Raw genomic sequence first — 57,671 nt, forward strand, 5'->3', positions numbered from 1 at the left:
ATAGCTGCTCTGGTTGGGTTATTGGGGCCACACGTTCGCTACGCATGCCTGCCGAGTACTTAGGGAGCGCTTTTCTATCGATTTTCCCATTCACATTCAAAGAGAAAGCATCCAAGATCATCACATTGGCTGGCTGCATATAGTCAGGCAGCGCCTGTGCGATAAGACTTTGCAGTCTTTGCTCTGTGAACGCGGGTTGAACTGACTCACCCTGAGCCCCTTTTTCCAAAGTACAGTAAGCCAATAAACGATGAGTATCGCCAACAGGCTCTGCCACGACTACCGTCGTATTAACACCATCAATCGCATTAATAGCGCTTTCTACATCGCCCAATTCAATACGAAAACCGCGAATTTTGATTTGGTGATCACACCTGCCAACAAAATCCAGTAGCCCATTGTCTCGCCACTTCACCAAATCACCAGTGCGGTACATTATCTTGCCATACGCAAAGGGGTTCGCCACAAAACGTTCTGCTGTCATACTTGGCTGGTTGAGGTAGCCCTTTGCTAACCCCGCACCCGATAAATAAAGCTCACCCACCTCACCAATAGCGACAGGCTCTAAATTTTCATCAAGCACGTAAACACAAGCACCGGCAATGGGTCGACCAATGACAGGCGATGCATCTGCATCAAGCGAAGCGCTGATCGCATCAACCGTAAATTCGGTTGGTCCATAAAAGTTTTCCACCAGCAGTTCGGGAAACTCACTCACACGGGACCAAAGCTTTTGTGGTATGGCTTCACTACCAATCAAAACTAACGTCGGCACGTGATCGTTCGTAATTAATCCACTATCGAGCATTTGATCAAACAGTGAAGGCGGTAAATCAAGAGCATCGATATTATCTTCAGCAACACACTGAACCAGTTCGTAGGCGTCTTTCCGTTGTTCATCGTCATACAAATACATAGTATGGCCAGACAACATCCAGAGTACTTGCTCCCAAGAAGCATCGAAGGAGAATGACGTCGTATGCGCCGCACGAACAGTAATAGCTTGTTCTGGTAACTGACGACGTGTCGCCAGTTTTCTGATGGCCGCAGAAAAAATCGAACCTTGATGAGAGCGCAGTAAATTCAACAGCGCTCCATGTGTGTTCATGACCCCTTTCGGGTGACCAGTCGAACCTGAAGTAAAGATGATATAAGCCACGTCGCTGTGACTGATCGTAGGTTTGGGTTGTGGTGCTGTGTGAATGCGAGCCAATTCAGGAAGAGCAATAAACCTAGGGACGTAGCTTATCGATGAATAAGCCATGTTTTGCTCATCCTCCTCCACAACTAAGCACCAAGGACGTGCTTGTTCAACAATCGATTCAATACGTTCTATGGGATAATCAAGATCGATAGGCAGGTAAATCGCACCCGCTCGCAAAATCGCTAGCATAGTCACGACGCTTTCAGGCCCACGTCGTAACGCGACACCTGCAATATCGCCTTGGCGCAAGCCTGCGGTAATCAGTTGATCCGCTCGAGTTTCAATGAGGTGATTGAAGGCATCAAATGTCCAACGCTGCTGTTTAAACACCAAGGCATCTTCGTTTGGCTTGCTCTCAACAGTCTGCTGCCATACATCCAGCACGGTTTGCTCTGTTCCATGTTCATGTTGTGGCCCCACCGACCACAAAGTAATCTGCTGCTTCTCGCTCGGCGGGATTAACTCTACCAAATCAAGTGGCTGTGTTGGATGGTTGGCAATCTGCTCTACCATCGCAACGAAACGAGCGGCATGAAGTTCTAATGACTCTTGGCTATATTTGGTGCTGTTGGCCGTGATATTAACACTCAGTGTCTGACCATCGAGCACTGGCGAAAATTCAATCTCATCAATCGGACCTGCCGAGAGGATATGTGTCTCAGTCTCTACGCCAGATAAACTCAGTGCAGCTTCAAAGGGTTTAAAGTTAAGTATCGGGCCATAGAGCGGCTGGCCTACTAATCCCAAATCACGCTGGATCTGCTCAGCGTCATACATCTGGTGGCGACGAACTTGGCGGATGGTTTTATTCATCTCTCGCGCCACATCAATAATGCTCATTTGTGGATGAAGTGACAGCGCCACCGGCAGTACATTCACTACCGCACCAGCGGCACAAGTGGCGGCATTACCCATTCGGCGCATAAAGGGGACACCCACACACACTTGCTCTTGCCCAGAATGTAAATGGAGATAAGCAAATACCATCGCCATCGCAAGCTCGGCGGGTAACAACTGTGGATTATAGCGAGTTAACCACTCTCCACCGATTAATGGCACGGTGTGAGTGATCGTACTCGATGATGTATTGGCTGCGCTACCTGTGGTGAGCGAAATAACATTGGGTAAATGAGCCGCTTGCGTTTGCCAAAAGTCATACGCCTGCTGGCGCGCTGCCGAGTCTAAAAATTGCTGATATTCTTGAATTACATCACTAAAAGCGCTGAACTCTTGAGGTTTCGCAGCGCCAATCCGCCAATGCTTATAAAGTTGGCAGATGTATTGACTGATGGCATTCACGCTGAACCCATCCACGTCAATATGATGGTAACGTTGATACCAAAACCATTGCGGTGCATTGCTTGAACCAACATCAATTAAACAGTGTCGGAAACGCCTCTTTCTTACTGAAATGTCCAACCGCTGCGCAAGATCGTGCTTCATCCACTCCCGAGCCGACTCTTCTGGCAAGGCGGCTTGTGAAAAGTCGAGGATTTCAAGCCACTGCCCTTCTTCATCCGCTGGATAAAACTGCTGCCTCACGCTGCCATCGCTCTCTAAATAATGGCAGTGGAGGGAATCAACGCCTTGCAAGCCGATGGCTACCGCGTTTGAAAATAACTCAATATCGATTTGACCTTGAATCACCACGTAGTGGGCAACATTAAATTGCTCTGGATTGGGCATCATCTGCTCGGCAAACCAAATACCTTGCTGTGTGCCGATAAGAGGCCACTGATCCTCTTGCACTGATGAGTTGTGCATCTCTTTATTCCTAACAAAAGTCATTGCCTATGTCCCTTTTTGTTACCCCGCTTAACAAGCATGAATGAACAGCGCCGCTATTGCAGGAGTCAAAACTCGTTTGGTTTAAGCTCGAATATCTAACCACTGAGCTTCGATGTAGTTGCAACACTCTTGTTTTGACCTCGGTCCAAGGATGGCTTGCCAACCAACGGGAATGGCTTTGAATTCTGGCCATAAACTGTATTGATTATGCGAATTGATCAGCACTAAAAATTGATGCTTAGATTCATCAAAAGGGTTGGTGTATTTTTCTGACATATTTCTCTCTACCGCTGAAAATTAAAGATAAGGTTCTAAAACATATGACAAGCCATCGATGATCCCGCCGCGCCAACAGAGTCGATCGTGACCGCCGTCAAACAGACGAAATTGAATTCGATGCTGTTGTGAAGCCAATTGTTGGTATAGATCTCGACTTAAATCGATCATGATGTCTTCGCCACTGCCCACTTCGAGGAAAAGCGCAAGACGTGAATTGGCACCTAAACCTTGATGTACCTCTTGGCTCATTTTGCTTAATCGCGAGTCGCTTTTCGGTGGACAATATTCACTGGGGGGTTTAACGATCGAGAAATCGGGCCACCAAAATGAACCCGATTGACAAACCACAGAACCGAATCGCTGCGGCCAGTGTAATGCTGCGTACATTGCCGCTAAGCCTCCTAAACTCTGGCCTACGATCACCGTTTGGTCTGCATCGCGGGTTACTCTGACGCGCTCGTTAATCAAGGGAAATAACTCCTCCATCACGGCTTGCCAAAACAGCGGATTACAGCTGAGATCATCACTGCGTTGTTGAGCGCTAATTTCATCAATCAACACATAGAGCGCCGCAGGAAGCTTTCCACTGTGGGTCGCCTGTGAAAGAGCCTCATAAACCGGCATCGATTGAGACCAAAAACGGCCATCGAGCATCAATACCAAAGGTAACGGCTCAGTAGTGGGTCTTTGCGCGGTCGAATAAAGCCAAATCTCGCGCGATGTACCGAGCAAAGTGCTGCGCCAAGTAAAGGTCGAATCAGCACTTTTGAAGCACTGACCTTGCGCTGAATCGAAACCGAGCCACTCTGTTTGCGTAAGCGCTTTAGGCATATGACAAGGTGTTTTCGCGCGCCCCCACTCGCATTTTGACAAATCATTTTGAGCCAGTGGATCAGCGCAACTCAGTGGAAAAATGGAACGTAGCCATTGCCGATGTTGGTGGCGCATTGCATCGTATGAACCTTGGTAACTCGGCTGCACTAACGCTTCTGGGACAGGAATAAAAGAGTACCCTCCTCGCCAACTCTGTTTGACGCTATCGATATAAAACCACACATCGGTATTATCGATATGAGTAAACTTCGCCATCGAAAAACTGTGATGATCGGTGACACCATTAATATCAACGTAGATCGCTTTATTTGCGGCCACACTCTGCTTCGGCTCACGCCATAAAAAAAGCAACTTTGCATATTCACCATTTATTTCAATCACATAAGGCATGCCGAACGATTGCACATGTGCCCACCAAGGCTCGTCACCAATAGAGCCGCCCTCTTGAATAAAACGGGCCAATACCTCATTGAGCTCAGCCCTCTCTTGTAAGCTCTCCTGATTAACAGCCATCACTAAAACCACCCCATATCAAGCCTAGTATTTTTGAAACATAGAAGCTAAGTAGCATAAAACCGCATTGATGATATTGCAAATAATAACAATTATCATTAACATTACAACCAGCAGCAGTTGATTTGATAATGGTTGCAGTAACATCATTTTTTCTATTAAGGAACTTTTAGGTCATGAAGCCCATGGATATGAATAACGGTAGTGGTAAAGCAGTCAGAAATATCAATAAGACTCAACTCGCCACACTGATTGGCATCCTCTGCGTGAGTACTAGCGCAAATGTTGTCGCGGAACAGCTCGAAAAAAAAGAGCCGCAGAGAAAGCAGGATACTGTGGTTGTGGTGGGTGAGAAATTGGGAGGAACACTGGCCGAAAACACCAGTTCGCTCACCCTATTCACCGATGAAGTGGATGATGGTGAAAGCCGAGATTACTACGATCTGCTCGACCGCGTACCCAACGTACTCAATGCACCTTCGGGCATTCCACACATTCGTGGGGTCGATGGACGTGGCCCTGGCGAAGGTTTTCTAACCTTCATGACAGGCGCAACACCTCGTGTCAATACCACGGTAGACGGCGTGTCTGAATCTTGGTCTGGAGAAGCGTTTGGTAAAGCTGGACTGTGGGATACAGAACAAGTGGAAGTCTATAAAGGGCCGCAATCCACCAACCAAGGCCGAAATAGTATTGCCGGTGCGGTTGTGATCAAAACTAAGGATCCAACGTTCCACCGTGAGGGTAAAGTTCGCGCTGGTTATGAAAATGAAGACAGTAAATATCATCTCGCAGGGGTCGTGTCGGCACCTCTGGTTGAAGATACTTTAGCGTTTCGTCTTGCCGCCGAAGGTACCAAAGGCAATACCCCTATCGATTACTCTCTGCCTAACGGCGATCAGTACCCTTGGGATCCTTCCGAGCTCGAATCCTATAATGTCCGTGGTAAATTATTGTGGAAACCCCAAGGAAATGACAAGCTAACAGCCAAGCTAACGGTTGGTAGCCGTAATGAAGAGGGGCAATATACCAACTTCGTTACCAAGCCGGGCACACTTGAACTGCATAGCAAAAGTGGCACGCGTCGCCAAGAAACCAAAAGCTGGAATATCAACCTAGACGTCAATTATGTGATTAATGATGAACTGACAACGGATATTTTAGTCGCCCATCGTAACTACACCACCAAGTTCAAAGCTTATCCTGATACTAATTGGTATGGTGATGTGGATGAAGATAACTACACCGCAGAAGCAAAGCTTACATATCAATCACTTGATGAAAAGTACAATGCGATTCTAGGCCTAGCCGGCTTCTTCAAAGATCAATACACCGAAACAGATTCATTAAAACGTAAAGATGAAGTTTTAACCAACTCAATCTACTTTGACTCAAGAATTCGTTTGGATAATCGCTGGCAGCTATTATTAGGTGCACGTTATGAAAGAGATGAACTGAAGCGAGATTTCGATCACGCTACCCTACCACTCGATTTTAAAGCCGATGAAGATGACGGCATCCTATTGCCTAAGATTGGTCTATTACTTGATGTCTCAGATCACTCCACCCTCGGTCTTACGGCCCGTAAAGGCTACAATGCCGGTGGATTAGGCTATAACGAGTACAAAGAAGAAGTTTTTGTTTTTGAACGAGAAAAAGTCTGGAGCTACGAGCTAAGTTCTCGTTCAAGCTTCCTGGATGACAAGCTGGATCTGACCGCTAACCTGTTCTACAACGACTACAAAAATTATCAAACTTCGGTCTCAGGTGACAGCGGAAAACGCTTCGACACCTATATCACCAATATACCGAAAGGGAAAACTTACGGTACGGAAGTTGAAGCCTCTTACTGGTTTGATTCTGGGCTCGACCTGTTTGCGTTTGTCGGTCTTCTTAAAACGGACATCAGCGAAGGACCAACAGGTACCTCTACCAATCTCTCAGGCAATGAGTTCAGTTACGCTCCTAAACTGTCTGCAGGTGCGGGCTTTACTCAACACTTAGATTCCGGTCTATTTTTTGGTGCTCGTGTTAACCACGTTTCCGATTACTATACCGATTTAGCCAACACAGAGAGTAAAACGGCTGGCGATTACACCGTGTTGAATCTGAATGCAGGTTATACTCTCAACGATTTGACTATTCGCGCTTACGTGAAAAACGTCACTGATGAAGAGTACGTGATTCGCCAGAAAAGTGATCTCTACGAAGTCGGCGGTCCACGCACCTTTGGCATAGTCGCTGATTACCAGTTCTAGTTAGTCACTCTGACTCACTCTCCTAGACATCAACACTTTGTTTTTGACTGGGGGAGTGATTTTTCACTCAATCTGAGATAAACGTCACCACGCAGGCGACGCATCGAACAAGTTCACTCACTCGATAGGTAAAATAGGCATGCTCATCATTCCAAACTGGCCATCTTTCATCCAATACCACCAGCTTGAAGTGAAGTATCTACCTGAATACAAAAATAAACTTGAAGAGCAAGGGATCTCCCTACCCTCTTCTTTAAACCAAGCCGTGCTAAAACGCCATTGTGAATTTTTAGCTGGCAGGATGTGTGCAAAACACTGCCTAACCAAACTGGATCAATCACAGTCGCTAACGTTAGAGATTGGCAAGGGGAACCAAGCGGTTTGGCCGCAAAATATCGTAGGCTCAATATCCCATTGCCATGGCTACGCTATCGCAGCCGCCACTCACCAGACTCAAGCGTGTGCCGCTCTTGGTATCGATATTGAACAACTCATACGAGATGAATGGCTCAGTGATATTCGCCAGCAAGTAATGACACCCGCAGAGCACATTTTTGCTCATCACTTTGCCCAATTAGCGAGCTTTATTACGTTGATTTTTTCCGCGAAGGAATCGATTTATAAAGCCATTTATCCATGGGTTGAACAGGTTCTTGATTTTCACGTGGTAGAACTGATCCATGTTGACAAACACGCCAAACGACTCATTTTTCAGATTCACACTGATCTTCATCCTTTTTTAAACCCGTCATGCACAATCAGCGTTGGTTACCACTGGCCTGACAGTGAGTATGTACTGACTTGGTGTTATTTAAGTCAAGCCCATTTTTCGACGCATAAAAAATAGCCGGCTGACACTGCTTTATAACGCCCCATATCAACCTAATACTGGCGTAGCAGCGTACAAAATTCCGTCAAAGGTATAAAACCTTATCTTTCCTTGGTTGTTATTCGCTTGGCAAAGCACGATAATCACCAGATCGGAACTTAAGACTTATATAACTATGACCGAATATTTTTTGTTATTAATCGGCACTGTGCTGGTCAATAACTTTGTACTGGTAAAGTTTCTAGGGCTATGTCCTTTCATGGGCGTATCAAAAAAACTAGAAACCGCAATAGGGATGGGGTTAGCGACGACTTTCGTGCTAACTCTAGCGTCAGTGTGTGCGTATTTAGTAGAAAGCTATGTTCTTAAACCATTAGGTATTGAGTACTTACGCACCATGAGCTTTATTTTAGTGATCGCCGTGGTGGTGCAGTTCACCGAAATGGTGGTACACAAAACCAGCCCAACGTTATATCGCCTGCTCGGGATTTTTCTTCCTCTTATCACCACCAACTGTGCGGTACTTGGGGTTGCGCTTCTCAACATCAACGAAAATCATAACTTCATTCAATCCATTATTTATGGTTTTGGTGCCGCGGTTGGGTTCTCATTGGTATTGATTCTGTTTGCTTCCATGCGCGAACGCATCGGCGTAGCCGACGTACCAACGCCCTTCAAAGGGGCATCCATTGCTATGATAACCGCAGGTCTTATGTCACTCGCCTTCATGGGTTTTACAGGATTGGTGAAGTTGTAATATGAGCACAATACTCATCGCTATTCTTGCACTTGTCGCATTGGCCGCTGTGTTTGGCGCTATCTTAGGTTTTGCCTCTATCCGCTTCAAAGTAGAAGCCGATCCTATCGTCGATCAGATTGATGCGATTTTACCGCAGACACAATGCGGTCAATGTGGCTATCCGGGCTGTCGCCCTTATGCACAAGCCATTGCCAATGGCGATAAAATCAATAAATGCCCGCCCGGCGGCCAAGCAACCATTGAAAAATTGGCTGACTTAATGGGCGTTGAAGCCGAAGAGTCTGCGCATGATCTTGATAATAAGGTCAAAACCGTTGCCTTCATTCATGAAGATATGTGCATCGGTTGTACAAAATGCATTCAAGCTTGTCCCGTAGATGCCATTGTTGGTGGAACTAAGGCTCTGCATACCGTGATCAAGTCAGAATGTACTGGCTGTGATCTATGTGTTGCCCCTTGTCCAACGGACTGTATTGAAATGATCCCGGTAGAAACTACGACCGATACTTGGAAGTGGCAAATGAACGCGATTCCTGTTGTTGATGTTACCGACTCTGCCTCACGTGCGCAGAAAAGCGTGAATTAAGGATTGGTATGTTGTCATTAATAGAACAAATCAAAGCTGGCACTCTCTGGAACTTCCCAGGAGGCATTCACCCGCCAGAAAATAAACAGCAATCAAATAAAACGGCACTGACTCATGCCGGTATACCGCAAGAAATTGTATTGCCATTCAAACAGCATATTGGCCGAGCCGGTGATTTATTGGTCAGCGTTGGCGATAAAGTACTCAAAGGCCAACCACTAACACAATACACCTCAACCTTCATGTTGCCTGTACACGCTTCAACCTCTGGCATCATTACCGCCATTGAACCGCGCACCACGGCGCACCCTTCTGGGTTAAGTGAAATGTGTATTGTCATCACGCCTGATCAACAAGATGAGTGGGCAGTGCGCGCACCACTGGCTGATTATCGACAACACTCCCCAGAGCAATTGATTGAAATCATTCGTCAAGCTGGCATCTCTGGGTTGGGCGGCGCCGGTTTTCCTACTGCAAAAAAAATGCAATCAGGCCTCGCTCGCACTGATATTTTGATCATCAACGCCGCCGAATGTGAACCTTACATCACGGCCGATGATGTACTCATGCAGCACCATACAGCAGAGATCATCGATGGGATCAGTATTGTAGAGCACATTCTTAAGCCCAAATTAACCATCATCGGTATTGAAGATAACAAACCAGAAGCAATTCAAGCGTTAGAAGCCGCCGCAATACATAAAGACATCGTGATCCGCGTGATCCCAACCAAATACCCTTCAGGTGGTGAAAAGCAGTTAATTAAATTGCTGACCAACCAAGAAGTGCCTGCGGGTAAAATTCCAGCCGATATTGGCTTGATGGTACAAAATGTTGGCTCTATCTACGCGATTAAACGCGCCGTCATGGATGGCGAACCCCTGATTAACCGCGTAGTCACCTTAACGGGCAATACGTTTAAACAGCCCCGGAATGTCTGGGTTTTATTAGGCACACCCGTACAATATTTACTCGAACAATTTGGCTATAAGGCAGATAAAAAATTACCGCGTCTTATCATGGGCGGCCCGATGATGGGGTTCACCCTGCCTCATTCACAAGTTCCGATCACCAAAACCACCAACTGCATTCTGGCACCCACTCGTAAAGAGATTGCCTCTTCACAACATGAAATGGCCTGCATTCGCTGTGGTCAGTGCGCGGAAGCCTGCCCGGCCTCCTTATTACCTCAGCAACTGTTCTGGCACGCGAAAGCGGAAGAATATGATAAGTGTGAAGAACTGAACCTCAAAGATTGCATTGAGTGCGGGGCTTGTGCTTATGTTTGCCCCAGTGAAATTCCATTGGTGCAATACTATCGTCAAGCCAAGGCTGAGATAAAAACTCGCCAGCAAGAATCAGAAGCCGCTGAACGTGCCAGAGTACGTTTCGAAGAGAAAAAAGCACGTTTAGAACGCGATAAAGCCGATCGCGAGAATCGTTTCAAAAAAGCAGCCGATGAACGTCGTCAAGAGATGAAACACACAGGCGGCGACGATGCGATTGCAGCGGCCATTGCACGCGTTCAAGCGCAAAAAGCACAAACAGAAAACAACCCAAGCACCGTCAAACCCGCCGTTGCTGCGGCTATTGCTCGCGCTAAAGCCAAGCAAGCCGAAGCACTGCAAGCAGGTCAAGTCGAGCCAGATAACGCTGAAATGGTTAAATTGCGCGAAGAGCGCAAACGTCAAGCTCGCGAGAAAAAAGCGCAGCAAACCAGTGCTGATGCGCCACCAGCAGAAACTGGTGATGATAAAAAAGCGGCAGTCGCGGCTGCCATTGCCCGAGCGAAAGCACGCAAGGCAGAGCAGCAAACGGCGCCAAGTGAACCCCAGCCAACGCTTGAACCTGCACCTACTCAACCTGAGGATGCAAAAAAAGCGGCAGTCGCTGCTACCATTGCCCGCGCGAAAGCACGCAAGGCAGAGCAGCAAACGGCGCCGAGTGAGCCTCAGCCAACACTTGAACCTGCACCTGCTCAACCTGAGGATGCAAAAAAAGCGGCAGTCGCTGCTGCCATTGCCCGCGCGAAAGCACGCAAGGCAGAGCAGCAAACGGCTCCGAGTGAGCCTCAGCCAACGCTTGAACCTGTACCTGCTCAACCTGAGGATGCAAAAAAAGCAGCAGTCGCTGCTGCCATTGCTCGCGCAAAAGCACGCAAAGCCGAGCAGCAAACGGCGCCGAGTGAACCTCAGCCAACGCTTGAACCTGTACCTGCTCAACCTGAGGATGCAAAAAAAGCGGCAGTCGCTGCCGCCATTGCTCGCGCCAAAGCACGCAAGGCCGAGCAGCAAACGGCACAAGCGAAAAACAATCATAATTCTGAGGAGAATAATTAGTGGCCTTTTTTATTGCCAGCTCCCCCCATGCACACAGCAAACGCAGCACATCAGAACTGATGAAGTGGGTCGCCTTGTGCGCCTTACCGGGGCTTATCGCGCAAAGCTACTTCTTTGGTTGGGGTACTCTCATTCAACTGATGCTCGCTATCATCATCGCTTTAGCTTTTGAATCTGCCGTTATGCTACTGCGTAAGCGCTCACCACTGTTGGCAATCAAAGATTACAGCGCCGTGGTCACCGCTTGGCTTCTGGCCATTGCCATTCCTCCGATGTCCCCTTGGTGGGTTATCTTTATTGGCCTTATTTTTGCCATCATTATTGCAAAACACTTATACGGCGGACTAGGACAAAACCCATTCAACCCCGCCATGATTGCTTATGTGGTTTTGCTTATCTCTTTCCCTGTACAGATGACCAGTTGGATTGCTCCAACGGAATTAGCCCCGGATCCAATCTCGTTTAGTGATGCATTTTCACTTATTTTCAGTGGCTTCAACGTAGAAGGTTTATCACTACAACAAATCCGAACGGGTATCGATGGTGTCACTATGGCCACCCCGCTGGACGCCGTAAAAACCGGATTACATAACGGTGAGACTCTGCATGAAGCGATGAGCCAGCCTCAATTTAGTGGGTTAGCTGGGCTTGGCTGGGAATGGGTTAACCTTGCCTATTTAGCTGGCGGCTTATTAATGATCAAACTACGTGTGATCAACTGGCATATCCCGATTGCGGTGCTGTGTGGTTTAGTAATGGCAAGTGCTTTCACTGCGCTTATTGAACCGGGAGCAACCGCCTCACCCTTGTTTCATTTGCTCTCGGGCGCGACTATGCTCGGCGCTTTTTTCATCGCAACCGATCCAGTCACCGCTTCCACAACCGTCAAAGGTCGCTTAATTTACGGCGCATTTATTGGCATGATGATTTTCATTATCCGCAGTTGGGGGGGCTTCCCTGACGGGGTAGCCTTCGCTGTATTACTTGCCAACATGTGTGTCCCACTGATTGATTACTACACTAAACCTCGAACCTACGGGCATTAAGGAGCGCTATGTTAACCGCCATTCGCAACAACGGTTTGATTCTCGCTATCTTTGCCTGTGCTTCAACAGGTGTGGTAGCGTTGACCCAATACCTAACAAAAGATCAAATAACCAAGCAAGAGCAGATTCAACTGCAATCGATTTTAAACCAAGTGATCCCACACAGTTTGCACGACAACGAACTGTACAAATCCTGTACACTGGTGACTGATCCTGCACTTGGTACAGACCAACCTATGCACGCTTATATTGCCACACAAAACGGTGAACCGAGTGGACTGGCTATTGAAGCCATCGCACCTGATGGCTATAACGGCGCGATCAAGGTAATTATTGGCATCAAGCACGATGGTACCATCACAGGGACTCGCGTTCTGTCTCATCAAGAAACACCGGGGTTAGGTGACAAAATAGATTTACGCGTCACTGATTGGATATTGAGCTTTACTGGCAAGCAAGTCACTGAGCAAAATATCGAGACTTGGAAAGTGCGCAAAGATGGGGGACAATTTGATCAGTTTACTGGAGCGACGATTACGCCGCGAGCCGTCGTCAAAGCGGTGAAAAATACCGCTCAGTTTGTGAATCAACATCGAGAAGCACTATTAGCACAACCTTTTGACTGTAAAGGAGCCAGCAATGAGTGATCATAAGACACTGATTAAAAATGGGATGTGGAGCAACAACCCTGCGCTCGTTCAACAACTTGGACTGTGCCCTTTACTAGCGGTTTCTTCCACTGTCACGAATGCGCTAGGTTTAGGCGTTGCGACATTGCTGGTTCTCGTCTGTTCAAATGTCACCATCTCATTAGTACGAGATTATGTCCCCAAAGAAGTTCGTATTCCTGTGTTTGTGATGATCATCGCCGCACTAGTAACTTGCGTACAACTGTTAATGAATGCCTACGCTTACGGCCTGTACCTATCGCTAGGGATCTTCATTCCTCTGATTGTGACCAACTGCATCATCATCGGTCGCGCCGAAGCATTTGCCTCAAAAAATGCAGTGTTGCCTTCAGCACAAGATGGATTTTGGATGGGCATGGGAATGACCACTATTCTGGTCATTTTGGGCGCACTGCGTGAAGTAATTGGCAATGGCACACTGTTTGATGCTGCTGATTTATTACTGGGTCATTGGGCAACCATTTTACGCATTGAAATCTTCCATTTTGACAACAGCTTCTTGCTTGCGCTCTTGCCGCCTGGAGCGTTTATTGGTGTTGGCTTTTTGATTGCAGCTAAAAATATCATCGATAAAAATCTGGCTGCTCGCCAACCTAAAGAACAAAAGCCCGTCATAGAACGAGCACGCGTCACTAACGCTTAGCGAAATCATAAGGAAGTTTTCCAAACGATGAATAATGTCAAACGAGTCGAGATCCTCGAGCGTTTACGGGCCAATAACCCGAAGCCAGAAACCGAGCTTAAATGGAGCACACCGTTTGAGTTACTGATCTCAGTACTGCTTTCCGCTCAAGCGACTGACGTCAGCGTTAATAAGGCCACTGACAAACTTTACCCTATTGCTAATACGCCACAAGCCATCTTTGAGCTTGGCGTTGATGGGCTAAAGCAATACATCAAAACCATTGGTTTATTCAATTCCAAAGCAGAAAACGTCATAAAAACTTGCCGTATCTTATTGGATCAATACGCAGGAGAAGTGCCAGAGAGTCGTGAAGCATTAGAATCGCTGCCCGGCGTTGGCAGAAAAACGGCCAATGTGGTATTGAACACCGCTTTCGGGTGGCCAACCATCGCCGTTGACACGCATATTTTCCGTGTTTCAAATAGAACCAAGTTTGCGGTGGGTAAAAACGTTGATGAAGTGGAACAAAAACTGCTCAAAGTCGTCCCTAAAGAATTCAAAGTTGATGTTCATCACTGGTTGATCTTACATGGTCGCTACACCTGTGTCGCAAGAAAGCCGCGTTGTGGCAGTTGTATCATTGAAGATCTTTGCGAATTCTCTCCACCCAAAAAAATGTAAAGATAGTTAAGTAGGAAAACCACATTCATTCATTAAGACTCTTAATTGAGTCTTTTTCTTACCTTTACAAAACTTAGTGCTTGACATATGGTGGATATACACATAGGCACTCAATGGTTATGTAATGGTTGATTTTGGTGATGATGTCAGCGTAAGAATTTATAGGGATACTACCGGATACTCCTTCCCTCTTGTTGTCCGTGGCGGTGTCTTTCCTGCTTGCCTGTATCTCAATGCTTATCTGAATGGGAACCACAATTCACCATTATCCAAAGGTAAAGGAAAAAGCACGACACAAACCCCTGCTTTTCACACACGAAAGAAATACGCCTACGAGTTAAAACTCCTGTACTGCCACTTTACCCAGAACGGTATTGACCTTGTGGAACGAGTAGCGAATGGAGTGTTTCTTTCACGCGAGGAAATCGATGGCTTCGTTCGAGCATGTAAGTTTTATGCCGGTGATGGAGCAACCCAAGAAAGTGCCAATGTCGTCAGTATTTCAGACAAACGCATTAGGGATGCCATCCATGCGACTGCCAACAGCCAGTCACAGGTATCTGCACATACTTTTCTCCAACGCCTGATCCGCCTTAGAGCTTACGTAGAGTATCTCTACGTAAGCCATCACTATGACCAAGCACCGACCAATCAGAAAGTACAAACAGACGACCAGTTTAATAAATTCAAACTGTATATTAATGCGTTTATATCAGGCACCCGAAACAACAACACGATAACAAAGGATGCCTTTGAGTCGGTCATTCCTGACGTTCAGTTCTTTCATTTACTTGAGATGCTCAAGGAAAGTTCGTAAGCGCGTCATAAACCCCGCATTCTAATCACCTAGCCCGAATAATAAGATCAAACCTCCAACCCAAAGGAGATTTGAAATGGCCAAACGACGCACTAACCAAGAATGGCGAACCCTGTTCGAACACTATGAATCCAGCCAACTATCACAACGATTATTCTGTGAACGTAACGGACTGAGCCTCTCCACTTTTTACGCTAAGCGCCAACAGTTAAAGCACATCGAAAAACCGAACACGGTTGGCTTTGTTAAAGCAGAAGTCGTTGAAAAGACCACAAAGTATCAAGCCACTCACGTTGTCGTTGCCAATATGACGCTGCTCGTCAATGATGTTGAACTGAGCATCCCACAAGGCACGCCAGCGACCTATCTCGCAGAGCTTATCGGTGCGCTGTCATGAAACGTATGCTCAGTGCTCCCGAAATCTATCTCTATCGCGAAAGCGTCGATTTTAGAAAGTCCATCAACGGCCTCGCTGCGATTATCGAAAATGACACCGACTTGCCCTTGGGCAGCGGCGCACTGTTCCTGTTCACCAACAAACAGCGCGACAAAATCAAAGTGCTGTACTGGGATAAAACAGGCTTTGCTCTTTGGTACAAGCGCCTTGAAAAAGCCAAGTACAAGTGGCCATCAAAAGAGCAAAATGAGGTGTTTACCCTAACTCAATTCGAGCTTGACAGACTGCTTTCTGGCTTCACGATTATCGGCCATAAACCCGTTAGAATAAACGATTTTACAATGACTTAAGCGATAATATAGCCATATCCACCAAGCATTAACGGCATGATTTTAGTATAATCAATGCCATGAAAAAGACGCCAAATATCAACTCAGAAAGCCAAGATGTTGCCGAGCTACAAGCGATGGTGAAAGCGCTGTTGGCGTCAGAAACCCAATTGAAACAAGAGCGTCAATCGCTGCTTGAACAGCTCAAACTTGCCTTCGACCGTCAGTTCGCTAAACGCTCGGAGGCGTTAAAGCCTTACGATGAATCTCAAGGTGATCTCTTCAACGAAGCGGAGTGTGAGGCCGCTAAGGAAGAAGAGGTTGAAGTTGTCACAACGACCATCACAAAGAAGAAACGTGGTAAACGCAAACCACTGCCAAAGACCTTGCCTCGTGAAGTTATCGAACTCGATTTAAACGACGATGAAAAGCAGTGCACTTGCTGTCAACATAACCTGCATAAAATCGGTGAAGACCGTAGCGAGAAACTTGAGTTCACGCCAGCGGTACTAAAAGTGTTGGAATATGTTCGTCCTAAATATGCTTGCCGCCAATGCGAGCAAACAGAAGACAAAAACCACGTCGTTCAAAAGCCAGCGCCGCAAAGCATTATCCCGAAGAGCTTCGCCACAGAAAGCTTGTTGGCCAATATCATCCTCGGCAAATATCAATACGCGATGCCACTTTACCGCCAAGAATCCCTGTTTACCCAGTCGGGTATCGAACTCTCACGAACCACCATGGCAAGGTGGATTATCCAAGTCAGTGAGAAGTTCGCTCCACTTTACGCGGCCTTAAAAACGCACCTACTTGAGCAAGTGGTGATTCAGGCGGATGAAACGCCGCTCAATGTCCTCAAAGAAGATAAACAGTGTTATATGTGGCTTTACTGCTCGGGCGCAGACTCGCCTGAAGCCGCCCTCCCTAATGTGAGAAATATCGTCTTGTACGACTATCAAAACAGTCGAGCTAGGGCGTGCCCTGTTGCCTTCTTGGGGGATTACAGTGGTTATCTACAAACCGATGGCTATGGTGTTTATGATGGGCTTCATCTCGTCACCAATGTCGGTTGCTTGGCGCATGCTCGGCGCAAGTTCATGGAGGCGAAAAAGCTGCAAGGCAAAGGCAAGTCAGGCAAAGCGGATAGTGCATTGGCTAAAATCCAGAAACTCTATGGAATAGAATCACGCTTAAAAGGTGCCTGTGCCGAAAAACGGAAAGCAGAGCGCCAAGAGCATGCTAAGCCGATACTGGATGAGCTTTATGAATGGATGACAACTCAGAAAGTGCTTGAGTCTAGCCCGCTGGGTAAAGCGATAAAATACACGCTCGGTCAGTGGCCGAAGCTGAGCCGCTATATCGATGACGGTCACTTATCGATAGACAATAATCGTGCTGAACGCGCAATAAAACCGCTGGTTATAGGCAGAAAGAACTGGCTCTTCTCGACCAATCCCAATGGAGCTGAAGCGAGCGCGATGCTTTACAGTATCGTCGAGACAGCGAAAGCCAACGGCCTTATCCTTTACGACTACATGGTTAAGTGCATGAAAGAGCTAGCGAAATCTGAGCCTGATATCGATGCACTCCTGCCTTGGAACTTCCAACACTAACAATATCGCCCCGTGGGATCATGGGGCGGATACGAAAGTTCTACGGATAACCCATTCAAATCCAGTAAATTAAGAAACCAGATCATCATGCAAATCCTAATTGATGCAGGGGTACGTGTCGGTGCGGTTTTGAAGCTAAAAATCAGTGATTTGGTTGATGATTGGTCAAACCCAAGGTTCCGCCTTACTCGAACGCCAGATGATCCCAGTGATCCAAGGTTAGATCCTGCATCCAACAAAACCAAAGCACTGTCTGTCTCCATTTCGCCGGATTTGATGAAACTCATCAAGCTATACATCTCAACCGTCAGAGCAGCTTCGCCGAATACTCACGAGCATGACTTTGTTTTTATATCAGAGAAGGGAATAACATCAGGTCAGCCTCTAACTTACAAGGCCATCCACAAGATAGTAAAAACTTTTGGTGATGCAATTAATTTTAATCTGCACCCACACAAATTAAGGCATAAGTGGAACGAAGTCTTTGAGGACAGGGCTAAGGAAAAAGGCTTCTCGCCTGAAAAAATTGAAGATTTGCGTAAGTACGCGATGGGCTGGGTTGAAGACTCCAAGATGGCATCCGTCTATAACGAGTTCCAATTGGCAGTAACCGTCGCTGAAATTTCAGCAAAAAACCAACGTAAATCCGTGCCAAACCTCAGAGGTATTCATGAATAACTATCAGCTAGCCGCTTTAAAAAAAGACTACAAAGGACAGCGAAAGTTTTCAGCGAAAGCAGAAGGATACTCCTTTGATATTTTCTCTGATACGTGGGAACTTGAATATAAACAAACTCTATATCTGCATTGGATGAACGAACTTAACACAAGCATTACCACCTTTCTCGATTTGAGGTTAGCAATAGCTCACTCTGCTTCACATTATCCCCTTAAAAGCTTAAGTGGTCATGTAAGCACACTAAAAAAAATCGTTAAATATTTTGATATTCATGAATTTAACGCATGGTGGTTAACTTTAGATAGCTACAAAAGAAAAGTTCGAGGTGCCTTATACGTATTCTGTCATCGTAGTGATGAATACCACTCAGTTACACTTTCCCCTCTATACTCATCTATTAAAGAAGAAAACCTTAGTCGACATAGTAACATTCATGGGGTTCTTGACATTAAAACAGGGGCCTATAGCGAAACTGAGCATGATAATATTTTAGAGGCACTTCGCATTGAAACTCTTCAGGTGCTGAGTGACCCCATGTTAAGTAAGTACACTTTTCCCCAGCTACGTACTCTGATCGCATGTCAACTCATGATCGCACTTGTAAGGCGACCAGTTCAACTTGTAAAAATTAAATGGTGTGATGTTTTACCTGTAGGTCAAGAGTTTCAATCCCACAAAGAGACAGATCGAAACTGGCAGCCTATTACACAACATCTATTTTCAGATATCGAACAGCTACATTTACGAACCTTTAAAGGTAAAGATGGGAGGTTTCGGTTTAATGTAGAATCCCGTTCACACCGTCTAGAACCAGATTTTTCTCAAATATTATTACACTATTATAAGGTTTATGAAAACTCCCTTTCAGACCACTTAAATAAAAGCAATGTCACCTTAAACGGTGATGAAATGGCAGAATTAATGAGGCGAGTATTTCTATTACCAGATACTAGCCTTTTTCAGTCTGAGTTTAAGTCAAAATCTGAGGTTTTCATGGCAATCAGTGATACGTCTAATTCATACCACATGACTTCAGACAGCCTAAAATCAGGAATCGACTATTTTTTCAAAGCTAAACTTAATGTCAAAAGTGATCGATTGCCTAATAAGCCCCTAGTTCTTTTAAACAATCGGTGGAGACACACCCAATTAACACAAGCTGTTTGGCAAGGGTTCAGCCCCGCGCAAGTGGCTTCTATTACGGGTGTAAGCATTGATGCAATTAGACCTTACATAGATCTAAAAACCCCAGAGCGTGTGAAAATCGACCAAGCTTACGCTGGCAACCAGATCATAAAGAGGTTCGATACAACATCAGTTAAAAACCTACAAAAGGACAAGGTTTTTTATATCAAAAGCCAGTTCGATGAAGAAATGGGATACAAACTAAACCCCGCAAATTGTTCTAGCTGCAAATCTAAAGGGGGGGCACCAATGGGTTGCTACCCTTGTGACAACTTTAGACCAGTCGAATCAGCGAATCAGCGAATCAGCGAATCATCGAATCATCGAATCATCGAATCATCGAATCATCGAATCATCGAATCATCAACAATACCTAAATAAAGCACTACGTAAGCTCGAATTAAACAGTCAATCTGGGCACCCTTCTACAGTAAAAAAGCTCAAGAAAGTAATCATTTATATCAAAGCAACTATTGCACTTTGCGATGAAAGAAAAACACTGAAGATTGGGGGTTCGAAATGACAGTTTTAAACAGATATATTGCTAACCAACATGCTTATGTTGAAAAGAAGATGCAACAACCTTTGACTGGATTTACAAATAAAAAAGGAGAACAAGCAAAGTGGGATGACATTGCTGTCACATTTAGGAACAAAAAAGGAATAACGGCTAATTTCTATTTCAACAATAATAATAAGCCCTATCCAAAAATAGGGAGTAAATTCACAAATGATGACAGATTAAATTCAGATACACACCATCTACTTTTGACTTATTTATTAGATCTACTCAAAGAAAATATCAGCATAAATGTCAAGAGAGAAAAATTGTCTATCGCACGAAATTTTCTTAACGCGTTGGAGAACAACGTTGCTTCTTCTAGTTTAAGTGACATACAGCATGCTATAGACAATATGGGATACAGTTCATATATCGCAACTTTCTTTAACTGGCTGTATAAGCATAAAATGCTTTCTACTGCCTGCTGTCCAAGTTTTCCTATACATTTAGGTTGATCCGCACCACCAGTTTTGGACACCTAATTAAGTGAGTACAATCACTAATGAGGTGAACCATGACAAACAAGAAAAAACGTATTCTCCATTCTGCTGAATTTAAAGCAGAAGCACTGAAGCTAGCAGAAAAGCTGGGAGTAGCTACGGCAGCGCAGCATCTCTCGTTACACGAATCCCAGATCTACGGTTGGCGTAAAGCAGCCAAGAAAGATACTAGCACCAGTCAGCGGGAAAAAGATCTAGCCGCTGAAGTCGCAAAGCTCAAAAGGCAATTGGCCGAGCAAGCTGAAGAGCTAGATATCGTAAAAAAGGCCGCCACCTACTTCGCGAAAAATCTAAAGTAGATAGCTACGAATTTATGCTCGAACACCTGCTGTGCTTCAGTGCTGTCCGCATGGCTAAGGTGTTCGGGGTTTCACGAAGTGGGTTTTATTACTGGATTAAGCATCGCCACAAGGCCACTCAGCGCGAGGTAACTCGCCAAGAGCTTGATACGAAGGTCAAAAAGGCTTTTGACAACAGCAAAGGCCGTGATGGTTCAAGGCGTATCCAGAAAGAGCTGGCAGAGAACGGTGATAGCCGTAATGTTAAAACCATTGCCGCTAGTATGAAGCGTCAGGATTTAACGCCGAAAGCGGCACGTAAGTTTAGGTGCACTACGGATAGCAAACATAAAATGCCAGTTGCTCCGAACCTGCTAGCTCAGGATTTTAACGCGGAGGCTCCGAATCAAAAGTGGGCGGGAGACATCACCTATGTTGCGACAAGTGAAGGCTGGCTGTATTTGGCGGTAATTATTGACCTTTATTCAAGGCAAGTAGTCGGCTGGTCTATGGATACCAGAATGACCGCAACACTGGTCTGCGATGCATTATCAATGGCCTTGTTCCGTCGTGGGTTCCCTGAGCAGGTGATCGTTCATAGTGACCGAGGTAGTCAGTACTGCTCAAAAGATTATCGAGACATCATAACCGCTTATAATCTAAAGCAAAGTATGAGTAGGAAAGGAAACTGCTGGGATAATGCTTGTGTTGAGAGCTTCTTCCATTCAATGAAGGTTGAAGCGATCCAATATGAGCCGATCATGACGCGAGACGAGATGCGTCAAACGCTCTTTGAATACATCGAGGTTGATTATAATCGGACAAGAAGGCACAGTGCTCTTGGGTATCTAAGTCCAGTTAACTTTGAAAATAAAAATGTCGCTTAATGAAGTGTCCAGTCTGGCTGGAGCAGATCAGGGAATTCTCTGATAAAACTGACCTATAAAATTTAACCAGATCCCCAAAAGACTCAACTCTGCAAGTAGGCAGTAAGTAAACAAATTCCTTTGAACATAGATAAACTCTGTGATTGGAGTGGGTGAACGTAAGCCAACATCATCGCCACAGTGGTCGGGTGGGGATAGATATTTCATCAGAAAGTTAGGAGCTCAACATGTCAAATAGTCGTATTTTGCACACCATGCTACGCGTAGGCGATTTAGAAAAATCGATCGCGTTTTACACCAAGGTCATGGGTATGCAACTGCTTCGTACTAATGAAAATACAGAATACAAATACACATTGGCATTTCTGGGTTATGGCGATGAATCTCAGGGTGCGGTGATCGAACTGACCTATAACTGGGGCACCACAAGCTATGACCTCGGTAGTGCTTTTGGCCACATCGCGATTGGTGTTGAAGATGTGTATACCACCTGTGACGCGATTAAAGCAGCTGGAGGTAATGTGACCCGTGAAGCTGGCCCAGTAAAAGGCGGCACCACGCATATCGCTTTTGTGAAAGATCCTGATGGTTACATGATTGAACTTATCCAAAACAAACAAGCATCAGCAGGTTTAGAAGGATAAGCCTCTTTGCGGCATCGGCTAGTTATATAAACTAGATGCGTAAGGTTTCCCGGATAACATCACAAAAAGCAGCCTTTGAAATGGGCTGCTTTTTTACTCTAACGTTATTAGATAATTGTTCGACCCAGTGAAATAACCACGCGACGGTTTTTATCTTTGCCGATGGGTGATGCGTTGTCGGCGATCGGTCTACGTTTACCATAGCCTTGCACTTGAATGCGATCCTCAGGTAACCCCAGTGATTTAAAGTAATCTCTTAATACCTCAGCCCTACGCTCAGAAAGATCCTGACTCACTCCTCGACTATCAACAGAGTCGGTATAGGTAGAAACCAGCACCAAATCAATATCTTGGTTATAGCGAATATAGTCGGCAATTTGCGCAAGCCGTTTTTGCGAAGCTTTATTGAGTTGCACATTATCGCGGTCGTAATGCAGAATCGTAAATGAGATATCTTCAAAACTGTACGTCAGCAAATTGCTCACACAATCGCTAAACACATTATACTTATCTTGAAACAGTACCGACGAGAGAGCCACTTCAATGCGCTGATCTCGGCTTTGCCAATCTTGGTAGCTAAAGGTTGGATAGCGTCCTTTTTCCAACTCACTGAGCAGGCTCCAAGCGGTTTGACCACCGATGTAACCATCGAACTGTTTGAAGAATTGCAAATTGGTAATACGGTCTGCACTCTCACCCGGACGCCAACTCGGTGGTAATGACACTAAACTTACATTGCGAGTTTCGCCCATTGGACGACGCATTTTGAGTTCAAAATCGAGGTTAATCTTCTTATTCGCACGTGAAGAGAATTCAGCGTCACCGTAATTAGGGATAGGATGGACCAAACGGCACTCTAAAGGGGTATTCGTCACCATCTGCCACGTAGACTGCTGTGGTGTTGCCACATAACGCTTATCCATCGCCATAGGGGCAAAAGATGTCAGTATGCTGGTCATCACAATAGTGGCAGTAACCCATTTATTCATAACGATTTTATTCTCCGAGCGATACTACAACGATGGCGGAAAATTGCCGCTTCGCTTTCTATTGACTAAGTTAATGCAAAAATCTAGCCACATCACCGCACTATCCAACGCATAGTGAAACCTGCATTTATTAACGTGTTTGGTTTTTATCGTAGAAAGAATCTGTAATAATGCCAGCCCTGTCACACAACCAAGAGCTAGCATGACTGAAGTAAATGAAGCATTGACACTGAAAAAGCGTTTCCGCGGTTATTTTCCCGTCGTCATCGACGTCGAAACAGCCGGTTTCAATGCAAAGACCGATGCACTATTAGAAATCTGCGCGATTACGTTGCGTATGGATGAACAAGGTGATCTGCACCCAGCATCGACGATTCACTTTCATGTTGAGCCTTTTGAAGGTGCCAACCTTGAAAAAGAGGCGCTTGAGTTTAATGGCATTCGTGACCCATTTAGCCCATTACGCGGTGCCGTCAGCGAGGCCGAAGCACTCAGAGAAATTTATAAGCTAGTCCGAAAAGAGCAACGCGACAATGACTGTAGCCGCGCGATCATGGTGGCGCACAATGCTACCTTTGACTTGAATTTCGTGATGGCAGCCAGTGAACGCTGCAAGCTAAAACGAGTTCCTTTCCACCCTTTTGCGACTTTTGATACCGCCGCGCTAAGTGGTTTAGCTTATGGCCAAACCGTTTTAGCCAAAGCGTGCAAATCCGCTGGGATGGAATTTGACAATAGAGAAGCGCATTCAGCGCTATACGATACGCAAAAAACAGCCGAACTTTTTTGCGGTATCGTCAACAAATGGAAGGCCCTTGGCGGATGGCCACTTGTTGAACCTTCAGAAAACAATAACAAGTAAACACAACTAACCGAGAAATATATGAATCCTGTAGTAATTTCTGTATGCATCATGCTGCTTCTTGCGCTGATGCGGGTCAATGTCGTCGTCGCACTGACATTCAGTGCGATCGTCGGTGGTTTAGTTGCAGGGATGAGTTTAAATGACGCTGTTTCTGCATTTGAAAGTGGCTTAGGCGGCGGTGCAACCATCGCACTAAGTTATGCGATGCTAGGCACCTTTGCCGTCGCGATTTCTAAATCTGGTATTACTGACTTACTGGCGCAAAACGTGATTAAGCGTATCCATGGCAAAGAGCATGGCGCGGCCACCACAGGTTTGAAGTATGCGGTTCTGGTCGCGCTGGTTCTAGTTACCATGTCATCGCAAAATATCATTCCTGTCCATATCGCCTTTATTCCGATTTTAATTCCACCGCTATTGGGCGTCTTTGCCAAGCTGAAGCTTGACCGTCGCCTGATTGCTTGCGTGCTCACTTTTGGCCTTATCACGCCCTATATGGTCTTGCCTGTCGGCTTTGGTGGGATTTTCCTCAATAATATCTTGCTCAAGAATTTACGCGATAATGGCCTTGAAAACGTAACGGCAAGCCAAGTGCCGATTGCCATGCTGCTACCCGCCGCTGGGATGATTTTTGGCTTACTGGTCGCCATTTTCTTTACCTATCGTAAACCTCGCCAGTATCAAGAGACGGAACATACTGTCATTAATGCCGAACCAAAAGCGATCAACAAAAAGCATATTTTGATTGCCGCGCTCGGTATTATCACGGCACTTGCCGTACAACTGTCCACAGGTTCAATGATCATCGGCGCACTGGCTGGTTTTATGGTCTTCACTTTTGGTGGTGTGATTGCGTGGAAAGAGACACACGATGTGTTCACCAAAGGTGTACATATGATGGCAATGATTGGCTTTATTATGATTTCAGCGGCCGGATTTGCCGCCGTGATGAAAGCCACCGGTGGCGTTGAGTCGCTCGTCGAAGCCTTATCAGTAAGCATTGGCGACAACAAAGCGTTATCGGCTTTATTAATGCTGATCGTCGGTTTGTTGGTCACTATGGGCATTGGTTCATCCTTCTCAACGATTCCAATCATCGCAACCATTTACGTGCCCCTTGCCCTCGCCTTTGGCTTTTCGCCTATGGCGACCATTGCGCTAGTGGGTACCGCTGCTGCGTTAGGCGATGCTGGCTCTCCAGCGTCAGATTCCACCTTGGGGCCAACGTCAGGCCTAAATGCGGATGGCCAGCACGAACATATTTGGGAAACGGTGGTTCCAACCTTCATCCATTATAATATTCCACTGATTGTGTTTGGCTGGATTGCAGCAATGATCCTTTAGTCGAACCCTGTTAACGAGCACAAAAAAGGCTTCCTAGATAGAAGCCTTTTTCTTTGCAGCCTATTTGGGGAGATGCGCTCGATTACGCGCCTTCGTTATGAATCTCTAGGTTGGCGAGATCTTGCTGGATTTCTCGAACCGTTTTTGCATCGTCGCTACGCATCGATTCAAGAAAATCAAGATACTGCTGATCAATATCGCCCGTGACATATTCGCCGTTAAATACCGACGCTTCAAATTTTGCAATATCGCGGTTACCCATACCAACGGCATCCACTAAATCTTCCAGATTTTGGAAAATCAGAGCATCTGCGCCAATTCGCTGCGCAATTTCATCGGCATCTCGACCATGAGCAATCAACTCGTTAGCACTTGGCATATCAATGCCATAGACGTTAGGGAAACGGATCTCAGGCGCGGCTGACACCATGTACACCTTGTTTGCACCAGAATCACGAGCCATCTCAATAATTTGCTCTGACGTAGTTCCACGCACTATCGAGTCATCCACTAGCAACACGTTTTTGCCCTTAAATTCAGAACGAATCGCATTGAGTTTACGGCGCACCGATTTTTTACGCTGTTGCTGGCCCGGCATAATAAATGTGCGGCCAACGTAGCGGTTTTTGACAAAACCTTGGCGATATGGAATATCAATCGCTTGTGCAATTTGCAATGCGATATCGCACGAAGTCTCAGGAATGGGGATCACAACATCAATATCTAAGTCAGCAAATTCGTTCTTGATGCGCTCACCCAACTTTTTACCCATTTCTACGCGCGCGCTGTAAACCGAAATTTTGTCGATAAACGAATCTGGGCGGGCGAAGTAGACAAATTCAAAAATGCATGGGTTAAGTGTTGGGTTATCGGCACATTGTTTAGTAAATAGCTGGCCATCAAAGGTCGCATACACCGCTTCCCCGGGGGCAAGGTCACGCACAAAATCAAAGCCGACAGCATCTAGCGCCACCGACTCAGAAGCGGCCATATATTCAGTACGGCCATCGACTTCACGTTTACCTAAGCAGATAGGACGAATACCATGCGGGTCACGAAACGCGATCATCCCATGCCCAATGATCATCGCGACAACAGCATAAGCACCGCGAATGGTGCGATGTACATTGGCGACAGCACGAAACACATCTTCTGCGGTTACATTGCCTCTGACTGTATCAATTTCATGCGCCAAGACGTTAAGCAGCACTTCGGAATCTGAAGTGGTATTGATATGGCGACGATCTTTTTCAAACAACTTCTGGCGTACTTCGTTGGCATTGGTGAGGTTGCCGTTATGAGCAAGCGTGATACCGAACGGGGAGTTAACGTAGAAAGGTTGAGCTTCTGAGGCACTCGAACTACCCGCAGTAGGATAACGCACATGTCCAATACCCACCGTTCCTTGAAGACGCTGCATGTGTTTTGCTTCAAAGACATCTTTCACTAAACCGTTCGCCTTACGCAGACGGAAACGATTGCTTTCTATGGTACAAATACCAGCGGCATCTTGGCCACGATGCTGCAATACCGTTAACGCGTCATAAATTGACTGGTTTACCAGCGTTGTACCCACGATTCCAACAATACCACACATGTCCTGATCCTCGATTTGCGACAGTAACTGGCGCTAAATCGCGCCAGAGAGAAAACTTGATGTTGCTTGTAAGTGCTCAAAGAACGGCGCAATGATACGGCTAAATTCCGGTACCAATTGCGAGCTCTTCCACCACTCTGAATTTGGAAATGCGGTAAACGCATCCATAAAAAACAAGGCAGCTGAAACAATCAACACACCACGCAATGCTCCAAAAACAATGCCCAGTACCCGATCAGTTCCAGATAGGCCCGTTTTTTGTACCAATTGAGCAATCACATAGTTAATGATCGCTCCGACAATGAGTGTTGCAACAAACAGTACTGCGATGGCCGCGCCATTACGAAACATGTCATCTTTGATATTTGAAAAATACACCGCAAGTTTTGCGTAGTATTGGCTGGCAATAAAAAATGCACCGAACCATATCACTAATGACAACGCTTCTTTAGCAAAGCCACGGACTAAACTGATCAATGCCGATAGGCCGATCACACTTAAAATGACAATATCTAACCAATTCATGAGTTCTACATCTTAAGTTGGCGCGCATTTTAACAGAAAAAAACGCGACGCAAACGTTTTCTTATGGGTTTAGTGGTTTAAATTTGAGCAATTGACCTTTTGCACCGGTAATTTTTTCCAGTTCTAAGAGTTGACGCTCAAGCTTGGTTTTGGAAACATCTGGGCCAATAATGATCCGAGTGAAGCCATTTTCTTGCTTAGTATGAGCTTGATAACCCCGTTTTTGCAGATCTTTAACCACGGTTTTTGCGTTTTCGGCATTCTTTAATGCCATCAACTGAATGAGCCAAGCACTATCTTGGTAATCATTTCTTTCCGCCGTTTCTTTCACTTTCACAGTGAGTGGCTTGCTCTGCGTTGCTGCGTCGCTCTGGTTAGTTTGTGCGATCACTTCAACAGGCGAATCGGGCAACGCGACTTGATCTTCAACGGGGTCGAGAATTTCAAACTTCTCTACGTCGCTGTCTAATTCAGGCTTAATTGGGATGCTGGCAATATCTTCTTTGTAGTGAGTCTTTTTGCCATCTAATACATCAGGCAACACTATCACCCCTATCGCCACCAATATAATTGTTCCTACCAAGCGGCTCTGAAACTTACTTGCCATTTATACTCCTTTGTTCTGCCAGTGCTCTAATACTTCACCCACAGTATGAAACGACCCAACCACGATAATGACATCATTGCTATCGGCTTGTGTCATCGCGGCTTCAAAAGCGCTGACTGGGTTAGCAAAAGGTTTAACGCCAGGCTCAAGGTACTGACACAGTTCACTCGCTTGCGCGGCTCTAGGGCCACTTAATGAAGCAGGATACCAAAGGTTAGCGATTGATTTCAGTTGATGAAGCGTGGCCTTCACATCTTTATCATGCAGCATGCCAATCACTACATGGACCTTTTTGTGTGCGTAACGCTGTTTGAGCTGCGCCACCAAATATTCAGCCGAATGGGGATTATGTGCAACATCAAGAATGATTTCTGGGCTATCACTGATTTTTTGCATCCGCCCAGCAAGTGTTGCGTTGCTCAGCCCATTGACGATATTGACATCACTCACAGCCAAACCGGAGCAGCCGAGTGCCATTAATGCCGTAGCCGCATTAGGCAAAGGCAAGCGAGGGAGCGGTAAATCAGATAACTCAAATGGACCACTTCGCCAATTCCACGTTGTTTCAGAGGTCAGTTCATAGGAAAACTGAATACCGACTTGGTACATCTCCGCACCAATATCATCGGCATGCGCTGCAACCGTTGGTGGTGGCTTAGGCTGGCCGCAAATGGCGGGTTTACCTGCGCGATAAATCCCCGCTTTCTCATAGCCAATAACATTGATGTCATCGCCGAGCCAATCCACGTGATCAATCGCCAAGCTGGTGATCACAGAAACATCGTGATCCACGATATTGGTCGCATCAAGTCGGCCACCTAGCCCAACTTCCAATAAAATGACATCCACCGCTTGCGTTTGAAATAAACGCAGCGCCGCCAATGTACCGAACTCAAATAGGCTTAAACTGATGTCACCCCGTTGCGCTTCAACAAAAGCGAAGGCTTGCGTATGCAGCTCATCGCTGAGCTCAAGCGCATTAATACGCACGCGTTCGTTATAACGGATAAGATGAGGTGAGCTATAAACGCCCACGCGATAACCTGCATCCAATAAAATGGCTTCCATTAATGCACAGGTCGAGCCTTTGCCATTCGTTCCAGCCACGGTAATTACGGTAGGTGCAGGTTTAATAAGATTCGCTTTTTGAGCCACAGCTTGAACACGATCCAAGCCAAGGTCGATAGCGGAGGTATGAATATTCGCTAAATAATCAAGCCACATCGCAAGAGAGGATGTGGCTTGTGGGATAAGGTTTTGAGTCATCTAACGTTTATAACCATTAAGCAGTTAGTGTGTTAGTGCCTACTTTACCCTTTTTCGTGCGCTTCTGGTACAGCGTAATCAGGTTCAATCGGTGAATCATCAACAGAAACGACCAATGGTGAGCTGTGATTGGTCAATTTAGCGATCAATCCACCTACGCGTTGACGCATTTCACGGCGATCGACAATCATATCAATCGCACCATGCTCAATTAGGAATTCGCTGCGTTGGAAACCTTCAGGTAGATCTTCACGTACCGTTTGTTCGATAACTCGACGACCTGCAAAACCAATCAGTGCTTTAGGTTCACCAATATTGATGTCACCAAGCATCGCTAAACTTGCCGATACGCCACCCATGGTCGGGTCCGTCATCACTGAGATATAAGGTAAGCCTTTGCTTGATAAACGTTCAAGCGCCGCACTGGTTTTTGCCATCTGCATCAATGACATTAACGCTTCTTGCATACGCGCGCCGCCACTGGCAGAAAAGCAGACCAAACCACAGTTGTTTTCTATAGCGGCATCAACAGCTCGTACGAAACGCGCACCAACTACAGACCCCATTGAACCACCCATGAAAGAAAACTCAAAAGCACAAGCAACCAAAGGCATACCCAATAGTTCGCCTTGCATCACCACAAGAGCGTCTTTCTCACCACTGCTTTTTTGAGCGGCTGAAAGGCGTTCTTTATAACGTTTTGAGTCTTTAAACTTGAGTTTATCTTGCGGCTCTAACTCGTCACCAATCTCGACACGATTCTGTTCATCAAGAAAAGTCTCTAAGCGGCGACGTGCTTTCATGCGCATGTGATGATCACATTTAGGGCACACTTCCAAGTTACGCTCAAGCTCAGCGTGATATAACACTTGCTCACAAGAAGTACATTTAGTCCAAACCCCTTCAGGGATGGATGCTTTACGCGAAGTTACGATATTGCTTTTTTCTAAAATCTTTTCAAGCCAACTCATGGAAGACCTTTACTCTTAACTCTCTCGCGTGATTGCGAAAGATACAAATTTGGGATTTATGCGTGAGGATTAAAACATATAAAATGCTTAGTGTAGACAAAAAACTGGTTGTACCTATTTTCTGGCTGTCATTTCCACACACGTCACGACTCTGTTTTGGACACTTTACGCGTTATTAGTTCAAATTATCAGCTAAAAATAGCGGCCCAAGCGACTCTTTTGGTAAAGAAAATTCTTCTGGATAATCAACAGCAACTAAATATAATCCTTCCGCTTTGGCTGTTGCACCCGCCAGTTTTCTATCTTTGGCTTCAAGCAGCCATTTTATCCATTCGGGAGGCTGCTCACCACGGCCGACAACGATGAGGCTACCGGTAATATTTCGCACCATATGATGGACAAAAGCATTTGCTTTAATGTCGATGACGACATAGTTGCCATGCCGAGTCACATTCAAATGCATGACGTTTCGCCAAGGACTATTCGATTGACAATGCACAGCGCGAAAAGAGGTGAAATCATTTTCGCCCAATAAAAGCTGCCCTGCTTGCTGCATTTTCTCAACGTCTAAATCGCCATGATAATGACTGACACCTGAAGATAATATGCCAGGGCGATAAGCATGATTATAAATGATGTAGCGATAACGGCGTGCTGTAGCCGAAAAACGAGCGTGAAAATCGCTTGAAACCTCAGTTGCCCAACGAACAGCGATATCTTTTGGTAAATGAGCATTGACACCCATTGTCCAAGCGACCATTTTTCGGCAAGCCGTAGTATCAAAATGTATCACCTGCCCTGTGCCGTGAACCCCTGCATCGGTGCGCCCCGCACACAATACTTCAACCGGATGGTTCGCCACAACTGTGAGTGCTTTTTCTAATTCTTCTTGGACACTTTTAACGTCACGTTGTCGCTGCCAACCATAGTATTGAGAACCATTGTACTCAATACCTAAAGCGATTCTCATCATCTGATTCTCTTTGAAAATGGGTCGGGCAGTATAATCGCAATCAAAAAAAAATTCTAATCGACAAGCCATCTACCCCGACAACTTTCAATGTGAAGTTCAGGTCATCTGCAAGTCAGAAAAGGCTATTCAATAACAACGAGGCCGTATATTCACGGCCTCGTTTGTTTTTAAGCTCGGCGATTAATGCTGTCAATCAAGGATTTCGCTTCTCGTCGAATATCATCACTACCATCAACAATGGCTTCCTCTAACAGTTTTATCGCCCCTTTATCATCGTTCATCTCGATGTAAATTTTGGCGAGGTCAAGCTTACCCGCCGCCTCAGAGTTATTGTCTACATCGATATCACCAATGTCACCAATCACATCCGGAAATTCACTTAAACCAACATCTAACTTGAGTTCTTCATCTTCAGGGCTAATCCCCTCTTCACCCTCAACTTGAGCCATTAGCTCATCGATGGTCATGTACTGGCTCTTTTGGGCTTCAAAATCATCGAGTTCATCTTGAATTCCCCAGTTTTCATCAAGAATTTGAGGCTCGTCGGTTTGGATATCATCGTTCCAAACGGCAAGCTCTTCTTCAGGCACGTCATCTGGGATGGAAGCTTGTTGATCTGGCGTTAAATTAAAACCGTTCCAATCTTCACCGCCTACCTCTAACATTGCATCAATGTTCATACCAGCACTATCAATGGTACGAGCATCTAATGGTCGATCAAAAGAGAATGGCGCAGAAGAGACACTTTCCTCATCTAGCCAATCTTTTAAGGCTTTCTCATCGAACTCCTGTTTTGAAACACTCTGCAATTGGTCTGCGTCATCATCTTCTAAAAGCGGCTGTTGATCTGTTTCTAGTGCTGGTTCGTTAATTGAAGCGAGTGCATCTTCTTCACTGAATTCAGGCAAGGCTTGCTCGTCAATCGCTTCAAAACTTTCTTGAGCAATAGGCTCTGACGCCGCCTCTTGAGGCTCGGCTATCGCATCCGCCAGCGCGTCTTCTTCTGTGTATTCTGGCAGCTCAAGATCCGTAAGTTCGCTCTCGTCTTCCTTTTCATCTAGAGAAGGCTCACTAATTGAAGCAAGTGCATCTTCTTCACTAAATTCAGGCAAGGATTGCTCGTCAATCGCTTCAAAACTTTCTTGAGCGACAGGCTCTGACGCCGCTTCTTGAGGCTCGGCTATCGCATCCGCTAGCGCGTCTTCTTCTGTGTACTCTGGCAGCTCAAGATCCGTAAGGTCGCTCCCGTCTTCCTTTTCTTCTAGAGGAGGCTCGTTAATTGAAGCAAGTGCATCTTCTTCATCGAATTCAGGCAAGGCTTGCTCGTCAATCGCTTCAAAACTTTCTTGAGCAACAGGCTCTGACGCCGCTTCTTGAGGCTCGGCTATCGCATCCGCCAGCGCGTCTTCTTCTGTGTACTCTGGCAGCTCAAGATCCGTAAGGTCGCTCTCGTCTTCTTTTTCTTCTAGAGGAGGCTCGTTGATTGAAGCAAGTGCATCTTCTTCACTGAATTCAGGCAAGGCTTGCTCGTCAATCGCTTCAAAACTTTCTTGAGCAACAGGCTCTGACGCCGCTTCTTGAGGCTCGGCTATCGCATCCGCCAGCGCGTCTTCTTCTGTGTACTCTGGCAGCTCAAGATCCGTAAGGTCGCTCTCGTCTTCCTTTTCTTCTTCTAGAGGAGGCTCGTTAATTGAAGCAAGTGCATCTTCTTCACTAAATTCAGGTAAGGCTTGCTCGTCAATCGCTTCAAAACTTTCTTGAGCAACAGGCTCTGACGCCGCCTCTTGAGGCTCGGCTATCGCATCCGCCAGCGCGTCTTCTTCTGTGTACTCTGGCAGCTCAAGATCCGTAAGGTTGCTCTCGTCTTCCTTTTCTTCTTCTAGAGGAGGCTCGTTAATTGAAGCAAGTGCATCTTCTTCACTAAATTCAGGTAAGGCTTGCTCGTCAATCGCTTCAACACTTTCTTGAGCAACAGGCTCTGACGCCGCTTCTTGAGGCTCGGCTATCGCATCCGCCAGCGCGTCTTCTTCTGACGGCTCTGGCAGTTGGACTTCGGAAAGCTCGCTCTGTGACTGTTCTTCTAGCGATGGCTCATTAAAGGAAGCAAGGAGATCTTCTTCTTCTAACTCCACTAACTTGTCATCGTGGAGCTCCTCAACATGGTCCTTTGCCGATGATTCTGCTGAATTGGTTTGAAGCGGCTCAACATCAGCTTGGCTTGGTTCTTCCTCTTCTAGCTCACCAATGTCCCAGTCTTCATCTTGTGGAACTCCAAATTCGTTAGGGCTGACTTCTGGTTTGCTAACCTGTGCGGGTTCTATTTTTTCCGGGGATGTCGAGCTGCTTAGAGGTTGCTCCTCATTCGGCTTCAGATCCGGATAACTTGCCCCTTCAATTTCTGGGTTAAAATCAAATGAGTCGTCGATAAATTCTTCATCGATGTCGCCATCAACCACTCCCATCTGTTCATCATCCAGTAGAGGATCTTTTTCAGGAGCGGCACTTAGCAGATCGTCAATGAAGATGTCGCTGTTAAACTCGGAATCTTCAACGCTATCGTTTTCATTATCCAAAAACTCGCTATTTTGCTGTTCGGTCTCTTCGATATTCTGAGCATGCTGCTCGATTTCCAGCAACTCTTCAAATAATGCCGTACCATCTTCTTCAGCGAGACTATCCTTATCTTCAGCACCTTCTTGCTCTTGGTCTGCCTTTTCAAACTCAAGTGATTCAGAACCATTGTCAGTAAATAGTTCGTCCAATAGCTCTGTACTATTCTCATCCAGCTCGGTTTCAATGTCGGATTCCGTAGTTTCTTCACCCAATAACTCATACAGAGTTTGATCACCAGTGAAGTCAACATCATCAATATCTTCTTCGCTCGAAGCGATGTCTTTATCGGGCTGCACAAGTTCTTCAAGTAAGTCGGTGCTTTCCGATAAGTCTGTCTCGCTCTCTTCATCATCACCGAGTAGCTCATCGAGCAGTTCGACACTGTCACTATCAATTGCTAGGACGTCTTCATCTTGCTCTTCTAATAATTCATCCAGCAGCGCTGTTTCAGTGGAGGAATCAGTTTCTATTGAGGTGAGGTCAGATTGCGCTTCAATCGTTGCGAATAGATCATCAAGTTCACTATCCGACGCTAGCTCTGCTTCTTTTAAATCGAAGTTACCGCCGGTTTTTGCTAGCTCGGGCTCTTCTGAATCCAAGTTGAAATCATCTTCGGACTCATCCAATAATGAATCAAAGTCAAAACTATCATGATGATCGTCATCACTATTGGCGGCAAACAAATCGTCAAGTAGCGATTGATCTAAAGTATCGCTTCCGAGATCTTCAGCTTTCTCATCTCCAGCCAATAACGCGTCAATGTCGTCTTCAGAGATGGAATCATCATCATCGGATAAATCAAATTCTGTTTCGCTATCATCTTCATCTAATAACGCTTCGTCTAAAGCTCGCGCCATCTCATCGAGACCGACAGCTTTTTCGTCAGCACCAACACTGATGCCGTTACTGCTAGCGGTCAAATCTTCTAAATCCGCAGCAAGATCACCATCATCGCCGATACTCGCAAATGGGTCTTCGCCATCTTCACCTTCGAGGTTGAAGTCTAAATCTGTATCGTCTAAATCGGCAAAAATGTCCGATTCTTGCTCAGCATTGTCATCGATTTCATCATCCAGTGTGATGTCGTCACCAAATAACTTCTCACTATCATCAGACTCACCAAACAAGTCATCATCCAGCATTAAATCATCGTCAATATCTTCAAGGCTGCCAGCAGCCATTGGCGTTATGGGCTCTTGATTACCTTGAGTGACAACAGGCTGCTCCGTTGGCTTGGATCGGCGGCCAAGCAACATCACAACCAGTAAACCAATTAACAGACCAGGAATAAGGGCGAGAGCGGCGACCAACCAAGAGTTGGAAAGCAGTTGATCAAGTGCACTTGGTGCAAGCTTTTGCGCCTCTAGTGCTTTTCTACGTTCTTCATCAAGTAGCTTTTCAACTTCAGAGCGAATGCGGTTTTCGTCACCGAGTTCTCCTTTGAGTGCATCGACTTCAGATTGAACATCTGCCAGCATCAAACGTAACTTATGATTTTTCTCCTCAAGCGCCAGTAATTCAGTATCAGATTTCGCAACTTGTGTGCCAATATCTTTTAGCACAGGTTCACTCTTCGTCTTTTCAACAACTGGTTGAGCGACAGTAGAGGCAATTGTTTTTTCAGGCAAAGCTGTAGAAGCAGCAGTAACAGGCGCTGTTGGCTGCGCCGTATTAGCATTCAATTTGGCTTGATGCGCGGCCATGATATTGACCGCTTCTTGGGTGGGCGCACTATTTACCTGTGCCAATGATGGAACACGTAAGTTGCTACCCGGGATCAAACTGTGAATATTTTGATTTTCGAACGCCTGAGGGTTTAGCCGATAAATGGCCAGCAGGGTTTGTTGTACAGTGACGTTATTCGATGGGCGTAGTCGAGTGGCAATAGACCACAAAGTGTCGCTGTCTAAGGTTGGCCCAAAAAACGTCGATGGTTGGCTATTAGCCTGCTGAAGATTACGAGTTTGAGTGAGATTTTCTGAAAATTGAGGAGAAGACTGGATCTCACCATTCGGCCCAACCAGGCGAATGCTCTCGGCACTAACGATAGAAGTCTGAGTCACGGCAACCATTGCTATCGGCAACAGTAGACGCTGAAAAATTTGACGCATATAAGGCTCAGCTATGTGCTTGGAATAAATAAATACGATGATCTGTTTAATATATCGGATAACGCTAGCAAAACTATAGGACGCAAGGTAAAAAATGTGTCACGACTACGATAATCGCAGGAATCTCACACATTTTTCCCCGCTAAGTGAGCTTGCTCAGACAAAAACAGTACCATAATAAAAAGAAAGGCCAGCATTGGCTGACCTTTTTAAATAGTACTTAAGCTTACTCTGCGTCTATTTTTGCCCAAGTTTCACGTAGACCCACTGTGCGGTTAAAAACCAACGCCTCTGGTTTAGAATCTTTCGAGTCAGCACAGAAATAACCCATGCGCTCAAACTGATAACCTTGCTCCGCGTGTGCCGCCACCAAACTAGGCTCTACAAAACCATTAATTTTAACCAATGAATCTGGGTTAATGGTTTCAGCAAAGTTGTCAGCCGCCGCCGGGTTGGGAACGGTAAATAGGCGATCATACAAACGAATTTCAGCTGGCAAGGCTTTATCGGCAGATACCCAGTGAATAACACCTTTCACTTTGCGTCCATCTGCCGGGTTTTTACCCAGAGTATCCATATCGTAAGTGCAGAATATTGTCGTAATATTGCCTTGTGCATCTTTTTCAATGCGCTCTGCTTTTATTACATAAGCGCCGCGTAAGCGAACTTCTTTGCCTAGCACCAAACGTTTGTATTTCTTGTTGCCTTCTTCACGGAAATCTTCACGTTCAATCCACAATTCGCGAGTGAATGGAACTTCACGCTCGCCCATTTCAGGCTTGTTTGGATGATTTGCCAGCGTTAACGTCTCGACTTTACCCACCTCAAAGTTTTCTATCACCGCTTTTACAGGGTCAAGAACCGCCATGGCGCGAGGCGCATGTTCGTTTAAGTCTTCACGGATACAAGACTCTAACGAACTGAATTCGATCATATTTTCCTGTTTTGTCACACCTATGCGTTTGCAAAACTCACGAATCGATGCTGGTGTGAATCCACGGCGGCGTAAACCTGAAATCGTCGGCATACGTGGGTCATCCCAACCATCCACTAATTTTTCCGTAACCAGCTGGTTTAGTTTACGCTTAGACATTACCGTGTATTCAAGGTTTAAACGGCTAAACTCATACTGATGTGGTCGACAATCAATCGTGATATTTTCCAACACCCAATCGTACAGACGGCGGTTATCTTGAAACTCTAGGGTACAAATTGAGTGCGTGATCCCTTCCAAGGCATCCGAGATACAGTGGGTAAAATCGTACATTGGATAAATGCACCATTTGTTACCCGTTTGGTGATGCTCAGCGAAACGGACACGGTAAAGCACAGGATCGCGCATCACCATAAAGGATGACGCCATGTCAATCTTGGCACGTAAACACGCTTTGCCTTCTTCGAAACCACCAGCGCGCATTTTCTCAAATAGCGCTAGGTTTTCTTCAATGCTGCGATCGCGGTACGGACTTGGCTTACCTGCTTGAGTCAATGTACCTCGATATTCACGGATCTCTTCTGGACTGAGCTCTTCAACATAAGCCAGACCTTTTTGGATCAGCTCAACCGCGTATTGGTATAGTTTGTCAAAATAATCTGACGAATAACAAACATCACCAGACCATTGGAAGCCGAGCCATTTCACGTCGGCTTTGATTGACTCAACGTACTCCATATCTTCTTTTTCAGGGTTTGTATCGTCAAAACGTAAATTACACTGTCCCTGATAGTCCTGAGCAATACCAAAGTTTAAGCAGATAGATTTAGCATGACCGATGTGCAGGTAACCATTTGGCTCGGGCGGAAAACGAGTATGCACACTTGTGTGTTTGCCATCCGCTAAATCTTTATCAATGATTTGGCGAATAAAATTCGATGGACGAGCCTCAGCTTCACTCATCTATAGCACCTCAAAATTATTTAGTATCGTCAGAAGATTTTTCTGTATGTAAGAGCAGTAATGCTTGCAGAAACAGAAAGTTTGTCGCTAATGATCCACAATTATCCGCTCTTGCACAATAAAAAGTGGGCATTTCCTGCGATTATTTCAAGACATTGCCTTTTGTCTGGCTAGGCTAAGCAAAATTTCAGGCAAAGGGCGTAAGAAATAGGCAAAAGCTACCGTTGTGGGCAGCCTTAAATTTGAATAGCGCTCATTTGATGAATAAGAAAAACCTCTGCCTGAAGCAGAGGCTTTAAAATAACCTAATCATCGGTTGCGATTAAGACTAAGGAAGTTTCACGCTAGAAAGATCTTCGTTTGCATTGATAGACTTCATCTCACCAGCAACGATTTCAGCAAGAGGGCCTAAGATAACTTGTAGGTTATTAGTACCCAGTTTCACCACACCCATTGCACCCAATGCTTTTAATGTTTTCTCGTCGATAATGCTCATGTCATTGACAGATAAACGTAAGCGAGTGATACAAGCATCGATGTTAGATAGGTTGCTGTGGCCGCCTAGAGCTTTAAGGTATTGTTTAGCGAGCTCAGAAGACTCTTTCGCGCCTGATACTTTGCTATCGCTGTCGTCATCTTCGCGACCTGGTGTTTTAAGGCCAAATTTCAAAATAACGGTACGGAAAATCACATAGTACAGAGCAAAGAACACAATACCTTGAACTATTAGCATGTACCAATTAACCGCCAGTGGGTTACGTGATGACAATACCATATCCACAAGGCCTGCAGAGAAACCGAAACCCGCAATCCACTGCATTGAAGCAGCAATGAATACTGATAGACCCGTCAATGCTGCATGCAGTACATATAGTGCAGGAGCAAGGAACATGAACGAGAATTCTAGAGGTTCAGTTACACCGGTAAAGAATGAAGCAAAACCAGCTGCAATCATGATAGAAGCAACTTTCTCTTTATTCTTCGCTGTAGATGTGTGGTAAATAGCCAATGCCGCACCAGGTAGACCGAACATCATAATAGGGAAGAAGCCTGCTTGGTACATACCCGTTACGCCTGGGATACCAGTACCCTCAGCGATAGATTTTGCACCACCTAAGAAGTTAGGAATGTCGTTAATACCCGCAACATCAAACCAGAATACTGAGTTCAGTGCGTGATGAAGACCAACAGGGATTAGCAAACGGTTAAAGAACGCATAGATACCTGCACCCGCAGAACCTAGACCTTGAATCGATTCACCAAACGATACTAGACCACCATAAACATGCGGCCATACATACATCAGAACGAAGGCGATAAAAATACCAGCAAACGACGTCAAAATAGGTACTAGGCGTTTGCCAGAGAAGAAGGCTAATGCTTTATGCAGTTCTACAGTAGAGAAGCGATTGTAGATTTCAGCAGAAACGATACCCACTAAAATACCAACAAACTGATTGTTGATTTTACCAAAAGCAGCAGGAACTGCGCTTGGATCAATACCTTGGATCTGTGCAACGGCTCCTGGAGAAAGCAAAGTCGTCACCACTAAGAAACCAACAAAACCCGACAATGCAGCAGCACCGTCTTTATCTTTAGACATACCGTAAGCCACACCAACAGCAAACAGTACAGACATGTTATCAATGATTGCAGCACCTGCTTTAATCAGGAATGCAGCCAAGGCACTGTTTGAACCCCACCCATTTGGGTCGATCCAATAACCAATACCCATTAGTATCGCGGCAGCTGGCAATGTGGCAACTGGTACCATCAACGCCTTGCCTACTTTTTGAAAGTATCCAAGAATATTCACCTTAAGTTCCCCCTATAGGATTTAGGATTTTTTGTATTTGGTTGAGCCACTTATTTTAGTCGCTCAATTTAGTCAAACTCAGTTTATGATATTAATTTTGCTCCGCAAATTAAAACCTTATCATTTGTGATCATAATCACCACAATCTGCCAAATACCAAGGTTTTTGCTAGCGAGATCATAAAACTTATTTTACAATTAAAAAAAATGGAAATTAGGCGATAATATTTGCCTGTTTCATCGTCGAATAGCATGTAAGCTAAACAACCCCGACTGGCTTTTTTCGTATAAAATGCAAACTATAACCATCAAATAACCCAGTCAAAACGAGCACTTAATTTTAATGTCATCCAGCATTGGCTGTTTGCTAGCAAGATAATTCGCGACCTAATTGAAGTAAGAAAAGAAAGCACCGTACTGGCACATTCCACCTTTCATTTCGTCGCCTCGCCAAATTTATAAAATATTGATAGATAAGGATTTGATGATTATGTACGCACTAACTAACTGTAAAATCTACACTGGCAGTGATGTGCTAGTTGACCATGCTGTGATTATCAACAACGAGTTGATTGAAGCGGTCTGTCCTATTGCGGATTTACCACAAGATATAGCGACACAAGATTTAAATGGTGCAAACCTAAGCCCAGGCTTTATCGACCTGCAATTGAATGGTTGTGGCGGTGTGATGCTGAATGATGAAGTAACGGCGACTACGATGCAGATCATGCATAAAGCCAACCTAAAATCAGGATGCACAAGCTTTTTGCCAACGTTAATCACCTCTTCAGACGAAGACATGCGCAAAGCGATTTCTGCCGCACGTGAATATCACTCTCAATATAAAAACCAATCACTGGGTTTACACCTTGAAGGGCCATATCTTAATGTGATGAAAAAGGGCATTCACAGTGTGGATTTCATCCGCCCTTCAGATGACAACATGATCGCCACTATGTGTGAAAATAGCGATGTGATTGCTAAAGTGACATTGGCGCCAGAGCACAACAATCCAGAACACATTGAACGTCTGGTGAAAGCTGGCATTGTGGTATCGATTGGTCACACTAACGCAACTTATACTGAAGCACGTAAAAGCTTTGAATCAGGCATCACCTTTGCCACACACTTATTTAATGCCATGACGCCGATGGTTGGACGTGAACCCGGTGTCGTTGGTGCAATTTATGACACCCCAGAAGTTTATGCTGGCATTATTGCTGATGGCTTTCATGTTGATTATGCTAACATCAGAATTGCTCACAAAATCAAAGGCGAAAAGCTTGTATTAGTGACCGATGCCACAGCTCCTGCAGGCGCTAACATGGATTACTTTATTTTTGTCGGTAAGAAAGTATATTACCGTGATGGTAAGTGTGTTGATGAAAACGGCACACTGGGCGGCTCAGCACTCACTATGATTGAGGCAGTGCAAAACACTGTTGAGCACGTTGGTATCGCATTGGACGAAGCTCTGCGGATGGCAACTCTGTATCCGGCAAAAGCAATTGGTGTGGATCACAAACTAGGCCGAGTTAAAAAAGGCATGGTGGCGAACCTCACTGCATTTGATAGAGACTTCAATGTTCAGGCGACGGTTGTTAACGGACAATACGAGCACAATTGATAATGAATGGCGGACAAATAGGTAACGTAGATTTAGTCAAACAACTCAACAGCGCAGCAGTGTACCGATTGATCGACCTACAAGGTCCGATATCTCGTATTCAAGTTGCCGATGTGAGCCAACTTGCTCCAGCAAGTGTTACAAAAATAACCCGCCAACTTCTAGAACGCGGCCTCATTAAAGAGGTCGCACAACAAGCCTCTACTGGCGGACGTAGAGCCATCTCCTTAACAACCGAAGTCGCCCCTTTTCACTCTGTCGCCGTACGTTTAGGCCGAGATTACATTCAGCTCAGCCTGTATAATTTAGGGGGTAAAGAACTCGCGTCGGACTATCACGAGTTTCACTATTCTCACCAAACACAATTAATTGAGGGGCTCCTTTTCCACCTCAATACCTTTATCAAACAACAGCAAGAGCGAATCGAACAGTTCATTGCCATTGGTATTGCCCTACCCGGCTTAGTCAACCCAGAAACGGGTGTCGTAGAATACATGCCCAACATTGCTATTGATGCACTCGCTTTAGGTGACATCATTCGTGATAATTTTCATGTTGAATGTTTTGTTGGCAACGATGTGCGCGGTATGGCGCTTGCCGAACATTATTTTGGTGCCAGCAAAGACTGTCAAGACTCTATCCTAGTCAGCGTTCACCGAGGAACTGGGGCTGGCATTATCGTCAATGGTCAAGTATTCCTAGGCTATAACCGTAACGTAGGTGAAATTGGTCATATTCAAATCGACCCACTCGGCGAACAGTGTCAATGCGGAAATTTCGGCTGTTTAGAAACGGTAGCCGCAAACCCGGCTATTATATCTCGTGTTAAAAAACTGATTGCTCAGGGCTATGAATCTAGCCTAGCGAATATAGAGAGCATTACCATCAATGATGTATGTGAGCACGCCAATCTCGGTGATGAGCTAGCAAAACAGAGCTTAATTCGAGTGGGTAATCAACTCGGTAAAGCCATTGCGATGACCATTAACTTGTTCAACCCACAAAAAGTGGTAATTGCAGGTCAAATTACAGCCGCTCAAGAGATCGTATTCCCCGCGATTCAACGAAATGTAGAGAATCAATCACTCAAAACTTTCCACACCAATTTACCCATAGTCGCGTCGCAGATTGATAAACAACCAACCATAGGTGCATTTGCTATGATTAAACGGGCAATGTTAAATGGTGTTTTACTTCAAAAATTACTTGGCGATTAAGCAACCGATTGAATTATAATAAAAGGCTGTGTCGTCATGACACAGCCTTTTTTACAACCAAAACATTATTTTTAAACCAAAGCATTACTAAAGGAATTTATGGAACTTATCCTAATTTCAACGGCTTTTTTCGCAGGGTTTATTGCCTTGAAATGCAATTTACCTCCGTTGGTTGGCTTTTTAGTTGCTGGGTTTGGCCTTAATGCTGCTGGCTACCACAGCAGCGATACCATTCTGACCCTAGCCGATCTAGGGGTTACCTTATTGCTGTTCACAATTGGACTTAAGCTAGAGATTAAAACCTTATTTGCGAGAGAGATTTGGGCTGGTGCCACGGTTCATAACCTCCTTTCGACAGGGATTTTCAGCATTGCTTTATTGATATTCAAATATTTAGGGGTTAGCTCTCTGGCCTCGATGTCAATTGAACAATTAGTTCTGCTTGGTTTTGCTTTGTCATTCTCCAGTACTGTTTTTGCGGTGAAATCACTGCAAGAGAAAGGAGAAATGAACGCGACATACGCCACTATCGCCATCGGTATTCTTGTGATGCAAGATATCTTTGCTGTCATATTTTTAACCGTCTCGACAGGAAAACTTCCTCATTGGTACGCTGCCACTTTATTGATCCTACCCTTTATGCGGCCACTATTTTACAAACTGCTCGACTGGGTTGGTCACGGTGAAATGCTTGTTCTGTTTGGTATATTTTTTGCCTTAGTGGTCGGAGCAGGATCATTTGAATTGGTTGGGATGAAACCCGATCTTGGTGCTCTGATTTTAGGCATGCTGCTAGCAGGCCATCGCAAAGCATCTGAGCTGTCAAAATCACTCTTTAATCTAAAAGAGCTGTTTCTCGTCTGCTTTTTCCTCAATATTGGACTATCAGAACAGCCCACAATGACTGGGTTTGCGCTCGCATTGTTGCTCTTACTGCTGCTTCCCATCAAAGGTATCCTCTATTTTTGGGTACTCAACCGCTTTAAATTCCGAGTGAGAACCTCACTGTTAGCCACCTTGTCTTTATTCAATTTCAGTGAATTCGGGCTGATTGTGGGAGGACTTGCTTTCAAAATGGGATGGATGTCGGGTGATATATTGGTCGCACTGGCCATTGCGGTATCCATTTCATTTGTAATCGCAGCCCCAATAAGCCGTAAAGGCCATGAACTCTATCAACATTCACGGCAATGGCTCAAAGAACATGCCGCTGAAAAACTCAACACCAAAGATCAATTAATTAATCCAGGTCATGCTCAGGTACTCATATTAGGGATGGGCCGCATCGGTACCGGTGCATATGATGAGTTGCGCTCTCGTTATGGCAAAATAAGTTTAGGCATAGAAGTCCGAGAAGAGGTTGCTCATGATCACCGCTCACAAGGGCGCAATGTTATTGCTGGTGATGCAACCGACCCTGATTTTTGGGAGCGTATTCTAGACACTGGTAATGTAAAACTCGTACTACTTGCTATGCCGCATCATCAGGGTAACCAAATCGCACTATCGCAGTTACAACACCGTAATTTTAAAGGACAAATCGCAGCCATCGCCGAATACCCAGACCAATTGGAATCACTATTGGAAAGTGGTGTTGATGCAGCATTCAACATCTATAGCGAAGCGGGTAGCGGTTTTGCCCGTCACGTATGTAAACAACTCCAACCTAATTTTACTAAACCGTAATAATGTCTAGGTAAGCCATCGCAATTTTTAGGTAAAACATTGTCATTGCTATGCCCAACTCAATACGGCCCCAGAGCTTAGTTGGGCATAATTTACCCACCATCGCTCAAAAATAGAAAACAAATAGAAAAAATTCATATAAAGTGAGCATTATTTAAATTACATTCACCAAGATACGTCTTATGTGATATTAACGACACCATATGGTTGCTTTTTTTAACCAGAATGGCAAATTAGGTCCAACAGATTAAAAATCATCAAAAGGAAGTTGTATGTGTTCTATATTTGGCATTCTTGATATTAAAAGTGATGCAACAGCGTTACGCCCAATAGCGCTAGAGATGTCTAAAAAAATGCGGCACCGCGGCCCTGACTGGTCTGGCATCTATGCTTCAGAAAAAGCAATCTTGGCTCATGAGCGCCTTTCTATTGTCGGTTTAAACAGCGGCGCACAACCACTTTACAGCCCAAATAAAAAGCACATATTAGCGGTCAATGGTGAGATTTATAACCACAAAGAAATTCGTGCTCGTTACCAAGGCAAATACGATTTTCAAACCGACTCTGACTGCGAAGTGATATTAGCGCTTTATGCAGACATGGGTGCCGCGCTACTTGAAGAACTCAACGGCATCTTTGCCTTTGTGCTCTATGATGAAGAAAAAGATGAGTACCTCATCGGGCGTGACCATATTGGTATCATTCCTCTTTACCAAGGCCATGACGAACACGGTAACTACTACATTGCATCCGAAATGAAAGCTTTGGTAAGCATTTGCAAAACTATCAGTGAATTTCCTCCTGGTAGTTACTACAGCTCGAAAGAGGCAGGCGCACAGCGCTACTATATTCGAGATTGGAATGAATATGCGGCAGTCCAAGGCAATAGCAGCAGTAAAGAAGAGCTAAAACAAGCATTAGAAGCGGCCGTTAAGCGCCAACTGATGACAGATGTACCTTACGGTGTTTTGCTTTCTGGAGGATTGGACTCTTCAATTACGTCAGCCATTGCGAAACGTTACGCCGCAATGCGAATTGAAGATGATGAACAATCAGAAGCATGGTGGCCACAGCTTCACTCTTTTGCGGTGGGTTTAGACGGTGCTCCAGACCTTAAAGCGGCTCGTGAAGTGGCTGAAAAAATTGGCACTGTACACCACGAAATGACTTATACCATCCAAGAGGGTTTAGATGCTATTCGTGATGTTATTTACCATATTGAAACGTATGACGTGACGACAATTCGAGCCTCTACTCCGATGTATTTGATGGGGCGGAAAATCAAAGCTATGGGTATCAAAATGGTACTTTCCGGCGAAGGAGCGGATGAGATCTTCGGTGGTTACTTATACTTCCACAAAGCACCAAACGCGCAAGAATTCCACGAAGAAACTGTGCGTAAACTGCTGGCGTTGAACTTGTTTGACTGTGCTCGCGCTAATAAATCTTTAGCGGCTTGGGGAGTGGAAGGACGCGTTCCTTTCCTAGACAAAGAGTTTATTGATGTTGCAATGAGGCTTAACCCTGCTGACAAAATGTGTGGCAATGGCAAGATGGAAAAACACATTCTACGTGAGTGCTTTGAAGATTATCTGCCAGCCTCGATTGCTTGGCGTCAAAAAGAGCAATTTTCCGATGGTGTGGGCTATAGCTGGATTGACACACTAAAGAGTGTTGCTGAAGAAAAAGTTACCGATCAACAGATGGAAACAGCAAAATACCGCTTCCCATATAATACTCCAGCGACAAAAGAAGGGTATGTTTACCGCGAGATCTTCGAAGAGCTGTTCCCGTTAGAGTCTGCTGCACAATGCGTTCCTGGAGGTCCTTCTGTAGCTTGTTCTTCCGCCAAAGCAATTGAGTGGGATGAATCCTTTAAAAATTGTATTGACCCGTCAGGCCGAGCTGTCAAAGCGGTGCATAATGAAGCGTACTAACCAAAACGCTGGCTAATAAAGTAAATAAAAGGCGCAAAATGCGCCTTTTATTTGTCTAAAGAGCTTACCGTAGAGAGTCAATCACGAATCTAATTCTAAATGCTTATTATCAATGCTCATCGGTATCACTTGGCTGATCATTTTAACCAGCATAATCGATCGAGTCTCACCATCGGGCTCTTGGTAAATGGCATCAATTCCTGAGAACTGCCCACCCTTAAGTCGAACTACCTGCCCTTTTTCTGGAATATTGAACGATGCTACCGGTAATTTCAACTGGTCGAGTAACTTCAATTCCTCGATCAAATCACTGTCCAACTCCTTCGGATGTGAACCAAATCGGATGAAATCAACCACACCGCGAGTGGATCGCACACTGGTAAAGGTTGGGCCAATTTCAAAATCAAAGTAAATGAACATATAGGAGGGAAAAAGTGGCTCTTTGACAACTTGCCGCTTACCCCGAAGAATTCTCTCTAGTTCAATTTCTGGGTAGAAACATTCGACACCTTGGTTTTCAAGGTGTGCTTTAGCACGCCTCTGATCGCCACGTTTACAATACAACAAATACCAACGTTTCATTTTATTCCTAGCTACTGCTTTTCTTTTTCTTGAATCCTAACACCATCCTCCTCCTCAATAAACGGCTAATAAACTGAACACAAAAATAAACCCTTAATGTCCGAACAAGGCAAATTCAAATAATCAGTAATGAAAGATAAGTTTTCATAACGCAACAAAACTTTGAGTATTGATAGACATGCATTTCAAAAACAATGAGTTAGTTAATAATGCCAGAATAAAATACTGATTTTACTCATTGCGATACGCTAAAAGCCCATGTATATCTAAAGCACAATTTTTCTCATCTCAAATACTAATAATTCTTATGACAAACCAACATCAATACTTTGGGCACCCAAGGGGCTAATGCCGATCAGTTAAGGCCAAAGGGATCGGTTGAACGATCCTTCAGAGCTGTCAAAATCCAAGTGTATTTAATGCACTTGGATTTTTTTATGGATGTTTCCCAAGCTCTAAACATAATTAATGATTGGAAACCTAGCAACGTTGAGACTTTGTCTGACTTACTTCCAATTGACCTCATCAACGAAGCTTATTCTCTTACTGATACCGTCACGATGAGAAAGAGGAAATTAACTCTAGAATCCATGGTTTGGTTACTTGTTGGAATGGCTATCTATAACAATAAATCCATGAAAGACTTAGTTAACCAGCTTGATATTGTCGATCGTACGGGTAAAGCTTTTGTCGCACCGAGTGCGTTGACTCAACGTCGAAAGACGTTGGGTGAAGGCGCAATTAAAGCGGTCTTTGAGCAAATGACGACTTCATGGTTAAAAAGTGCAAAGTTACCCCAGTGGAATGGATTAACGCTTCTTGGCGTCGATGGAGTGGTTTGGCGCACGCCCGATAACCCGCAAAATGAAAATGCATTTTCTCGACAAAAAGGGACACAATATCCGCAAGTGAGAATGGTCTGCCAAATGGAACTAAGCAGTCATATTATCACGGCCAGTGCTTTTGATAACTACAATACAAACGAAATGGTATTAGCTGAAAAACTGATAGAAACAACACCGAATCATAGCGTGACAATGTTCGATAAGGGGTTCTATTCTTTAGGCTTATTACATAAATGGCAAGACTCTGGCTCAGAGCGCCATTGGCTTATTCCCCTCAAGAAAAATACACAATATGACATTGTTCAATCTTTAGGGCGAAATGACAAACTTGTTCAATTACACAGTAATCCAAGAGCTAGAAAGCGATGGTCTGATTTACCAAAGTCGATAACCGCTCGACTTGTCACTCGTAAAATTAAAGGAAAAGACTACCAAGTATTAACTTCTATGACAGATCCGCTGCGTTACCCATCAAAAGATATTACTGGTCTTTATGAGCATCGTTGGGAGATAGAGCTAGGCTACCGAGAGCAAAAACAATACATGCTTGGAAACCGTCTCACGCTGCGAAGTCGTTTGCCAGAGTTGGTAAAGCAGGAGTTATGGGGCATCTTACTTACTTACAATTTAATTCGATATCAGATGGTAGAGCTCTGCTTCAATTTAAAGGGAAACTACCTTCCTTATCAACTGAGTTTTAACGGCACATTAGCTCATGTATCTGCGTTACTTGTAGGCTTACCTTACTCAACACCAGGAGCAATACCTCGTCAGTTAAAGGGTTTTCACAACATGGCTGAAAGCTTAATACTTGAAGGGCGAAGGGAAAGAACATTCCCTAGAACAGTTAAGCCTAGACCACAACGGTATGCTAAGAACAAAAATGCCGTTCACTCTTAAGTGAACGGCATTACACCCAAGGGGCCTATTTTTACTTTTTGGCACAGAGCTATGGGAGCGTTTTTCGTATTATGCGATGCGCGCCATTTTGGTACTTTATCTTACAGACGCAACGATGAATGGCGGTCTAGGTTGGTCGACTAAAGATGCACTCGATCTTTACGGCACCTATACAGGCCTAGTCTACATCACACCGCTTATTGGTGGTTACCTTGCAGACAACTATCTTGGGCAACGACGTTCCATTTTATTGGGTGGAGCGTTAATGGCCATTGGCCAATTTACGCTAGCACTGCCTGCAGATGTGCTAGGCATTGGCTCTCTACACACTTTCTATTTAGGCCTTGCACTGCTTATCTGTGGTAACGGTCTATTTAAGCCCAATATCTCAACAATGGTTGGTGACCTATATAATGAAGGTGATAACCGTCGTGATGGCGCGTTCACCATCTTCTACATGGGGATCAATTTAGGTGCGCTACTTGCTGGTGTGATCTCTGGTTCAGTTACTAACTCATTTGGTTGGAAAGCCGGTTTTGTGGCTGCTGGTATTGGTATGCTGATCAGCCTTGTGATGCAAATGGCAATGGCTCAATCATGGCTTGGTAATATTGGCCGCGAACCAGCAGCTAAGCGCGATCTAAAACTGAAAAAATCAGCAAATAAAGAACCACTAACGAAAGCAGAAGTAGATCGTATCAAAGTTATTCTTGTGATGAGTTTGTTTACTATTGTTTTCTGGGCGGGTTTCGAACAAGCTGGTGGTTTAATGAACATTTACACGCAGCAATACACTGATCGTATGATGGGTGGTTTTGAGATACCTGCGGCTTGGTTCCAATCGTTAAATCCATTTTTCATTATTACTCTTGCCCCTGTATTAGCCGTATTATGGGTAAAATTAGGTAAGCGTGAACCAAACTCGCCAATGAAGTTTGCATTAGCGATGTTCTTCCTAGCCCTAGGCTTCCTATGTATGGTTGGTGCGGTTATGGAGCAAGGTGGTGACACTACCGTAAAAACATCAATGCTATGGCTTGTCGGTGCTTTCTTCTTTCATACCTTGGGTGAACTGTGTCTATCACCAATTGGTCTATCGCTTGTCACTAAACTAGCCCCACTACGCCTTGCTTCATTAATGATGGGAGCATGGTTCGGTTGTAACGCAATCGCGAATTATGTAGCAGGCCATGTAGGTTCTCATGTGGGAGAGCTTGGTGCGATGGCTATCTTCAGCGGTATTGCAGTAACAGCAACCATTGGCGGCGTCATTTTACTGTTGTGCTCTAACACACTCGTTCGTTGGATGCACGGTGCAGAAAGAACCACAAGCTACGCTGAAGAAATTGAAGAGCAACAAGCTCAGTTAGTTTAGCTTCAAATACACCTAGTAGTAATTCAAGAATAATAATGACAAACGGTCACGTTATAGTGACCGTTTTTGTACTAGAAAAGAATTCAACTCATCAGCGCTTAACTAAGGAAGCCATCATTTCTATATGCATTGCCGAATCATTTAGGCACTCAATGCAGGTAAACAATTCTCCACCAGCGTGAATAAAAGTTTCTTTACCTTGCTCAGCTATCTCTTCTAGGGTTTCTAAACAATCCACCGAGAAGGCGGGTGTGATGATATCCAACTTTTTAATACCGCGGCTTGGCAGAGCCTCTAATGTTTTATCCGTATAAGGCTGTAGCCACTCTTCACGTCCAAAAATAGACTGATAGGTCATGCCGATTTGGTCAGCATTCAAACCAAGTTCTTGTGCCAAAAGTTCTGTGGTTTTTTGGCAGTGCTGTGGGTAGATATCACCGTTATCGGCGTATCGCTTAGGGATACCGTGGTAGGAACAAAGCAAATAGTCACCTTGCCCGTTACGTTGCCAAGAGTCACGGACTTTACTCGCCAAAGATCGTATATAAGCAGGGTGATTATGATAATCACGAATAAAACGTAAATTGGGCGTCACAGGGATACGTTTCATCGCTTTGGCAAGGCCATCAAACACGGCAGCCGTAGTAGTACCAGAATATTGAGGGTACAGAGGCAGCACTACAATCTCTTCAACACCACGCTCCAATAATGTGTTGATACCCTCTAAAAGGCTTGGTGAACCATAGGTCATACCAAGTTCCACTGGTGTACCGAGATACTGTTCTAACGCTTGCACTTGGCGTTTAGAGTACACCATCAAAGGAGAGCCTTCTTCCATCCAAACAGATTGATATAACTTAGCAACCTTGGGAGCTCGCAGCGGAAGAATCACACCATGTAATAATGGACACCAGATCCAACGATTCATATCAACCACACGCTGGTCATGTAAAAATTGGCTTAAAAATCGTTTTACTGCCGATGCCGTCGGTTCACTCGGCGTTCCCAAGTTAACCAATAGCACACCCTGTTTTTGATTATTTTGCATTACTTCCATTCATCCATTTCATTGTTAATTATTGAGTACGAATTCGCGGCAGGAAAGTTCATAAAAAAAGCGACCTTTAGGTCGCTTCCACTATAACAAAGTTAACAAGCCTATACTGAGCCAATTATGCTAATGCTTTCTCAATATCAGCGCTAACTTGAGCAACTGGCTTAGTGCCATCAAATTTTAGGTATTTCGTATTACCCATTTGTGCTTCTTTACCGTAGTAAGTGATCAGTGGCGCTGTTTGCTCGTGGTAAACACCTAAACGAGCACGAACGGTTTCTTCTTTGTCATCATCACGAACGACAAGATCTTCACCTGTTACGTCATCTTTACCTTCCACTTTTGGCGGGTTGTAAATGGCGTGGTAGGTACGACCAGAAGCCAAGTGAGCACGACGTCCCGCCATACGCTCAACAATAACGTCATCGGCAACATCAAACTCAATCACATAGTCAACATTAATACCCATTGCTTTTAAGCCATCAGCTTGAGGAATCGTGCGAGGAAAACCATCGAGTAAAAAGCCCTTTTCACAATCGGCTTGGGTGATGCGTTCTTTGATTAAGCCAAGGATGATTTCATCAGAAACAAGTTGACCAGCATCAATCACTGATTTCGCTTTTTTGCCAAGTTCAGTACCTGCTTTAATCGCAGCACGTAACATATCACCAGTAGAGATTTGTGGAATACCGTACTTCTCCATGATGAATTGAGCTTGAGTGCCTTTACCTGCACCGGGAGCACCTAGAAGAATGATGCGCATGTTTAATCCTCTTTAGAAAATTATGATTTATACCGAAGCTCACAACCAGATGAGACTTAAAACCAACGGTAAGTTTCGGTATAACGGTAATGAGATGAGTGAATAATAATTCGGCGAGCAACATACACAGCTTACCGATCGCATTCAAGCGATGCATTCTAACATACAAATTTAAGCGACTAACCAGATTAAGACTAAAGAATATAATCTTGGCCGGATGTTCGCTGCAAGTTTGCCTAAAATATCGCTCGTTCTCAGCAGAGAATCGCTATTCAAAGCAAAAAGCTCGCAGTTGCGAGCTTTTGGTTAGCCAGTTAGCTATTCAACCTTAGTCAAAAGCTGATTAATTGCGGTTAAGAATTGTGACGGATCTTCCATCGAACCACGCTCAGCGAGCGTCGCTTGACCTAATAAAACTTCAACCCAGCGACCAAATACTTGCTCATCCGCTTCATCGGCCATCCGTTTCACTAACGCATGTTCAGGGTTAAGTTCCAAAATATACTTCACCTCTGGTACCGGTTGACCAGCCGCAGCAAGCAATTTTGCCATCTGCGTACCCATCTCATAATCGTCGGTCACAACAACCGCTGGAGTACTTGCCAGTTTAAAGGTAGTTCGAACCTCTTTGACACGATCGCCAAGGTACTGCTTCGTACGTTCAACTACCGATTTAAACTCTTCTTCAGTCTCTTTATGCTTCTCTTTTTCCGCTTCATCTTCGAACTGGCTCAGATCTAGCCCTGCTTTGGTGATGGATTGGAACATTTTTCCATCAAACTCAGTGAGGTAGTTCATCAACCACTCATCAATGCGATCAAACATTAAAATAACTTCGATACCTTTGGCTTTAAACTGCTCTAGGTGTGGGCTATTTTTGGCCGCTGCATAGCTATCGGCGGTGAGGTAGTAGATTTTATCCTGCCCCTCTTTCATCCGTTCAACATAAGCCGCTAAACTAACCGTTTGCTCTGCTGAGTCAACCTCGGTCGAGGCGAAGCGCAATAGGCTGGCGATCTTCTCTTTATTAGCAAAATCTTCTGCAGGCCCCTCTTTGAGTACCAAACCAAACTCTTTCCAGAAGGTTTGATATTTATCAGCATCATTGCTCGCCATACGTTCAAGCATGGTCAATACACGCTTGGTACAAGCATTACGCAATGATTGAGTCACCTTGTTATCTTGTAAAATCTCGCGTGAAACATTAAGCGGTAAATCGTTTGAGTCGATTAAGCCACGTACAAAGCGCAAGTAGGACGGCATAAATTGCGCAGCATCATCCATGATAAATACACGCTGAACATAAAGTTTCAAGCCTGATTTATGATCACGATTCATCATATCCCAAGGTGCTTTCGCTGGAATATAAAGTAGGCTGGTATAATCGTTTTTACCTTCTACACGGTTATGGCTCCACACCAGTGGGTCAGCATAATCATGGGAAACATGTTTATAGAACTCTTGATACTCTTCATCACTGATTTCTGACTTAGAACGCGTCCACAACGCCTGTGCTTTGTTGATTTGTTCCCACTGGATCTCTTCAGTCTCATTACCTTCGTCATCACGAACCTTGGTTTGGATAGAAACTGGAATTCCAATGTGGTCTGAATATTTAGAAATCACATCACGCAGACGCCATTCAGAAAGGAACTCTTTGCCTTCCTCTCGCATGTGCAAAATGATATCGGTTCCACGAGACTCTTTATTAATGCTTTCGACTGTATATTCACCTTCACCTTGTGAATACCATTGAACCGCTTCGTTAGCGGGTAAACCCGCAGCGCGAGTTCTTACAGTGACCGCATCAGCGACGATGAAGGCCGAGTAAAAACCCACCCCAAACTGACCGATAAGCTGAGAGTCTTTAGATTGATCTTGGGATAGTTTAGAGAAAAACTCCGCTGTGCCGGATTTTGCAATCGTACCGAGATGTTCAATGACATCTTCGCGGCTCATACCAATACCGTTATCTGAAATGGTCAGCGTATTCGCTTGGGTATCAAACGATAATTTAACGCCTAAGTTGGCATCACCTTGATATAAATCGGCATTAGACAACGCTTGAAAACGAAGTTTATCCGCAGCATCAGAGGCATTTGAAATTAATTCGCGGAGGAAGATCTCTTTATTGGAATAAAGAGAGTGAATCATAAGATGAAGTAACTGTTTGACTTCAGATTGAAAACCACGAGTTTCTTTATTGGTAGTAGCCGTTTCGCTCATACTAGCTCCATAACATCTGAGTTATTTTCATTCACACACAGAGTGTGCAACCAAGGATGATTTGCTAGTAAGATGAGGCTGGCAATTGTAAATTCAAGGTCAATAATCATAAAAACACTGTTTTTTTCATTTATTTTGATTATGCTTGCCGTAATTTTTATCAAAGAAAATAAAAACTAGCATAATGTTTCATCAATTGCTTCCCCAGCAGGCTAGGTTGATGGACGGTTAAACATGCCAACAATAAGAAGATTATCATGAGTAACATAGGCACAAAATTCATCCTTGCTAACCGATTCACGTTTGATCCCAATAGTAACTCTTTGCTTGAACAAGAAAACGAACAAGAGGCTGTTCGCCTTGGTAGTAACGAAAGTCGAATTCTACTTCTACTTTGTGAACGCCCAAATGAAGTCATTACACGCCATGAACTGCATGAGTTTGTGTGGCGTGAACAAGGTTTTGAAGTTGATGACTCAAGCTTAACTCAAGCGATTTCAACACTTCGTAAGATGTTGAAAGATCAAACTAAATCACCAGAATTCGTTAAAACCGTGCCAAAACGAGGTTATCAAATGATCGCCTCGGTGACTCGAGCAACCCCCTACTCACAAAAAAACACCACCAACGAGCCTGAAGAGGAACCGTTACTGGCCAGTGAGTCTATCCAAGACATTGACGCGGACACCACTTCGCAACCCGAAGAGACAACATCCCAAACCGTGACGACAGATCCACTCGCGAAAGTAAAAATAGGGAAAGAAAAGTTAACACTGCAAAGCAAATTGATGTTGGTTGTGGCTCTTTTCTTACCTATTCTGGCTCTCCTATTGACTAGCCCTGCACAATCAAAATTTAAACAGATTGCGGTTTATAACAACATAGTTGTGAATACGCCCATCAATCATCCAGACCTAAACAAATGGTTACCTTCTATTGAAAAATGCGTAAAAAAATACAATGAATCACATACTGGAGAACTGGCACCTAAGCAGGTGATTGCGACTGGTGGTCAAAATAATCAGCTCGTATTGAATTACATCCATAGCTCTGAGTTCTCGGGTGAAAATGTCACTTTACGAATTTTAGCTAACCAAGATGATTTGGCCAACGTGTGTAAATAAGGGCATAAATATGAATCCAAAAGTGGCAACCCTCATCTTAGCTATCTCTGCACTATTCAGTAGTTGGTTATACTGGGGCAGTGATTTAAAAATAGAACAAATCCTAACGGCGCAAGAATGGCAATCTAAAATGGTCACTGTGGTAAAACGCAGTCAACAGAATGATTCTGTTGGGCCAATCCGTCGGGTTGATGTCAATTCGAATGTGAAATATTTACCTAACGGTACTTATATTAGAATGTCAAATGTGAAGTTATTCGCCGTGGGTGGTGAAAGTGAAAGTTTCATTAATATCTCAGAAACCGGCACCTGGGATATCAGTGATAGCTACTTATTGATATCGCCTAGCGAATTTAAAAACATTAGTTCTAGTCAAAGTAAGGACTTTACCCCTGAGCAATTAGAACTGATTACTCAATTTTTCAAGATGGATGCTCAACAAAGTCGACGTATTGATGTCGTCAATGAAAAAACATTATTGCTCACCAGCCTAAGCCATGGTTCGACAGTGCTGTTTATCAATTAGCCATCGAGTAATCTGTAACTTCAATGAAGGGTCGAAAAGATCCTTTGTTGCGTATGGCCCTTACTTCTTCACAAAAGGTATACCATGGAAAAAGCCAATATTGAGATCTACTATTGCCGCCAATGTAATTGGATGCTTCGAGCCACTTGGCTAAGCCAAGAGTTACTGCATACTTTTAGTGAAGAAATTGAATCTGTGCGTCTCTACCCTGATACAGGGGGACGATTTGAAATCATGTGCAATGGACAACGTATTTGGGAACGTAAACATGATGGTGGTTTCCCTGAAGCAAAGGTTCTTAAGCAACGAGTCCGAGATATCATTGACCCAGAGCGAGATCTGGGTCATTCAGACAACAGGTAAATCAGATAGCGACGGGTTTAAGAACTAGTCGCTAAACGATATTGCGCCAGTCCTTGCCCCTCTAGCCCCATTACTTGAAATAATCCATCCGTATAAATAGCGTAGCTTGGGGGAAATTCATTACGTGGAAAGGTCGCGGACCCCGGGTTGACAATAATGACATCATCTTGACCTTGCGCCATCGGGATGTGCGAGTGGCCATGGATCAAAACATCACCTTTTTTTAATGGTGGCCTATTTTGAGCATTATATTGATGGCCATGCGTTAAGAAAAAACGAGTTCCTGACTCCAAAACTACCCAACAAAAATCCATCATCATCGGAAAGTCGAGCAGCATTTGGTCGACTTCGCTATCACAATTGCCTCTGACCGCCACAATATGCGGCGCCCATCGATTCAAGCACTCCGCCACTGCGGTCGGATTATACCCATCAGGTATAGGATTACGCGGACCATGATTTAAAAGGTCTCCTAGCAGTACTAAAGTGTCTGCACCTGACCGTTCAAATAGACTGAGTACTTTTTCAGTAGCAGGCAGTGAACCGTGTAAATCCGAAGCAAAAAACAACTTCATACTTTTATCTCCGTATTTTGGAGCTACAGATTGTACGAATTTCAGCACACTTCGTCATCTTTAGTTATGGATAAACATTGTCATTTATCACCACAAACAATTCACGTATGCTAAATAAGTTTCCTATATTAGGTTAGATGGCAAACAAGCATCGCCACTTAACCAACATGGCTATCGTTCTCATCACCACCATTTAGGTGATATCGCACAGACCAATGAGGTAGAAACATGAAAATACTATTAACGGGAGGGACTGGCTTTATCGGTAAAGAGCTGATGAAACAGATTTTCACGCACAATATCTACCTCCTCACGCGCGATATAGAGCGAGCTAAGCAGCAGCTCGCCCATGTAGACAAAGGTAGTATCACCTACCTGACCTCCCTAGCGAGTTTAAAAGACGCGAATCAATTTGACGCCATTATCAATCTTGCAGGAGAACCGATCGCCGACAAACGTTGGAGCAAACAGCAAAAAGCGATCATTTGCGCTAGTCGATGGGAAATAACAGAGCGGTTAGTTGAACTCATCCATGCCAGTACTGAACCACCCTCCGTTTTCATCAGTGGCTCGGCCGTCGGCTATTATGGTGACCAACAGTCTCATCCGTTTGATGAAACATTACATGTGCACCAACAAAGTTTTCCTCATCACGTTTGCGAAAAATGGGAGCGCATCGCACTCCAAGCGCAATCAGAAAAAACTCGAGTGTGCCTATTGCGTACGGGGATCGTGCTCGCTAGCGATGGTGGTGCTTTAAAGAAAATGCTGCCACCTTACCGTTTAGGCTTGGGCGGCCCTCTTGGTAAGGGTGAGCAGTATATGCCATGGATCCACTTATTAGATATGGCACGAGCGATAGCCTATTTATTAGACACGCCACATGCACAAGGTGCTTTTAACCTCTGTGCTCCACATCCCGTACCTAATAAGCATTTTAGCCAACTATTAGCGAAAACATTACGTCGACCACATA

Annotated in this window: 47 protein-coding genes and 1 pseudogene (2 of these 48 cut by a window edge); 30 read left to right on the forward strand and 18 right to left on the reverse strand. The window is 44.7% G+C overall.

Going from position 1 to position 57,671, the window contains the following annotated elements:
• From vabF to vabH, 3 genes are all read right to left on the reverse strand, one after another.
• Window positions 1–2,968, reverse strand: partial view of a vanchrobactin non-ribosomal peptide synthetase VabF gene (gene vabF, locus N5E84_RS07980; protein ID WP_019281791.1) — the start only. The gene continues 5,519 nt to the left of window position 1, outside the view; only the first 2,968 of its 8,487 coding nucleotides appear in the window; its start codon is at window positions 2,966–2,968; the stop codon falls past the left edge of the window.
• A gap of 105 nt (window positions 2,969–3,073) precedes the next feature.
• Window positions 3,074–3,268, reverse strand: a complete 195-nt coding sequence (locus tag N5E84_RS07985) for an MbtH family protein (protein ID WP_019281792.1) — start codon at window positions 3,266–3,268, stop codon at window positions 3,074–3,076.
• A gap of 21 nt (window positions 3,269–3,289) precedes the next feature.
• Window positions 3,290–4,630, reverse strand: coding sequence for a vanchrobactin esterase VabH (gene vabH, locus N5E84_RS07990; protein ID WP_019281793.1), 1,341 nt, complete (start codon window positions 4,628–4,630; stop codon window positions 3,290–3,292).
• 164 nt (window positions 4,631–4,794) lie between these two features.
• On the opposite strand from vabH, the gene fvtA reads away from it, so the two are divergent.
• The 18 genes from fvtA (at window position 4,795) to gloA (ending at window position 22,322) form a co-directional block, all read left to right on the forward strand.
• The gene (gene fvtA, locus N5E84_RS07995) at window positions 4,795–6,876 is read left to right on the forward strand and encodes a TonB-dependent siderophore vanchrobactin receptor FvtA (RefSeq protein ID WP_019281795.1); all 2,082 of its coding nucleotides are present in this window, start codon (window positions 4,795–4,797) and stop codon (window positions 6,874–6,876) included.
• Window positions 6,877–7,015: 139 nt separating this feature from the next.
• Window positions 7,016–7,723, forward strand: coding sequence for a 4'-phosphopantetheinyl transferase (locus N5E84_RS08000; protein WP_017045634.1), 708 nt, complete (start codon window positions 7,016–7,018; stop codon window positions 7,721–7,723).
• A 157-nt stretch (window positions 7,724–7,880) separates the two neighbouring features.
• Window positions 7,881–8,462, forward strand: a complete 582-nt coding sequence (rsxA, locus tag N5E84_RS08005) for an electron transport complex subunit RsxA (RefSeq protein WP_010318463.1) — start codon at window positions 7,881–7,883, stop codon at window positions 8,460–8,462.
• Window position 8,463: 1 nt separating this feature from the next.
• Window positions 8,464–9,051: an electron transport complex subunit RsxB gene (gene rsxB / locus N5E84_RS08010; RefSeq protein ID WP_013857280.1), complete on the forward strand. Its 588-nt coding sequence runs from the start codon at window positions 8,464–8,466 to the stop codon at window positions 9,049–9,051.
• Between the two features lie 8 nt (window positions 9,052–9,059).
• Window positions 9,060–11,390 carry an electron transport complex subunit RsxC gene (rsxC, locus tag N5E84_RS08015; RefSeq protein ID WP_069212074.1) on the forward strand — a complete coding sequence of 777 codons (2,331 nt, stop codon included), beginning with the start codon at window positions 9,060–9,062 and terminating at the stop codon, window positions 11,388–11,390.
• Window positions 11,390–12,436 carry an electron transport complex subunit RsxD gene (rsxD, locus tag N5E84_RS08020; protein WP_069212075.1) on the forward strand — a complete coding sequence of 349 codons (1,047 nt, stop codon included), beginning with the start codon at window positions 11,390–11,392 and terminating at the stop codon, window positions 12,434–12,436. Before rsxC ends, rsxD begins: the two co-directional genes overlap by 1 nt.
• An 8-nt stretch (window positions 12,437–12,444) precedes the next feature.
• A complete protein-coding gene (rsxG, locus tag N5E84_RS08025; protein ID WP_013857283.1) occupies window positions 12,445–13,083 on the forward strand; it encodes an electron transport complex subunit RsxG in 639 nt (212 codons plus the stop codon).
• Window positions 13,076–13,768, forward strand: a complete 693-nt coding sequence (locus N5E84_RS08030; RefSeq protein ID WP_029388436.1) for an electron transport complex subunit E — start codon at window positions 13,076–13,078, stop codon at window positions 13,766–13,768. Before rsxG ends, N5E84_RS08030 begins: the two co-directional genes overlap by 8 nt.
• A gap of 27 nt (window positions 13,769–13,795) precedes the next feature.
• Window positions 13,796–14,431 (forward strand): endonuclease III, encoded by a 636-nt coding sequence (gene nth, locus N5E84_RS08035; protein WP_019283220.1) that lies wholly within the window; start codon window positions 13,796–13,798, stop codon window positions 14,429–14,431.
• 124 nt (window positions 14,432–14,555) lie between these two features.
• A complete protein-coding gene (locus N5E84_RS08040) occupies window positions 14,556–15,248 on the forward strand; it encodes a hypothetical protein (protein WP_069212076.1) in 693 nt (230 codons plus the stop codon).
• A 76-nt stretch (window positions 15,249–15,324) separates the two neighbouring features.
• Window positions 15,325–15,645, forward strand: coding sequence for an IS66 family insertion sequence element accessory protein TnpA (tnpA, locus tag N5E84_RS08045; RefSeq protein WP_019283194.1), 321 nt, complete (start codon window positions 15,325–15,327; stop codon window positions 15,643–15,645).
• The gene (tnpB, locus tag N5E84_RS08050; RefSeq protein ID WP_019283195.1) at window positions 15,642–15,995 is read left to right on the forward strand and encodes an IS66 family insertion sequence element accessory protein TnpB; all 354 of its coding nucleotides are present in this window, start codon (window positions 15,642–15,644) and stop codon (window positions 15,993–15,995) included. Before tnpA ends, tnpB begins: the two co-directional genes overlap by 4 nt.
• Window positions 15,996–16,054: 59 nt before the next feature.
• The gene (locus N5E84_RS08055) at window positions 16,055–17,587 is read left to right on the forward strand and encodes an IS66-like element ISVa11 family transposase (RefSeq protein WP_069211897.1); all 1,533 of its coding nucleotides are present in this window, start codon (window positions 16,055–16,057) and stop codon (window positions 17,585–17,587) included.
• Between the two features lie 12 nt (window positions 17,588–17,599).
• A complete protein-coding gene (locus tag N5E84_RS08060; RefSeq protein ID WP_214659446.1) occupies window positions 17,600–18,265 on the forward strand; it encodes a site-specific integrase in 666 nt (221 codons plus the stop codon).
• A complete protein-coding gene (locus N5E84_RS08065) occupies window positions 18,258–19,832 on the forward strand; it encodes a hypothetical protein (RefSeq protein ID WP_234834144.1) in 1,575 nt (524 codons plus the stop codon). Before N5E84_RS08060 ends, N5E84_RS08065 begins: the two co-directional genes overlap by 8 nt.
• A gap of 138 nt (window positions 19,833–19,970) precedes the next feature.
• Entirely contained in the window at window positions 19,971–20,468 is a 498-nt protein-coding gene (locus tag N5E84_RS08070) for a hypothetical protein (protein WP_029388395.1), read from the forward strand.
• A gap of 59 nt (window positions 20,469–20,527) precedes the next feature.
• Window positions 20,528–21,678, forward strand: a protein-coding gene (locus tag N5E84_RS08075) for an IS3 family transposase (protein ID WP_095661212.1) whose coding sequence is annotated in 2 segments (ribosomal slippage) — window positions 20,528–20,771 and window positions 20,771–21,678 — 1,152 coding nt in all. Because the reading frame shifts where the segments join, the coding sequence is not laid out codon by codon here.
• A 227-nt stretch (window positions 21,679–21,905) separates the two neighbouring features.
• Complete coding sequence (gene gloA, locus N5E84_RS08080; protein WP_017043475.1) at window positions 21,906–22,322, forward strand: lactoylglutathione lyase; 417 nt, start codon at window positions 21,906–21,908, stop codon at window positions 22,320–22,322.
• A 107-nt stretch (window positions 22,323–22,429) separates the two neighbouring features.
• Here the strand turns inward: gloA and motY are convergent, their stop codons facing one another.
• Window positions 22,430–23,311, reverse strand: a complete 882-nt coding sequence (motY, locus tag N5E84_RS08085) for a flagellar protein MotY (RefSeq protein ID WP_010318471.1) — start codon at window positions 23,309–23,311, stop codon at window positions 22,430–22,432.
• A gap of 202 nt (window positions 23,312–23,513) precedes the next feature.
• On the opposite strand from motY, the gene rnt reads away from it, so the two are divergent.
• Window positions 23,514–24,173 (forward strand): ribonuclease T, encoded by a 660-nt coding sequence (rnt, locus tag N5E84_RS08090; RefSeq protein WP_010318472.1) that lies wholly within the window; start codon window positions 23,514–23,516, stop codon window positions 24,171–24,173.
• Window positions 24,174–24,194: 21 nt separating this feature from the next.
• Window positions 24,195–25,520, forward strand: coding sequence for a Na+/H+ antiporter family protein (locus N5E84_RS08095; protein ID WP_017048031.1), 1,326 nt, complete (start codon window positions 24,195–24,197; stop codon window positions 25,518–25,520).
• Between the two features lie 82 nt (window positions 25,521–25,602).
• Here the strand turns inward: N5E84_RS08095 and purF are convergent, their stop codons facing one another.
• From purF to nagE, 9 genes are all read right to left on the reverse strand, one after another.
• Entirely contained in the window at window positions 25,603–27,117 is a 1,515-nt protein-coding gene (gene purF / locus N5E84_RS08100) for an amidophosphoribosyltransferase (protein ID WP_013857289.1), read from the reverse strand.
• Window positions 27,118–27,150: 33 nt separating this feature from the next.
• Window positions 27,151–27,642, reverse strand: a complete 492-nt coding sequence (locus N5E84_RS08105; RefSeq protein WP_019282275.1) for a CvpA family protein — start codon at window positions 27,640–27,642, stop codon at window positions 27,151–27,153.
• Window positions 27,643–27,703: 61 nt separating this feature from the next.
• Entirely contained in the window at window positions 27,704–28,249 is a 546-nt protein-coding gene (locus tag N5E84_RS08110) for an SPOR domain-containing protein (protein WP_013857291.1), read from the reverse strand.
• The gene (gene folC, locus N5E84_RS08115) at window positions 28,250–29,515 is read right to left on the reverse strand and encodes a bifunctional tetrahydrofolate synthase/dihydrofolate synthase (RefSeq protein ID WP_019282276.1); all 1,266 of its coding nucleotides are present in this window, start codon (window positions 29,513–29,515) and stop codon (window positions 28,250–28,252) included.
• Window positions 29,516–29,559: 44 nt separating this feature from the next.
• Complete coding sequence (gene accD, locus N5E84_RS08120) at window positions 29,560–30,486, reverse strand: acetyl-CoA carboxylase, carboxyltransferase subunit beta (RefSeq protein WP_013857293.1); 927 nt, start codon at window positions 30,484–30,486, stop codon at window positions 29,560–29,562.
• Between the two features lie 175 nt (window positions 30,487–30,661).
• Window positions 30,662–31,456, reverse strand: coding sequence for a tRNA pseudouridine(38-40) synthase TruA (gene truA / locus N5E84_RS08125; RefSeq protein ID WP_026027499.1), 795 nt, complete (start codon window positions 31,454–31,456; stop codon window positions 30,662–30,664).
• A 170-nt stretch (window positions 31,457–31,626) separates the two neighbouring features.
• Entirely contained in the window at window positions 31,627–36,183 is a 4,557-nt protein-coding gene (locus N5E84_RS08130; protein WP_069212093.1) for a FimV/HubP family polar landmark protein, read from the reverse strand.
• 226 nt (window positions 36,184–36,409) lie between these two features.
• On the reverse strand, window positions 36,410–38,080 hold the full coding sequence (gene glnS, locus N5E84_RS08135; RefSeq protein WP_019282278.1) for a glutamine--tRNA ligase: 1,671 nt from the start codon (window positions 38,078–38,080) through the stop codon (window positions 36,410–36,412).
• 328 nt (window positions 38,081–38,408) lie between these two features.
• Window positions 38,409–39,896 carry an N-acetylglucosamine-specific PTS transporter subunit IIBC gene (gene nagE, locus N5E84_RS08140; protein WP_013857296.1) on the reverse strand — a complete coding sequence of 496 codons (1,488 nt, stop codon included), beginning with the start codon at window positions 39,894–39,896 and terminating at the stop codon, window positions 38,409–38,411.
• Window positions 39,897–40,385: 489 nt separating this feature from the next.
• On the opposite strand from nagE, the gene nagA reads away from it, so the two are divergent.
• From nagA to asnB, 4 genes are all read left to right on the forward strand, one after another.
• On the forward strand, window positions 40,386–41,522 hold the full coding sequence (gene nagA / locus N5E84_RS08145; protein WP_026028127.1) for an N-acetylglucosamine-6-phosphate deacetylase: 1,137 nt from the start codon (window positions 40,386–40,388) through the stop codon (window positions 41,520–41,522).
• Window positions 41,523–41,524: 2 nt separating this feature from the next.
• Window positions 41,525–42,739, forward strand: a complete 1,215-nt coding sequence (locus N5E84_RS08150) for an ROK family protein (protein WP_026028126.1) — start codon at window positions 41,525–41,527, stop codon at window positions 42,737–42,739.
• A gap of 99 nt (window positions 42,740–42,838) precedes the next feature.
• Window positions 42,839–44,425 carry a cation:proton antiporter family protein gene (locus N5E84_RS08155; protein ID WP_019282279.1) on the forward strand — a complete coding sequence of 529 codons (1,587 nt, stop codon included), beginning with the start codon at window positions 42,839–42,841 and terminating at the stop codon, window positions 44,423–44,425.
• Between the two features lie 272 nt (window positions 44,426–44,697).
• The gene (gene asnB, locus N5E84_RS08160) at window positions 44,698–46,362 is read left to right on the forward strand and encodes an asparagine synthase B (RefSeq protein WP_017045499.1); all 1,665 of its coding nucleotides are present in this window, start codon (window positions 44,698–44,700) and stop codon (window positions 46,360–46,362) included.
• A gap of 81 nt (window positions 46,363–46,443) precedes the next feature.
• Here the strand turns inward: asnB and rfaH are convergent, their stop codons facing one another.
• Entirely contained in the window at window positions 46,444–46,944 is a 501-nt protein-coding gene (rfaH, locus tag N5E84_RS08165) for a transcription/translation regulatory transformer protein RfaH (protein WP_013857303.1), read from the reverse strand.
• 437 nt (window positions 46,945–47,381) lie between these two features.
• On the opposite strand from rfaH, the gene N5E84_RS08170 reads away from it, so the two are divergent.
• The gene (locus N5E84_RS08170; protein WP_029388402.1) at window positions 47,382–48,689 is read left to right on the forward strand and encodes an IS4-like element ISVa16 family transposase; all 1,308 of its coding nucleotides are present in this window, start codon (window positions 47,382–47,384) and stop codon (window positions 48,687–48,689) included.
• Window positions 48,690–48,702: 13 nt separating this feature from the next.
• A pseudogene (locus tag N5E84_RS08175) lies at window positions 48,703–50,064 on the forward strand (peptide MFS transporter); the annotation flags it as partial.
• A gap of 91 nt (window positions 50,065–50,155) precedes the next feature.
• On the opposite strand, the gene hemH reads toward N5E84_RS08175, so the two are convergent.
• The 3 genes from hemH to htpG form a co-directional block, all read right to left on the reverse strand.
• Complete coding sequence (gene hemH / locus N5E84_RS08180; RefSeq protein WP_019282243.1) at window positions 50,156–51,121, reverse strand: ferrochelatase; 966 nt, start codon at window positions 51,119–51,121, stop codon at window positions 50,156–50,158.
• 115 nt (window positions 51,122–51,236) lie between these two features.
• Window positions 51,237–51,881 (reverse strand): adenylate kinase, encoded by a 645-nt coding sequence (gene adk, locus N5E84_RS08185; protein ID WP_013857306.1) that lies wholly within the window; start codon window positions 51,879–51,881, stop codon window positions 51,237–51,239.
• A 318-nt stretch (window positions 51,882–52,199) separates the two neighbouring features.
• The gene (htpG, locus tag N5E84_RS08190; RefSeq protein WP_019282244.1) at window positions 52,200–54,107 is read right to left on the reverse strand and encodes a molecular chaperone HtpG; all 1,908 of its coding nucleotides are present in this window, start codon (window positions 54,105–54,107) and stop codon (window positions 52,200–52,202) included.
• Between the two features lie 257 nt (window positions 54,108–54,364).
• Between htpG and N5E84_RS08195 the strand changes: the two genes are divergently transcribed.
• The 3 genes from N5E84_RS08195 to N5E84_RS08205 all read left to right on the forward strand — a co-directional run bounded on the left by N5E84_RS08195 (window position 54,365) and on the right by N5E84_RS08205 (window position 56,120).
• Complete coding sequence (locus N5E84_RS08195) at window positions 54,365–55,231, forward strand: transcriptional regulator (RefSeq protein WP_017045495.1); 867 nt, start codon at window positions 54,365–54,367, stop codon at window positions 55,229–55,231.
• 10 nt (window positions 55,232–55,241) lie between these two features.
• Window positions 55,242–55,757 carry a regulatory protein ToxS gene (locus N5E84_RS08200; RefSeq protein WP_026027495.1) on the forward strand — a complete coding sequence of 172 codons (516 nt, stop codon included), beginning with the start codon at window positions 55,242–55,244 and terminating at the stop codon, window positions 55,755–55,757.
• Window positions 55,758–55,841: 84 nt separating this feature from the next.
• Window positions 55,842–56,120: a SelT/SelW/SelH family protein gene (locus N5E84_RS08205; RefSeq protein WP_017045494.1), complete on the forward strand. Its 279-nt coding sequence runs from the start codon at window positions 55,842–55,844 to the stop codon at window positions 56,118–56,120.
• A gap of 17 nt (window positions 56,121–56,137) precedes the next feature.
• Here N5E84_RS08205 and yfcE read toward each other — a convergent pair whose 3' ends face one another.
• The gene (yfcE, locus tag N5E84_RS08210) at window positions 56,138–56,695 is read right to left on the reverse strand and encodes a phosphodiesterase (protein ID WP_029388234.1); all 558 of its coding nucleotides are present in this window, start codon (window positions 56,693–56,695) and stop codon (window positions 56,138–56,140) included.
• Window positions 56,696–56,923: 228 nt separating this feature from the next.
• Between yfcE and N5E84_RS08215 the strand changes: the two genes are divergently transcribed.
• On the forward strand, window positions 56,924–57,671 hold the 5' portion of the coding sequence (locus N5E84_RS08215; protein WP_013857312.1) for a TIGR01777 family oxidoreductase. Its footprint extends 167 nt past the window's final position; 748 of the gene's 915 nt are visible here — the first part of the coding sequence; the start codon lies at window positions 56,924–56,926; its stop codon lies off the right edge, out of view.

The sequence above is a fragment of the Vibrio sp. J502 genome (assembly GCF_025397955.1).
Taxonomy (GTDB): domain Bacteria; phylum Pseudomonadota; class Gammaproteobacteria; order Enterobacterales; family Vibrionaceae; genus Vibrio; species Vibrio anguillarum.

Excerpts from the sequence above, each read along its gene's own strand:
- N5E84_RS07985 (WP_019281792.1), bottom strand. The coding sequence starts at position 3,268 with ATGTCAGAAAAATACACCAACCCTTTTGATGAATCTAAGCATCAATTT.
- fvtA (WP_019281795.1), top strand. The coding sequence starts at position 4,795 with ATGAAGCCCATGGATATGAATAACGGTAGTGGTAAAGCAGTCAGAAAT.
- N5E84_RS08000 (WP_017045634.1), top strand. The coding sequence starts at position 7,016 with ATGCTCATCATTCCAAACTGGCCATCTTTCATCCAATACCACCAGCTT.
- rsxA (WP_010318463.1), top strand. The coding sequence starts at position 7,881 with ATGACCGAATATTTTTTGTTATTAATCGGCACTGTGCTGGTCAATAAC.
- rsxB (WP_013857280.1), top strand. The coding sequence starts at position 8,464 with ATGAGCACAATACTCATCGCTATTCTTGCACTTGTCGCATTGGCCGCT.
- rsxC (WP_069212074.1), top strand. The coding sequence starts at position 9,060 with ATGTTGTCATTAATAGAACAAATCAAAGCTGGCACTCTCTGGAACTTC.
- rsxG (WP_013857283.1), top strand. The coding sequence starts at position 12,445 with ATGTTAACCGCCATTCGCAACAACGGTTTGATTCTCGCTATCTTTGCC.
- N5E84_RS08030 (WP_029388436.1), top strand. The coding sequence starts at position 13,076 with ATGAGTGATCATAAGACACTGATTAAAAATGGGATGTGGAGCAACAAC.
- nth (WP_019283220.1), top strand. The coding sequence starts at position 13,796 with ATGAATAATGTCAAACGAGTCGAGATCCTCGAGCGTTTACGGGCCAAT.
- N5E84_RS08040 (WP_069212076.1), top strand. The coding sequence starts at position 14,556 with ATGGTTGATTTTGGTGATGATGTCAGCGTAAGAATTTATAGGGATACT.
- tnpA (WP_019283194.1), top strand. The coding sequence starts at position 15,325 with ATGGCCAAACGACGCACTAACCAAGAATGGCGAACCCTGTTCGAACAC.
- tnpB (WP_019283195.1), top strand. The coding sequence starts at position 15,642 with ATGAAACGTATGCTCAGTGCTCCCGAAATCTATCTCTATCGCGAAAGC.
- N5E84_RS08055 (WP_069211897.1), top strand. The coding sequence starts at position 16,055 with ATGAAAAAGACGCCAAATATCAACTCAGAAAGCCAAGATGTTGCCGAG.
- N5E84_RS08065 (WP_234834144.1), top strand. The coding sequence starts at position 18,258 with ATGAATAACTATCAGCTAGCCGCTTTAAAAAAAGACTACAAAGGACAG.
- N5E84_RS08070 (WP_029388395.1), top strand. The coding sequence starts at position 19,971 with ATGACAGTTTTAAACAGATATATTGCTAACCAACATGCTTATGTTGAA.
- gloA (WP_017043475.1), top strand. The coding sequence starts at position 21,906 with ATGTCAAATAGTCGTATTTTGCACACCATGCTACGCGTAGGCGATTTA.
- motY (WP_010318471.1), bottom strand. The coding sequence starts at position 23,311 with ATGAATAAATGGGTTACTGCCACTATTGTGATGACCAGCATACTGACA.
- rnt (WP_010318472.1), top strand. The coding sequence starts at position 23,514 with ATGACTGAAGTAAATGAAGCATTGACACTGAAAAAGCGTTTCCGCGGT.
- N5E84_RS08095 (WP_017048031.1), top strand. The coding sequence starts at position 24,195 with ATGAATCCTGTAGTAATTTCTGTATGCATCATGCTGCTTCTTGCGCTG.
- purF (WP_013857289.1), bottom strand. The coding sequence starts at position 27,117 with ATGTGTGGTATTGTTGGAATCGTGGGTACAACGCTGGTAAACCAGTCA.
- N5E84_RS08105 (WP_019282275.1), bottom strand. The coding sequence starts at position 27,642 with ATGAATTGGTTAGATATTGTCATTTTAAGTGTGATCGGCCTATCGGCA.
- N5E84_RS08110 (WP_013857291.1), bottom strand. The coding sequence starts at position 28,249 with ATGGCAAGTAAGTTTCAGAGCCGCTTGGTAGGAACAATTATATTGGTG.
- folC (WP_019282276.1), bottom strand. The coding sequence starts at position 29,515 with ATGACTCAAAACCTTATCCCACAAGCCACATCCTCTCTTGCGATGTGG.
- accD (WP_013857293.1), bottom strand. The coding sequence starts at position 30,486 with ATGAGTTGGCTTGAAAAGATTTTAGAAAAAAGCAATATCGTAACTTCG.
- truA (WP_026027499.1), bottom strand. The coding sequence starts at position 31,456 with ATGAGAATCGCTTTAGGTATTGAGTACAATGGTTCTCAATACTATGGT.
- N5E84_RS08130 (WP_069212093.1), bottom strand. The coding sequence starts at position 36,183 with ATGCGTCAAATTTTTCAGCGTCTACTGTTGCCGATAGCAATGGTTGCC.
- glnS (WP_019282278.1), bottom strand. The coding sequence starts at position 38,080 with ATGAGTGAAGCTGAGGCTCGTCCATCGAATTTTATTCGCCAAATCATT.
- nagA (WP_026028127.1), top strand. The coding sequence starts at position 40,386 with ATGTACGCACTAACTAACTGTAAAATCTACACTGGCAGTGATGTGCTA.
- N5E84_RS08150 (WP_026028126.1), top strand. The coding sequence starts at position 41,525 with ATGAATGGCGGACAAATAGGTAACGTAGATTTAGTCAAACAACTCAAC.
- N5E84_RS08155 (WP_019282279.1), top strand. The coding sequence starts at position 42,839 with ATGGAACTTATCCTAATTTCAACGGCTTTTTTCGCAGGGTTTATTGCC.
- asnB (WP_017045499.1), top strand. The coding sequence starts at position 44,698 with ATGTGTTCTATATTTGGCATTCTTGATATTAAAAGTGATGCAACAGCG.
- rfaH (WP_013857303.1), bottom strand. The coding sequence starts at position 46,944 with ATGAAACGTTGGTATTTGTTGTATTGTAAACGTGGCGATCAGAGGCGT.
- N5E84_RS08170 (WP_029388402.1), top strand. The coding sequence starts at position 47,382 with ATGGATGTTTCCCAAGCTCTAAACATAATTAATGATTGGAAACCTAGC.
- hemH (WP_019282243.1), bottom strand. The coding sequence starts at position 51,121 with ATGGAAGTAATGCAAAATAATCAAAAACAGGGTGTGCTATTGGTTAAC.
- adk (WP_013857306.1), bottom strand. The coding sequence starts at position 51,881 with ATGCGCATCATTCTTCTAGGTGCTCCCGGTGCAGGTAAAGGCACTCAA.
- htpG (WP_019282244.1), bottom strand. The coding sequence starts at position 54,107 with ATGAGCGAAACGGCTACTACCAATAAAGAAACTCGTGGTTTTCAATCT.
- N5E84_RS08195 (WP_017045495.1), top strand. The coding sequence starts at position 54,365 with ATGAGTAACATAGGCACAAAATTCATCCTTGCTAACCGATTCACGTTT.
- N5E84_RS08200 (WP_026027495.1), top strand. The coding sequence starts at position 55,242 with ATGAATCCAAAAGTGGCAACCCTCATCTTAGCTATCTCTGCACTATTC.
- N5E84_RS08205 (WP_017045494.1), top strand. The coding sequence starts at position 55,842 with ATGGAAAAAGCCAATATTGAGATCTACTATTGCCGCCAATGTAATTGG.
- yfcE (WP_029388234.1), bottom strand. The coding sequence starts at position 56,695 with ATGAAGTTGTTTTTTGCTTCGGATTTACACGGTTCACTGCCTGCTACT.